Raw genomic sequence first — 56,132 nt, 5'->3', positions numbered from 1 at the left:
ACCTGTGGAGAACTACAGCCATGTCATTCACACCTCCCCACCACCCGCGAACGCCCTCCTCTGCGGCGTGAATCGTTTCAGCAGCCGCGGAAGCGAGCGTTCGCGGGCTGGGGTGGGCCGGATCAGGCGTAGGCGAGCAGCGTCACGCCCACCAGCACGACGGCGGAGGTCACCACTCCCACGACGGCGCCGCTGGAGCGGCGCTCCTTGGGCAGGTAGGCGAACAGGAACCCCAGTGCGGCCCCGACCACGAGCCCGCCGAGGTGCGCCTGCCAGGACACCCGGGCGATGATCAACGAGAACACCACGTTGATCGCGATCACCACGAGGATCTGCCGGGCATCGCGACCGGTGCGCTTGAGCACCACGGCGATCGCGGCGAACAGCCCGAACACCGCACCGGAGGCACCGACCACGGAGTACCCCCACTGGCTCACCGGCGTCAGCAGCACCACGGCCACCGAGCCGCCCAACGCACTGAGCAGGTACAGCGCGACGTACCGCCACCGGCCGAGCATCTCCTCCAGGAACGGACCGACGATCCACAGCGCGTACATGTTCACCAGCAGGTGCAACCAACCCGCGTGCAGGAATGCCGAGGTGAGCATCCGCCACGGCTCGATCTGGCCGATCGCCGGGGAGAACGCGAACAGCTGGTACACCGGCGCCACGTAGTCGGCCAGGTACATCAGCACGCACAGGGCGATGAACGTGATCGTCGCCACCGGCCGAGAGCTCGGGCTGACCCGCCCGCCGAGCACCGTGCGGTGCGCCCGCTGGGTACGACCGGCCTCACGCACGCAGTCCACACAGTGCACCCCGACCGCCGCCGGACGCTGGCACTCCGGGCAGGCTGGGCGCCCGCACCGCTGACAGCTCACGTAGGAGACGCGGTCCGGGTGGCGCGGGCAGGTCGGCGGACCTGCCGCAGCGTGCGGCGGTGGTGCGGCAGGGTAGCTCGTCATCGTCGCGGGCGCGAGGTCAGGCTCGACCTGCTCAGTCGACGATCTCGATGGAGCTGATCACCACGTCCTCGACCGGGCGGTCGTCCCGCGGGTCGGTCGAGACGGAGCCGATCTGGTCCACGACGGCGGCGCTCGCCTGGTCCTTGACCGTGCCGAAGATGGTGTGCTTGCCCTGCAGCCACGGGGTCTTCGCCGTAGTGATGAAGAACTGCGAGCCGTTCGTCCCGCGGCCCATCTGCTTGCCCGCATTGGCCATCGCCAGCACGTGCGGAGCGTTGAAGTTCAGCTCCGGGTGGATCTCGTCGTCGAACTGGTAGCCGGGGCCGCCGCGGCCGTTGCCCAGCGGGTCGCCGCCCTGGATCATGAAGTTCGGGATCACCCGATGGAAGATGGTGCCGTTGTACAGCGGCTCGTTGGTCTTCTCACCGGTCTCCGGGTTCGTCCAGGTGCGAGCACCGGTCGCGAGCTCCACGAAGTTTCGCACCGTCTTGGGTGCATGGTTCGGGAGCAGCTCGATGCGGATGTCGCCGGCAGAGGTGTGCAGAATCGCGTCCATGCGCCCCATCCTCGCACTTCTCCGGTGCTCGTCGGGTGACCCGTTCGCCGCAGGCGTATGCAGCAAAGCCGATGGGGTGGCACCATAGGGACCGGCAACCTAACCGTCACCACCACCCGCGGACCCCCGCGGACCATGAGCTAGGGGAGTCAGATGTCGCGTCAGGACAAGATCAACGCTGAGCACCTCCGTGAGCAGGCAGAGGAGGCCGGCAAGGTCGCGCGTCAGCTCGCTGATCAGGGACGCGAGTGGGCCGGCCCGCGAGTCGACGCCGCCAAGGACTGGGCCGGACCAAAGGTGGAGGCCGCCATGGACTGGGCGAGCCCGCGGGTGGAGCATGCACTGCGCACCGGTGTGCAGGCAGCCGCACCGAAGGTCGCCGAGTACGCGGAGAAGAGCCGCGGGGCGGTCGACGCCGCGCACGACACGCTCACCGAGACCGTGATCCCCCGCGTGGTGGAAGCGATGGAGAACGCAGCCAAGGCCGCCGCTGAGGGTGCGGACACCGCTGCGGACAAGGCCGGGGCCGTGCTCGATGCCGCCAGTGACGCCGTCGCCAAGCAGGAGAAGAAGGCCAAGGGAGGCTCCAAGGTCGGCAAGACCATCGGTTGGGTGCTCGCCGGTGCAGCCGTGGCCGGAGCCGGTGTGCTGATCTGGAAGCGCACCCAGCCCACCGAGGACCCGTGGGCCGAGGAGTACTGGGACGACGCGCCGGCGCCGACGGAGAAGGCCAAGCACGTCGCCGAGGAGGCCGGTGCGGCCGCCGCGGGAGCGGCCGAGGCGGTCAAGGAGAGCGCGAAGGACGCTGCCGAGAGCCTCAGCGACAAGGCTGACGAAGCCAAGGACGCCACCAGCAGCGCGGCCGAGGACGTCAAGGACGCCGCCGCAGAGGCGAAGGACGACGTCGCTGACGCTGCCAGTGAGGCCGGTGACGCAGTCAAGGACGCCGCTCAGGACACCAAGGACGCCGCGAAGGACGCCACCGACAAGAAGGACTGACCGGCCCGGCCCGAACCCGGTGCCCTCCCGTCTCAGGAAGTTGCTCGTCGATCTGGCGACCAGGCGTGGCCAGACCGACGAGCAATTTCACTCTGTGGGGGATGGGATGATGGGCCGGTGCCTGAGATCGAGACCCGCGCTATCCCCACCCTCGCCCGCCAGCTGACCGAGGCCGTGGGCACCGCCATCGCCACCGCCTACCCCGAGCAGGCCGGCGCTGACCCGCTGATCCGCCCCAGCGACCACGCCGACCTGCAGGCGAACGCGGCGCTCGCGCTGGCGAAGAAGGTCGGTGCGAACCCCCGCGAGGTCGCGACCAGGGTGAGCGAGGCGATCCCGGCGGGCTCCGCCGTCGGGCAGGTGGAGATCTCCGGACCCGGCTTCCTGAACCTGACCCTGGCCGACGACGCGCTGTGGACCCAGGCCGAGGCGCGCCGCGCCGACCCGCGCCTGGGAGTTCCGGCCAGCCAGGCCGGGGTGCGGACAGTGATCGACTACTCCGGGCCGAACATCGCCAAGGAGATGCATGTGGGGCACATCCGCTCCACGGTGATCGGCGACTGCCTGGTGCGGGTGCTGGCTTTCCTCGGTTCGGAGGTGATCAAGCAGAACCACCTGGGCGACTGGGGTACCCAGTTCGGGATGCTGATCCAGTACATCGTCGAGCACCCGGACTCCCCCTGGCGGCACGCCGAGATCGAAGGAGGTGCACAGCCGAGCCCGGTCTCCGCGCTGGACGGCCTGTACCGAGCGGCACGCCAGCTGTTCGACACCGACCCCCAGTTCGCCGACCGGGCCCGGGACCGGGTGGTGGCGCTGCAGTCCGGGGACGCCGAGACGCTGGCGACCTGGCGGGAGATCGTCGCCGAGTCCCAGCACTACTTCGACCTGGTCTACACCCGGCTCGGCGTGCTGCTGCGCGCCGAGGACTCCCGCGGGGAGTCCTGGTACAACGACCGGCTCACCGCCGTCGCCGACGAGCTGGCGCAGGCCGGTATCGCCGTCTCCTCCGACGGCGCGCTGGTGGTGCTCTCCGAAGAGGTCACCGGACCGGACGGGCAGCCGGCGGCCCTGATGGTGCGCAAGCGGGACGGCGGCTACGGCTACGACACCACCGACCTGGCCACGCTGCAGTACCGGATCGCGGAGCTGGACGCCGACCGGATCCTCTACCTCGTGGACGCCCGGCAGACGCTGCACTTCCGGCTGCTGTTCGAGGCCGCCCGCCGCGCCGGCTGGCTCACTGACGAGGTGCAGGCAGTGCACGTACCGTTCGGCTCGATCCTCGGCCCGGACGGCAAGCCGTTCAAGACCCGCTCCGGGGAGACGGTGCGGCTGATGGACCTGCTCGATGAGGCGGTGGCTGCCGCCGAGACCGTGGTCCGCGAAGGGGCCGAGGCCAAGGGGACCGCGCTGGACGAGGCGGCGCTGCACGAGATCGCCGAGCAGGCTGGCATCGGTGCGGTGAAGTACGCCGACCTGTCCGGCTCCCGGGTGAAGGACTACGTGTTCGACACTGAGCGGATGACCGCCTTCAACGGCAACACCGGGGTCTACCTGCAGTACGCGCACACCCGGCTGACCTCGATCCTGCGTCGGGCCACCGAGCGGGGGCTGAGCGTTCCGGAGACGGCGCCGTCGTTGGACGGCGCTGCCCTGGAACCAGCCGAGCGGGCGCTGATCCTGACCGCCGACTCCCTGGCCGACGTGCTCGATGCGGTGGCCGAGGACCTGGAGCCACACCGACTTGCCGGGTTCTGCTACGACCTGGCCCGGGCGTTCACCGACTTCTACGAGGCCTGCCCGGTGCTCGGCTCCGACTCCCCGGTGCGTGAGCGTCGCCTGGCGCTGGTGGACCTGACCCGCCGCACTCTGGCCAAGGGCCTGGAGCTGCTCGGCATCGCCGCACCCGAGCGGATGTGACCGATCAACCCTGGTCGTGGGCCGCTTCGTGCAGTCGGCGGTCGGCGGCCCGGGCCCGGGTGAAGAGCAGCGCCCAGATCAGCACCGAGCCGAGCGCACCGATGGCGAAGGCCACCAGTACCGGTGGGCCGGCGATGCTGGGGGCCAGGGCGAGGGCGAGCACGTCCAGACCGGCACCGATGCTCTCCAGGAGGCTCTCGGCGGCACGGAAGCCGGCCACGTAGGTGATCGCAGTGAGCACTGCCGGCAGCACCCACAGCAGCACCAGGCTCATCACCCACGCCGCGATCCGTCCCGACGTGCGTACCCCGCACCAGGCGAGCACCACCCCCACCAGCACGGCGGGTAGCCAGTGCAGGTAGTCGATCACGGTCTGCACCGCCGGGGAGGCGAGCGAGGGTGAGGGAGCCAACAGCGCCTTCGCCCAGGTGCCGACGGCCGGAGCGGCGAGCGCTACGGCCACGGTGGCGCCGGCTCGCGGTGCACGGGTGACCAGGGCCATGATCAGCAGGCCACCTAGGCTGCACAGCACCGTCCAGGCGACGACCAGGGTGAGATAGGTGCTGGCGGTCTCATCGGTCCGCAGGCCTTCGGCCAGCACCAGGGCGGACTGCACGCAGACGAACGTCATCGCCAGGAATGCCCCGGCCACGGTGAACCCACCGCTCAGTGCCCGGTGCGTCGGCGGTGCCGCCCGGGCCACGATGCCACCGACCAGCCCGGCGGTGACCAGCAGCGCCAGGATCGTGCCCAGGTAGTACTGGCTCAACGGCAGCAGCACGATCGGCATGTCTTCGGGAAGTGTCTGGGTGGCCCACAGGTTCTGCAGCGGCAGCCGCAGCCCGGTGCGGATCCAGGGCAGCAACGCGATCAGCACTGCGCCGACCCCCACGAGCGGATAGGCCCAGATCGGCAGCAGCAGCCGGGGAAGGGTCGGTCGATCCGTCCTCGAGGTGCGCACGGTACCGATCTTGGCACGGAGGGCGGTCGGGGTGTGTGCGCGAGGGTCTGCACTCCCTGCGGGAGGGCAGTACCGTATGCGAACACCGGCAGCACCGCGTGCGAACGACGGCGACACTTCCTGCGCGAGGTCGACACCCGCGAGCACGATGCCGCGGGCGAAGTGTCGCATGAATCGCTTCACGCCGAGGGGGTGCGCGCAGCGGAGGTGGTGGGTGGGTGGCGGCCTGCTCAGGAGGCGAAGAGCGTCGTGGAGAAGCTGTACCGGGACGCCAGGTAGACGTGCTGACCGTGCTCGATCGCCCGGCCAGCGGCGTCGTAGGCGGTGCGCTCCATGGTCAGCAACGCCACCTTCGGCTTCTCCTCCAGCAGCCGCGCCTCGCTGGCAGTCGCGATCCGAGCACCGATCTGCTGGTGCGCCATGTGGATCTCCACCCCGCGCTGGCGCAGCGCGTGATAGAGCCCGGACTCACCGAGCTCCTCGTAGCTCGGTGCCACCTCCAGGGCGAGGTGGTTGGTCATCAACGCCAGCGGTTCGCCGTCGGCGAGCCGGATCCGGCGGATGGTGACCACATCTGCCTCTGCAGGCAGCTCGAGCGCCTCGATGACCTCCGCCGTGCCCGGCGCCACGCTGTACTCCAGCACCGAGGTGGTGGGATGACGGCCACTGCGCTGCAAGTCGTCGTACAGGCTGGACAGGTCCACCTTGCGCCGCACCCGCACCGGCGCCACCTGGGTGCCCACCCCACGCTTGCGTACCAGCATGCCCAGGTCCACCAGCTCCTGCAGCGCCCGCCGGGCCGTCGGCCGGGAGACCCGCAGCCGCTTGGCAAGGGCGATCTCGTTCTCCAACCGGCGCCCGGGGGGCAGGCTGCCGGTCTCGATCGCGTGCTCGATCGCGGTCGCGAGCTGGTGGTACAACGGCACCGGGCTGGACCGGTCGAGCTCCACGCGGACCACCGCCGGGTCGTCGGCCATCGCCCCTCCTCGGGTCGGCTGAACTGACAAATCGAACCTGACAGGCTCATATGTTAGGACATAAGGATGCGCCGGAGGGGTGAAATGGGGCAGACTCTTGCGCAGTGATCATGACGCAGCGCACCGACCGCCGGTGGGTGTCGCAGTCTTGTCAGGAGGTCGTGGACGTGGACGTCGTCACCATGGGCAGGGCCGGAGTCGACCTGTACCCGCTGCAGATCGGTATCGGTCTGGACGAGGTGACCAGCTTCGGCAAGTTCCTCGGTGGTAGCCCGATGAACGTGGCGGTAGCGGCTACTCGGATGGGCAGTCCGGCGGCGGTGCTCACCGGGGTCGGTGACGACCCGTTCGGGCGCTATGTCCGGGCGGAGATGCGCCGTCTCGGGGTGGCGGACGAGCACGTGGTCACCGTGCCCGAGCTGCCGACACCGATCACGTTCTGCGAGATCTTCCCGCCGGACGACTTCCCGCTGTACTTCTACCGCCTCCCCTCCGCACCGGACCTGCAGCTGCGTGCCGAGGAGCTACCGATGGACCTCGTCGCCGGAGCGCGGCTGTTCTGGATCTCCGGGACCGGTCTGTGCATGGAACCCTCCCGTGCCGCCCACCACGCCGCACTCGCCCGTCGCGGCCGCGCTGCGCACACCGTGTTCGACCTGGACTACCGGCCGATGTTCTGGCCGGATCCGGCCGAGGCCACTGCGCAGTACCAGGCTGCGCTGGCACACGCCACGGTAGCCGTGGGGAACAGGGAGGAGTGCGAGATCGCGGTCGGGGAAGCCGACCCGGAGCGGGCGGCCGACGCCCTGCTGGCCGCCGGGGTGCAGCTGGCGATCGTGAAGCAGGGGCCGGCGGGCACGCTCGCCAAGACCGCCACGCAGCGAGTGGTCGTGCCGCCGGCGCAGATCGAGGTGGTCAACGGGCTCGGCGCAGGGGATGCGTTCGGCGGGGCGTTGTGCCACGGGCTGCTGGAAGGCTGGGACCTGGAGCAGGTGATCGCCGCGGCGAACGTGGCCGGTGCGATCGTCGCCTCCCGGCTCGAGTGCTCCACGGCGATGCCGACCGCCGCAGAGATCGCCGACGTGCTCGCCGGTGTCCCGGTGGCCGAGGTGAACGAGCGGGCGGGCGCGGCCACCGCCGCCACGTTCGCCGCCCGTGCCGCCGCCGCAGCGGAGAGCTTCCACGCGGAGGGCCCGCTGTGACCGCCCCGCCGCCGGTGGCCCAGCTCGCCCGGCTACGCGCACACGAACCGGAGCGGATCTCCGATGCGCTCGCCACTCGTGCACCCGGGAGCATGCCCGCACCCGGTGAGCACCTGATGATCATCGCGGCGGACCACCCGGCACGGGCGTCCTTGGCCGCCGGTCCGGATCCGCTGGCGATGGCCGACCGCGGCGACCTGCTCGCCCGCTGCGCCGAGGCGCTCACCCGCCCCGGTGTGCACGGGTTCCTCGGCACCGCGGACCTGATCGAGGACCTGGCCGTGCTCGGAGCGCTGGACGGCAAGCTGGTGTTCGGCTCGATGAACCGGGCGGGCCTAGCGAGCTCGCAGTTCGAGGCGGACGACCGGTTCACCGGCTACGACGCCGAAGGGGTGGCCGAGGCGAGGCTGGACGGCGGGAAGATGCTGCTGCGTCTGGACCCGCAGGACCCGGCCACCCCGCGGACCCTGGCCGCCTGCGCAGGGGCGGTGAACGAGCTCTCTGGCCGCGGCCTGACCGCCATGGTGGAACCGTTCTGGTCCACCCGCACCGGTGGCCGGCTGCGCAACGACCTCAGCCCGGACGCGGTGATCCACTCGATCGCGGTCGCCTCCGGTCTGGGCCGCACCTCAGCACGCACCTGGTTGAAGCTGCCCGCTGTGCCGGAGGTCGAACGGGTGCTGGCCGCCACCACGCTGCCGTGCCTGCTGCTCGGCGGGGAGGTGCCCGAGGATCCGGATGCGGCGCTGACGCTCTGGCAGCGGGCGCTGGCCTGCGAGAACGCGCTCGGCTTGGTGATCGGGAGGGCGATGCTGTACCCACCGGACGGCGACGTGGCCGCCGCGGTCGACGCCGCGGTCGGGCTGCTGTAGAGGAGACGGACATGAGCACGGTGTTCCACCCCGCCGGGACGCTGGCCGCCGGCCCGCTAGAGCTGGACCTCACCCCAGAGCGCGCCGGCTGGGCCTACTCCGGGCTGAAGGTGCTCGCCCTCCCACCAGGCGGGTCGCACACGCTGGCGACCGGTGAGGACGAGGCGATCGTGCTGCCCCTCATGGGTGGTCTGTCTGCTCAGGTCGACGGCGCAGCGTTCGTTCTCCAGGGACGGGCAGACGTGTTCACCTCGCTCACCGACTTCCTCTACCTGCCACGGGAGTGCCGAGCCGAGCTCACCAGCGCGGCCGGCGGCCGCTTCGCGATCGCCACCGCCCGTGCGCAGGAGCGACTGGCGCCGCGACGCTATGGCGCCGAGCACGTGCAGGTCACCCTGCGCGGGGCCGGAGCCTGCAGCCGAGAACCGCGCAACTACGCCCTGGGCAACGGGGTGGCCACCGACCGGCTGCTGCTGGTGGAAGTGATCACCCCGGGCGGCAACTTCTCCTCCTACCCGCCGCACAAGCACGACACCCACACCGAGCACGAGCGGGAGCTGGAGGAGCTCTACTACTTCCGGATGCGCCGCGAGGGCGGGACCGGCTACCACCGGCAGTACACCGCCGGCACCCGTCCGGAGCCGATGGACCTGCTCACCGAGGTGCGCACCGGCGATGTGGTGCTGGTGCCGCACGGTTACCACGGCCCGTGCATCGCCCCACCGGGTGAGGACATGTACTACCTGAACGTGATGGCCGGCCCGCAGCGCGACGGCGTCTGGTTGATGACCGACGACCCCGCCTACAGCTGGGTGCGCGAGACCTGGGCGAGCTCCGCCGTCGACGACCGCCTGCCGATGACCGGAGGGAACTGAGATGGCCGCGACGACCCGGCTCACCGTGGCCCAGGCGCTGGTGCGCTTCCTGGCCGCACAGCACTCCGAGCGGGACGGGCGGCGCCAGCGGCTGCTGCCGGCGGCGTTCGGGATCTTCGGGCACGGGAACGTGGCCGGGCTGGGTCAGGCGCTGCTGCAGAACGCGACGAAGCCGGCGCCGGAGGAGGCACCGCTGCCGTACTACCTGGCCCGCAACGAGCAGGCGATGGTGCACACCGCCGTGGGTTTCGCCCGGGCACGGGAGCGGTTGCAGACGCTGGTGTGCACGGCCTCGATCGGGCCGGGGTCCACGAACATGGTCACCGGCGCGGCGCTGGCCACGATCGACCGGATCCCGGTGCTGCTGCTGCCCGCGGACCTCTTCGCGACCCGGCGTGCGGGCCCGGTGCTGCAGCAGCTGGAGGACCCGCGCAGCCAGGAGGTGAGCGTGAACGACGCGTTCCGGCCGGTCTCGGCGTACTGGGACCGGGTGAACCGTCCCGAGCAGCTGCCCTCGGCGCTGCTGGAGGCGATACGGGTGCTCACCGACCCGGCCGCCACCGGGGCGGTGACGCTGTGCCTGCCGCAGGACGTGCAGGCCGAGGCGCACGACTGGCCCCTGGAGCTGTTCCGCGAGCGCACCTGGCACGTGGCCCGGCCGGTACCCGAGCCGGAGGCCCTGGCCCGGGCCACGGACGTGGTCGGCGCAGCCCGGCGGCCGTTGCTGGTGGCCGGTGGCGGGGTGATCTACTCCGGGGCGACGGCGGAGCTCACCCGGCTGGCGGAGGTCAGCGGGATCCCGGTGGCGGACACCCAGGCGGGCAAGGGTGCGCTGCCCGGGGAGCACCCGCTGAGCGTGGGCGGGGTCGGCTCGACCGGCACGGCAGCGGCGAACGCGCTGGCCGCGGAGGCGGACGTGGTGATCGGTGTGGGTACCCGGTACACCGACTTCACCACGGCCTCGCGCACCGCCTTCGCAGCCGAGGGCGTGCAGTTCGTGAACCTGAACATCGCCTCCTTCGACGCTGCCAAGCACTCGGCGACGATGCTGGTGGCCGACGCCGCCCGCGGTCTAGCGGCGCTCACCGAGACCCTGGGCGAGTACCGCGTACCGGAGCCCTACACGCGCGAGGTGGCCGACCGCCGTCGTGCGTGGCAGCAGGTGCGGGCCGAGGTGACCGCCGGATCCGGGCAGGTGCCGCCCGCGCAGGTGGAGGTTTTCGGGGCGCTGAACGAGCTGCTCGGCGCCGACGACGTGCTGATCAATGCGGCCGGATCGATGCCCGGCGACCTGCAGGCGCTGTGGCGCTCGCCCGGGCCGGGGACCTATCACCTGGAGTACGGCTACTCCTGCATGGGGTACGAGATCCCGGCGGCGATCGGGGTGCGGCTGGCTCGCCCGACCGGTGAGGTGGTGGCGATCGTGGGTGACGGCACGTACCAGATGATGCCCGGCGAGCTGGCGACCCTCGCCCAGGAGGGGTTGAAGGTGATCGTCGTCGTGCTGGTGAACCACGGGTTCGCCTCGATCGGTGCACTCTCGGAGTCGGTGGGCTCGCAGCGGTTCGGCACCACCTACCGCCGGCGGGAGGAGACCACCGGGCTGCTCTCCGGGGAGTATGTCGGGGTGGACTTCGTGGCGAACGCGCGCAGCTACGGGGTGGCCGCGGAGCAGGTGGCCACGGTGGCCGAGCTGCGGGAGGCCTACGCCCGGGCGGTGGCGGCCGAGCACGCGTCAGTGCTCGTGATCGAGACCGACCAGCTCGCCGACGGCCCGCCGGCGAGCAACGGCTGGGACGTGCCGGTGGCTCAGGTCGCCCGGCTGACCTCCACCCAGGAGGCCTACGCGGAGTACCAGCACTTCCAGGCCAAGCAACGCCACCACCTCTGACCCGCCCCATCGCGAACGCTCGCCTCTGCGGTCCCTGAACCGATTCACGCGGCAAACCCGGGCGTTCGCGGACGCTGCTTGCGGCGGGTCAGCGGTTGCTCAGGTAGGTGGCCGTGCGGGCGACGTCCGGCTGCGGGTCGCTCGTCAGCTCGGCCAGCAGCCGCTCGGTAGCGGCACCGGGCAGCTCGCCGAGGGCCTGGGTGAGCCGGGAGCGGGCCGCCGGTGGGGTGCCGGCATCGCGCAGCAGATCGGCGATCGCCGCGAGGATCACCCCACGCTGCTGCTGGTCGGCCGCCAGGGCGCCGAGCGCCTCAGCTGCCTCCACGTCGGTGCGGCCTGCCACCACCATCTGCAGCAGCACCGGCAGTGCTGCCGCCTCCCCACCCCGGCCGAGCGCCAGGGCAGCACGGTACCGGACCCGCTCGTCGGGGTGGGACAGCGCCTCGCGGAGCGCCCCGGCGGCCCGGTCGGTGCCGATCTCCGCGAGCGCCTCGGCGGCACGTCGCCGCACGTCCGGGTCGGTGCTGCCCAGACCAGCAGCCAACCGGTCCACCGCCTGGTCACCGCCCCGGGCCAGCGCCCACCGGAGCGTCCCGGCCACGTTCGTCTCCGCCTCGGCGAGCACGGCATCGGCGAGCGCGTCCGGCGCCGGCTGTCCGCTACCGGTGCTGGCGGCACTGGTGGCGGCCGCCAGCACGGCCCGGGCACGGCGGTTCGGGTCCGCGGAGGCGACGGACCGGAGCAGCGCAGTGGTGCGCAGCACGTCGGTCCACTCCTGTGGCTTGTCGGCCCGCACCTGCTCCAGCCGGTCCAGCAGCTCCTGCTCGACGGCGATCCTCGCCCGGGTCCGTGCCGCCAGCTCGGCCACCAGCTCGGCAGGTGCGGCCGCCGGGTCCTCGAGGGCGTCGCGGGCCTGCTCCAGGCTCAGACCGAGGGAACGCAGCATCTCCACGTGCAGGATGCGGCGCAGGTCGCTCTCGGCATACACGCGGTAGCCACCGGTGGTGCGCCCGGTCGGCCGGACCAGCCCGAGCCGGTCGTAGTGGCGCAGCATCCGCGGGCTCACTCCCGACCGGCGGGCCACCTCCCCGATCAGCACTACCCGGCCTCCTCCTGCGGAGCAGACGCCAGCGCGCGCAGGCGCAGCGCCTCCTCCACCGAGACGGTGAACGCGGAGTCAGGGTCCTCCAGCAGCTGCTGGGTGGCGAGGGCGTGCGCCACCACTTGCGGGTCGGGGTGCCTGGTGGCGTCCTCCACCGCCGCCTCGACCATCTCACCGAGGGCGACCAGCGCCCGGCTCAGGCTGCGCTGCAGATCCTCGTCGCCGCGGCCGAGCTGACTGGCGAGCACTGCTGCCAGGGCCTCCTCCTCGCCGTCGGGAACCAGTACGACGGCGGCCCGCCAGGCGCTCTTCGCCGTCTCCGGGTCCGGGTCGGTGAGCAGGTCGTGGGTGATCGCCGACCAGGTGGAGGCCGCGCCGATCTTGGACAAGGTGTGCAGCGCCTGGCTGCGTGCCTGCGGCTGGCCGCCGGCGAGCTCCGCGAGCAGCAACGGGATCGTGACGTCAGCGGCGTGGCGGGTCAGCGCCCAGGTGAGCATGTCCCGCACGTAGAAGTCGGGCTCCACCGCGCAGCGCTCGATCAGCGCGGGTACGAGGTCGGAGTCCGGGTAGGTGCCGAGGGTCATCGCGGCGCGCAGCCGGGTAGAGGACTGCGGACCGGACAGGGCCTGGAGGAGGCGGTCGGTGGTAGGCATAGGTACCACCCGACACCTTGTCACAGTGACAAGGTCAAGGGTCGAGCTCCTGCGCTCCGTTCCCCGCAGCCCCGCAGCCCCGCCCAAGCACTTGACGACAACCTCGCCGTCGCAACGACCACTTGACATAGCCGCCGGAAGAGCGACGGTAACCACACCCATGCGCAGGTCCGAGCACGGTGTGCAGGGCAGGATGTCAGGAGGCGACGGTGCCGTACCGCTTGGCGGCGCGGGCCTTCGCCTTGGCGGCCTCCACCTCGCGGTCCTTCGGCGCTGCGGTGGTGGTCAGGTCGGCGAGCAGGTGCTCGGTGATGTGGGCGATGTCGGCCACGGCCTGCTCGAACACCTCGGTGTTGGCCTGCGACGGCTTGGTCATCCCGCTGACCTTGCGCACGTACTGCAGTGCGGCGGCATGCACCTCCTGAGAGGTGGCGTGCGGCTCGAAGTTGTACAGGGTCCGGATGTTGCGGCACATGGTGCCATCCTCGCCGCTGCGACGGCCGAGCACCAGAGCTCGTTCCCTTCCGGATGCCTTGCGGATCCAGCGGCCTGGTCCCGTTCCGATCGCGTGCCCAGCACACCTCGGTCAGCGGCCAGCCCCGACCTCGATCAGCAGCACGCCGCCGACGATCAGGCTGATGCCGAGCGCCATCAGCGGTGTCAGAGGTTCGTCGAAGAGCACCTTGCTGAGCACGGCGGTGATCGCAACACCGGTGGCCGACCAGATGCCGTAGGCCACGGCGATCCCCATCCCGTGCCCGAGCGCGGCCGACAGCAGGGTGAACGCCAGCAGGTAGCTCACCGCCACCGGGAGGAACCAGCGCCGGGATCCGGTCGCCGCCATCCGCAGGGACACCGTCCCGGTCACCTCGGCGAGGATCGCACCGGCCAGCAGGAGCAGGGCCATCAGCCGGCCGCCTCCTGCCGGGATCGTGTGGCCAGTGCGCGCTGGGAGCCGAGCTGGACCAGCAGCACACCGCCGACCACCAGCACCAGCCCGAGGACCATCACATCGGTGATGATCTCCCCGAACAACCGGCCAGCAGGAGCAGGGCCATCAGCCGGCCGCCTCCTGCCGGGATCGTGTGGCCAGTGCGCGCTGGGAGCCGAGCTGGACCAGCAGCACACCGCCGACCACCAGCACCAGCCCGAGGACCATCACATCGGTGATGATCTCCCCGAACAGCAGCGCCCCGAAGAGTGCGGTGAGCGCCACGCCCATCGCACCCCAGATGCCGTAGGCCACGCCCAGACCCAGCCCGGCCCTCATCGCCCGGAGGATCAGCACGAAGGCTGCGACGTAGCCGAGCACCACCAGCAGGTACCAGCCAGCGTGGCCCAGGGCGGCCTTGAGCGCCAGTGAACCGGCCACCTCAGTGACGATCGCGGCGCCGAGCAGCATCCACCTGGTCATCGGGCACCCGCCAACAGCTCCTCGACCAGCAGCCGTAACCGGCGGCGTTCCTCGGGGCCGGGCACGAGCATCCCCGTGGCGCTGGCGAACCAGGCTCCGTCGGCCAGCAACCGAACGGCAAGCAGCCGGGTGCGCATGGTCTCGGTGGCATCCTCGGGCACGGACCACCAGGGCGTCATCCGCTCCTCCCACCGGGCCACCAGCGTGCGATGCAGCCGTGGGTCGGCGAACACCACCACGTCGGACCGGTCGAAGTCCTGGGAGAGCACGAAGCGGGCGTAGGCACCGATCCGGTCGACCGCACCGACCTCTGCGGGCTCTGCACCGAGGGTCTCGGTGAGCTGCTCCTCCCACTGGTCGATGACGGCGTCCACCAGGGCCACCATCATCGCTTCCTTGCTCGGGAAGTGGTGCATCAACCCCGGTTTGGTCAGACCCACCTGCCGGGCCACGGAGTCCAGGGACACTGTGCCGTCGGCACTGAGCATCTCTCGGGCCGCCAGGAGGATGCGGGCATGGGTCTCGTTCACCATCGCGCGAGCCTACCATCCGGAAGGTTGGCGAGCGGCGGCCGGAGCTCCACGAGGCGCACCCGCCCGGAGCGACCTACGCTGAACGCGTGCCTGGGCTCGCTGTCGGGATCTTCCTGGTCACGCTCACCCTGGTGATCTGGCAACCGCGGGGGCTCGGGATCGGCTGGAGCGCCCTGGGGGGCGCGGCCCTGGCACTGCTGACCGGAGTGGTGCACCTGGCCGACCTGCCGGTGGTGGGCATCGTGTGGAACGCGACGCTGGCGTTCGTGGGCATCATCCTCATCTCGTCGGTGCTGGACGCGTGCGGCTTCTTCGAGTGGGCTGCGCTGCACGTGGCTCGTTGGGGGCGTGGGCGCGGGAGGCGGTTGTTCGTGCTCATCGTGCTGCTGGGCGCGGTGGTGGCGGCGTTCTTCGCCAACGACGGTGCGGCGCTCATCCTCACCCCGATCGTGGTGCAGATCCTGCGTGTGCTGCACTTCTCCACCCGGGCGACCATCGCCTTCGTGATGGCGACCGGGTTCATCGCCGACGCGGGCAGCCTGCCGCTGCTGGTCTCCAACCTGGTGAACATCGTCACTGCGGACTTCTTCGGCATCTCCTTCGCCCGGTATGCGCTGGTGATGGTGCCGGTCGGTGTGGTGTCGGTGGCCGCGAGCCTGGGTGTGCTGTGGCTGTACTACCGCCGCTGGGTCCCGCCCCGCTACCACCTGTCCGGACTGCCTCAGCCGGCCCAGGCGGTCACCGACCGGCTGACGTTCTGCTCAGGGTGGGCGGTGCTCGCGCTGCTGCTGGCCGGCTATCTCACGGCGGGACCGTTGGGCGTGCCGCTCTCTGCGGTGGTGGGCGGTGGGGCGGTGGTGCTGCTCGCCGTGGCTGCGCGGCGTCCCGCGTTCGCGTTCCGTGCCCGTGCGCACACCGCCGGTGACGGCGGAGCTCACCGGGGCAGCACGGGTACGCCCGCCCCACCGCACCCGATCCGGGTGCGCACAGTGGTGCAGCAGGCGCCCTGGCAGGTGGTGCTGTTCAGCCTGGGCATGTACGTGGTGGTCTACGGGCTGCGGGACCAGGGGCTGACCGCGCAGCTGACCCGGGTGTTCACTGTGCTGCCCGCGCACGGCGTGCTGGTCTCCGCCCTGGGCGTCGGGGTCGTGGTGGCGGTGGTGGCCTCGGTGCTGAACAACCTGCCCACCGTGCTGGTGATGGTCCTGGCGGTGGCCGGGGTGGCAGCGTCCGGGGTGACGCACGAGGCGATGGTCTATGCCACGGTGATCGGCTCCGACCTGGGCCCGAAGATCACCCCGATCGGGTCGCTGGCCACGCTGCTGTGGCTGGACGTGCTGGACCGCAAAGGCATCCGCATCGGCTGGGGTCGGTACGTCCGGACGGGGGTCGTGCTGACGGCGCCGGTGCTGCTGGTCTCGCTGGTCGCCCTGGCGGGATGGTTGCAGGTGGTGGGCGGATGAGCGGCGAGCACCCGGCGGGCAGGGGCGGGGAGCGCGGGCACAGCAGCCGGGACCCCGCCGGCGACGTCCTGCCGGCGTGGGGGCCGTGGACGTGGTTGTTGGTGATGGCGATCATCGGCGCGGTCCAGCTGGTCCGGCAGCAGTGGTTCGCTGCCGGACTGTTCCTGCTCGCCGCGGTGGTGATGGCCGCCGACCTGGTGCGACGCCCCGAAGAGGGTTCGCACCGCTCCCGGATCCACCTGCGGCTGGGGGTGCTGCTGCCGGTGGCCGCGGTGGCGGCGGTGGCCCTGGCCCTGCTCCCCCGGCACAGCGGGGCGATGGTGGCGGTGCTGGTGCCGCTGGGGATGGTGGCACTGGTGCTGGGCTGGCCCGGTGACCGTGCCGCCACCCGGCAGGTCCGGTGGCCACCGGCGCTGCGTCGTCTGGCATGGGCGTGGGCGGCGATCTGGATCGCCGGAGGGTTGTGGGAGCTGGCGCAGGTGCTGCTGGTGAACCTCGGCCAGGATCCGGCCGCGGCACCGCTCAGCGACCTGCTGGAGCCGGCGCTGGAGCACCGCGCGGGTCAGGCAGTGTTCGCGGTGGTGTGGCTGCTGGCCGGGGTGTACCTGCTGCGCAGGGGGCGAGCACCATGATCGCCAGTGGGCTCTACTTCGCGGTCTGCGCGGTGGCACTGCTGGTCACCGACCGGATCGCCCGCCGGTCGGCCGACGAGGTCACGATCACCGACCTGTTCGATCGTGTCCTGACCTCGCGCACCATCCGGCTAGCGGTGCTGGTGTGCTGGTGGTGGCTGGGGTGGCACTTCCTCGCCGGGCAGACCGTGGACGGCTGAGCCGGCCGGGTGCAGCTCCTGGACGCCGATCACCCGCAGCAGCTCCAGCTTCTCCGCGGCGTCGGTGCCCTCCAGCGGGAAGAAGGCGAGCAGCCAGACGTCCTCGTCGGGGGTGAGCAGCACCTCGCACCGCAGCGGGACTGCGCCGACCTCCGGGTGCAGCAGCGTCTTGACGTCCGACCGGTGGGTGGCGACGTCGTGACGCTGCCACAGCTCGCGGAACTCGGCGCTCCGGCTGAGCAGGTCCTCGACGAAGGCGGTGACCTCCTGATCGGCTGCGCGGCGCGCCGCGACGGCCCGCAGGTCGCTCACGTGCGCCGCGGAGATCCGGTCCCAGTCGGCCTCCGGCATGGCGCGGGAGGTGGGGTCGGTGAACCAGCGCCAGACCAGGTTCCGGTCCCGGCCCGGTCGTGCGGGAAGGTCCCCGACCAGGGCGCTGCCGAGCGGGTTGCACCAGAGCACCTCACCAAGGTCGCTGGTGATCAGCACCGGGATGTCGGTCAGCCGGCGAGCCAGGGCGAGCAGCCCCGGACGGACATGATGGCCGGCATGCCGAGGCGGCAGGGGAAGACGGGCCAGGTGGAACAGGTGGTCACGCTGGTCCAGGTCGCACTGCAGGGCGCCCGCCAGCGCACCGGCCACCGATGCTGAGGGTGAGGACTCCCGCCCCTGCTCCAGGCGGGTGTAGTAGTCCACGGAGACACCGGCGAGCATGGCCACCTCCTCGCGGCGCAGCCCGGGGGTGCGACGCCGCGAGGTCACCGGCAGGCCCACGTCCCCGGGCCGCAGGAGCTCGCGCCGGCGGCGGAGGAAGTCGGCCAGGAGCGGTGCAGCGCTCATCCCCTCAGTGTGCGCGCACCGGATCCGCGTATCCAGGGTGCGCCGCACCCAGGATGGACCCGGCCTGGTCCGCTGTGCCGCTCCGACCGAGGCTGGCGGCCATGACACACACGCTCGGAACGAACGGTCCTACCGTCACCTCACCCGGCCTCGGCGCGATGAGCCTGTCTGGCGCCTACGGCCCCACCGACGACGAGGAGAGCATCCGCGTCGTCCGCCACTACCTGGACTCCGGCGGCACGCTGATCGACACTGCCGACTTCTACGGTGCCGGCGACAACGAGATGCTGCTCGCCCGCGCCCTGCACGGGCGGGACCGCGAGGAGGTGGTGCTGTCGGTGAAGTTCGGTGCCCTGCTCACCCCGGGCGGGATGCCCGCTGGCTGCGACAACCGCCCGGCTACGGTGAAGAGCTCTCTCACCTACTCCCTGCACCGGTTGCGCACCGACCACGTGGACATCTATCGCCCCGCCCGCCTCGACCCCCAGGTCCCGATCGAGGACACCGTGGGCACGATCCAGGAGCTGGTCGAGGCCGGGTACGTGCGGCACATCGGCCTGAGCGAGGTGGGTGCGCAGACGATCCGGCGGGCGGCAGCCGTGGCACCCATCTCCGACCTGCAGATCGAGTACTCGCTGCTCACCCGGGACATCGAGGGCAACCAGATCCTGCAGACCTGCCGGGAGCTCGGCATCGGGATCACCGCCTACGGGGTGCTCGCCAAAGGTCTGCTCGGGGGGCGTGCCGCGATCGGCAACCGGGCGATCTTCCCCCGGTTCCAGGGCGAGAACCTGGCGCACAACCGGGCTCTGGTCGCACCCTTGCAGCAGATTGCCGACGCTCGCGGCAGCACGCTGGCACAGCTGGCGATCGCGTGGGTCGCCGCCCAGGGCGAGGACATCGTCCCGGTCGTCGGTGCCCGCCGCACCAGCCAGGTGGAGTCCATGCTCGGTGCCCGCCACCTCGCTCTCAGTGCTGCCGATCTGGACCAGATCACCGCGCTGGTGCCAGCGGGTGCAGCCCGGGGCGCCCGCTACCCGGAGGCAGCGATGGCCGACCTGGACAGCGAACGCAGCGCCGGCTGACCAGGACACACCCGACCGTTGCGGACCAGACACCCGGGACAACCCCCGATCCGGGCGGGCCCGGAGAGTGAGGTTCCACACTCTGCGGCCCTCCCACCCCGCGGAAGTACCGTCGACGGCCCGGTTACACACATTTCGTGCACATTCCGGTCCTAACCTAGGTATCTGACCACCGACGGAACGGAACCGACTGTGCGGACGCCTACGCCTGCCCACGCGAGCCTCGCGTACCCTGCGGGCGGCGCCAGGACCGGTACGAGCACGGGCGCCGGTGCTGCGCATGCGAAGGCGATCCTGCTCGGCGAGCACGCTGCCGTCTACGGCGCACCCGCGTTGGCGCTCCCGGTGCACGGTCTGGGCGTGCACGCTGACGTCGCCCCGGCCGAGGCCATCCTCCTCGGCAGCGAGCTGTTCACCGGACCGGCTGCCGAGGCCCCGGCCAGGCTGTGGCCGGTGCTCACCGCGGTACGTGCCGCGCTCGACCATCAACCGTCCCTGTCCGGTGCCCGGGTGCAGATCCGCAGCTCGGTGCCCTACGAACGGGGTCTGGGCTCCAGCGCCGCGGTCGCCGCAGCCGTGGCCCGGGCGGTGGCGGACCTGGGGGGTGCCGAACTGTCCCCGGACGCGCTGTACGGGATCGTGCAGGAGGCGGAGCGGGTGGCGCACGGCCATCCGAGCGGTCTGGATGCGCGTGCGGTCACGACCGGTGGTCCGATCCGGTTCCAGCGCGGTCAGGCGAGCCCGGTGCGGGTCGGTAGCCCCTTGGTGTTCACCCTCGCCGACTCCGGTGCGTCCGGCTCCACCGCCCAGGCGGTGGCCCAGGTCCGTGCCCGTCGGGACGCCGACCCGGCCGCAGTGGACACCGTGATCGACCGGATCGCTACCCTCACCGAGGCCGCCACCGGCGACCTGACCCGTGGGGACGGGGTTGCCCTGGGTGAGCGGATGACCCAGACGCACCACCTGCTCGCTGGGCTAGGCGTCAGCGACCACCGGCTGGATGCCCTGGTGGCTGCCGCCCTCGCGGCCGGCGCTGCCGGCGCCAAGCTCACCGGCGGCGGCCAGGGTGGTTGCATCATCGCGTTGGCCCGCTCCACCGAGCACGCCGAACAGCTCGGGTCCGCGCTGCGTGCTGCGGGCGCCCCGCGCACCTGGACCACCACGGTGCCCGCCCGATGAGCCAGGCGAGCGCCCCGGGCGCGGCCACGGCCCGCGCCTTCCCGAACCTGGCGCTGGTGAAGTACTGGGGGAAGCGCGACGAGGACCTCATCCTCCCGGTCGCCGGCAGCCTGTCGCTGACCCTGGATGCGTTTCCCACCACCACCACCGTCCGTCTGGACCCTGGCCGTGATCAAGACACCTTCGAGCTCAACGGTGCCGCGGCCACCGGCACCGCTGCACAGCGGGTCACCGCATTCCTCGACCTGGTCCGCGAGCGCGCCGGCGCCACCACCCGAGCCTCGGTCCGGTCGGTGAACGAGGCTCCCACAGGTGCGGGCCTGGCCTCCTCCGCCTCCGGGTTCGCTGCGCTGGCCACCGCCGCTGCGGCCGCCTACGGCCTGGACCTGGACACGTCGGCGCTGAGCCGCCTGGCCCGCCGTGGCTCCGGCTCAGCGGCCCGGTCGGTGATCGGGAACGTGGCGATCTGGCACGCCGGCACCGACGACGAGACCTCGTTCGCCGAACCGGTGCCCGCCCCGGACCTGGCCATGGTCGTCGCCACAGTGGACTGCGCGGCCAAGGCGATCTCGTCTCGGGAGGCGATGCGCCGTACCGCGAGCAGCTCCCCGTACTTCGTTGCGTGGATCACCAGCACGGAGACCACGTTGACCGAGATGGTCGCAGCCTGCCGTGCCGGCGACTTCACCCGGATCGGGCAGATCACCGAGGCGCACGCGCTGCGCATGCACGGACTGATCGCCTCGACCGAGCCGCCGATCCGGTACCTGCAACCACGCAGCATCGAGGTGATGGACGCCGTCGTGGCCCTGCGCGAGGAGGGCGTGGAGGCCTACTCCACAGCGGACGCGGGACCGAACGTCGCCGTGCTGGTGCGACCGGAGCAGGCCGAGGCCGTGGCAGCCCGGCTGAGGGACGTCGTCGGCCCGGAGCAGGTGCGGACCACCGGCGCCGGTCCCGGTGCACATCTGCTGTCCGGGACCGAGGTGCCCGCTGCTGCCGAGGCGAGCACCGAGGCCGGGTCGTGATCCGCGCGCAGGCACCCGGCAAGCTGTACATCGCCGGGGAGTACGCCGTGGTCGAGCCCGGGCAGCCGGCCGTGCTGGTGGCGGTGGACCGGTACCTGACCGTGCAGCTGGAGGTGGGCGAACCTGCGGCCGGGGTGGGCCGGGTGCACTCCAGCGCCTACCAACGGGGCCCCCTGGTCTGGGCGAGGGAGGCGGACCACGGGAGCATCGTCGTCGAGCACGACCCGCGGGACTACGTGATCTCCACGTTGCGCACTGTGGACGCCTTGCGCGCCGACCGCGGTCTGGAGCCGGCCTACTTCGACGTGCACATCCACTCCGAGCTGCAGGACACCAGCGGCCGCAAGTTCGGGCTCGGCTCCTCGGCGGCGGTGACCGTGGCGATGATCGCCGCGCTGGACGAGTTCTACCAGCTGCACCTGACCCCGCTGGAGCGGTTCAAGCTGGCCCTGCTGGCCACGATCGCCGTCACCCCGCGGGCTTCCGGCGGCGATCTGGCCGCGAGCACGTTCGGCGGCTGGATCCGGTACAGCTCACCGGACCGGGCCGCACTGGCCGAGCACCTGCACGGCCACGGGGTGACGGCCACGATGGACGCTCCCGGCTGGGCGCCGTTCAGCGTGCGCCCGCTGCCGGAGCCAGAAGGGCTGCACCTGCTCGTCGGCTGGACCGGCACACCCGCGTCCACCGAGATCCTCGTCGCCGGGGTGCAGCACAGCGGCACCTCGTACCAGGAGTTCCTCGCCGAGAGCCGGGCCTGCGTGGAGGACCTGGTGGCCGCACTGGCCGCCGGGGACTCCTCGGCAGCGGTGGCCGTGGTGCGTCGGGCGCGGCGGGTGCTGCACCGGTTGGCGCAGGCCTCCGGCATCCGGATCGAGACGGACATGTTGCGGGACCTGTGCGAGATCGCCGAGCGGCACGGTGCCGGTGGCAAGCCGTCGGGGGCCGGCGGTGGGGACTGTGGCATCGTGCTCACTCCTGCGGCAGTCTCGGCGACCGGTATCCTCGCTGAGTGGGAGAACCACGACATCAGGCACCTGGGCCTGCTGGTCCACCCGCCGGAAGGGAGTCAGCGATGACCGTCGACTCCCGGCGCGCCGCCCGCAAGGACGACCACGTGCGGCTGGCCGAGCAGCAGCACAGCGTCCCGGCACCGCGCACGGACTTCGACGACCTGCACGTCGTGCACCATGCGCTGGAGGCGGTCTCCACCGACGAGGTGGACCTCACCGCGGCGGTGGGCAACTGGCGCTGGCCGGTCCCGTTCTACGTCAACGGCATGACCGGCGGCACCGAGAAGACCGCCCAGATCAACCGGGAGCTGGCGATCACTGCGGCGGAGACCGGGATGCCGATCGCCTCGGGGTCCATCTCGGTGGCCCTCGACGAACCGGACACTGCTGCGGGTTTCACGGTGATCCGCCAAGAGAACCCGCACGGGTTCGTGATGGCCAACCTCGGCGCCGGGCGCAGCGCCCAGGACGCTGTCCGCGCGGTGGAGCTGCTCGGTGCGGATGCGCTGCAGCTGCACCTGAACGCCGTGCAGGAGACCGTGATGCCGGAGGGCAGCCGCGACTTCAGCACCTGGGCACGGTCGGTGGAGCAGATCGTGGCCGCCTGCCCGGTGCCGGTGATCGTCAAGGAGGTCGGTTTCGGGCTGAGCCGGCGCACACTGAGCACCCTGGCCGGCCTGGGCGTGCAGCTGGCGGACGTCAGCGGCCGCGGCGGCACCGACTTCCTCAGCATCGAGAACGACCGCCGCACCGGCAGCATGCTGGACTACTCGAGCCTGTCCGGGTTCGGCCAGTCCGCCCCCGCCTGCCTGCTGGACGCTCCGGGTGATGCCCCCGAGCTGCTCGCCTCCGGTGGGGTGCGCCACCCCTACGACGTGGTCAAGGCCCTGGCCTGCGGTGCGCGGGCCGTCGGCGTGGCCGGCGTGTTCCTGAAGACGGTGCTGGCCGGCGGTGCCGAGGCGCTCGTCCCGCTGGTGCGGGCGTGGCAGGAGCAGACGACGGCGGTGCTCGGCCTGCTCGGGGTCCGCACCCCCGCAGAGCTCACCCAGGTGGACCTGCTGGTGGGTGGACAGCTGGCAGAGTTCTGCCACCTGCGCGGCATCGACCTCACCCGGCTGGCCCACCGCAGCGACAGGTACCGCTCATGACCGCCACCAAGAACGAGGACCACGCAGTGCACCAGTCCGCTCCGCCCACCACTGAGCTTCCGACCCGCTGGGTGGGACCGTTGCGGCTGAGCGGGAACGCCGTGACCGGGGACGTCGAGGTGCCGCTGGCCACCTACGAGACCCCGTTGTGGCCGTCGGTCGGTCGCGGCGCCCGGGTCTCGCAGAAGGTCGACGGCGGCATCCACGCCGTGGTGGTCGACGAGCGGATGACCCGGTCGGTGCTGTTCGTGGCGCCGGACGCCCAGGTGGCGTACGCCGCCTCGGAGCAGGTCCGCGCACGGCTGACCGAGCTGCAGGACGTGGTCACCGCGGGCAGCCGGTACGCCCGGCTGCTGGAGGCCCACCCGGAGATCGTCGGGAACCTGTTGTTCGTGCGGTTCGCGCTGTCCACCGGGGACGCCTCCGGGCACAACATGGTCACCGGCGCTGCGGAGGCGCTGATGGAGACCATCCTGTCCTGGGACCTGGGGCTGGACTACGGATCCATCTCCGGCAACTACTGCTCGGACAAGAAGGCCACAGCAGTCAACGGGGTGCTCGGCAGGGGACGCAACGTCGTCGCCGACATCCTCGTCCCGCACGAGGTGGTGCGCCGCACGTTGCGTTCGGACGCGGCCGCGATCACCGACCTGGTGGTGCGCAAGAACCTCGTCGGCTCCACGATCGCTGGGGCGCTGCGCTCGGCGAACGCGCACTATGCGAACATGCTGCTGGCGTTCTACCTGGCCACCGGGCAGGACGCAGCGAACATCGTCGAGGGCTCGCAGGGCATCACATATGCGGAGGTGCGCGAGCAGGGCTTGTACTTCTCCTGCACGGTGCCGCACCTGATCGTCGGCACGGTCGGCAACGGCAAGCACCTGCCGCACGTGGAATATGCACTGGAGCGCCTCGGTTGCAGACAGGAGGCCGAACCAGGGGTGAACTCCCGCCGTCTTGCGGCGGTGATGGCCGCGACCGTCCTCTGTGGTGAGCTGTCCCTACTCGCCGCACAGACCAACCCAGGAGAGCTCATGACGGCGCACCGGCGCCTGGAGCGGAACGAAGTAGCACACTGATGACACCGATCGGTATCCACGACCTCGAGCTGGCCACGACCCACCACGTGCTCAGCCTGACCACCCTCGCCGAGGCGAACGGCACCGACCCGGACAAGTACCGGCTCGGTATCGGGCAGGACGAGATGAGCATGCCCGCCCCGGACGAGGACATCGTGACCATGGGGGCTGCTGCTGCGCTGCCGCTGCTGGAGCGGAACGGCATCGAGGGGATCCGTACGCTGCTCGTGGCCACCGAGTCCGGGCTGGACCAGTCCAAGGCCGCTGGGGTGTGGATACACCAGCTGCTCGGGCTGCCCGCGGGGGTGCGGACGGTCGAGCTGAAGCAGGCCTGCTACTCGGCCACGGCGGCGCTGCAGGCGGCGGTCGGGATCCTCAGCCGCTCCCCGCAGGAGAAGGTGCTGGTGATCGCCGCGGACGTGGCCCGCTACGAGCTGGACAGCCCAGGTGAGCCCACCCAGGGTGCCGGTGCGGTGGCCATGCTGGTGAGCGCGAACCCGGCGCTGGTGGAGATCGAGCCGGTCTCCGGTGTGCACACTGCCGACGTGGACGACTTCTGGCGGCCGAACGACTCCAGCACCGCCGTGGTGGACGGGGCGCTGTCCATCCGTGCCTACCTGGACGCGCTCACCGGCGCCTGGGACGACCTGGCCGCCCAGGGCGGTCCGGACCTGGGATCGATCGAGCGGATCGTGTACCACCAACCGTTCACCAAGATGGCGAAGAAGGCACAGCAGCGCCTCGCCCGGCACGCAGGCGGGGAGATCGCCGCGGACGGGCTGGAGACCGGGTCGGTGTACAACCGGCGGCTGGGGAACACCTACGCCGCCTCCCTGTACGCCTCGCTGGCGGCGCTGCTGGACCACGAGCAGGACCTGGCCGGTAAGCGGGTCGGCCTGTTCAGCTACGGATCGGGGTCGGTGAGCGAGTTCCTCACCGGCATCGTGGCCCCCGGTTACGCGGACTCCGCCCGGGCCCGCCGGGTGCTGGAGGTGCTCGATGCCCGGGTGCCGCTGGAGGTGGCGGAGTACCGGGAGCTGCACGCGACCGAGCTGCCCAGCGGCGTGGACGTGCAGACCCCGCGGGTGACCAAGGCACCGTTCCGGTTCACCGGCATCCAGGGCCGGGCACGGCAGTACGAGCGCACCAGCGGCTGACTGCACCTGGTGCCCTGGTCGCACTCGAACACCCTTGCCGCATTGGAACACCCTTCTATCCCGGTTCCAATGCGCTCACGGGATTCCAGTGCGAAAGGGGGTGCCGGCGGCGTCGGTTCTCAGGGCAGGAACGGGCCCACCGAGACCATGACGCACAGCGCCAGGATCATCACCATGGAGAAGCGGAACATCCGGCGCGCCCAGGTTGCCGGCTGCGAGCTGCGCAGACCGAGGACGCCCAGGTAGATCCACCATCCGCCGAGCGCGGCCATGGCGATGGTGTAGACCAGGCCGACGTACCCGAACACCGGCAGCAGCAGGGTGACCACCACGAAGGCGACCGTGTAGGCCAGGATGTGCACCGCCGTCGTGCGCTCGCCCTTGACCACGGAGATGACCGGTACCCCGGCGCGGGCGTACTCCTCCCGCCGGTAGATGGCGATGGAGTAGAACTCCGGCATCTGCCACAGGAACAGCATGGCGAACGCGAGCACCGCACCGGCGTCCACGCGGCCGGAGACGGCCAGGTAGCCGGCGAGGATCGGGGCGGCACCGGACACGCTGCCGACCAGGGTGCCGTGCAGCGACATCCGCTTCGACAGCGCACCGTAGAGCCACACGTAGGTGATGAACCCGCCGATGCCGGTGGCGACCACGAGCGCGTTGGTCCACAGCACCAGGATCGCCAGGCCGACCAGGCCCATCACGACCGAGAAGAGGACGGCGTTCCGCGCCGGGATGCTGCCGGTCACCGTGGCGCGGGTGCTGGTGCGTTCCATCCGCTGGTCGATGTCCCGGTCCAGCACGTTGTTCAGCACGCACGCGGAGGCGATGATCAGCGTGGTACCGACCATCAGTGCCAGGAACAGCCCGAGCGTGGGGGTGCCGCGGCCGCTGGCGAGGAAGAACCCGGCCGCCGCGGTGAGCACGTTGCCGTACAGCACACCGGGTTTGGTCAGGGAGTAGTACCGGCCCAGCCGCGCACGCAGACCCGGACGGTCCGACTTCGCGGCGAGGGCTGCGTCCCGGCCGGTGTCCGGGGCGCTCACGCCGCTCGTCATGTTCTCTTCGCTCCTGCCTTACCTGCCCTCGATCCTACCGTCGCAGGCTGCGGCAGGCCGGTGCAGCCATGTGTGCGCAGTCACGTCCAGCGGTGCAGCCAGACCAGCAGCCCGGCCGGGTCAGCGATCCAGCTGGAGGCGGCTCCACGCGGTGCCGGTGAGGGTGGCGGACACGAGGGCGAGCGCCACCGTGAGGGCGAGCTGCACTGGGTCGACGGCCTGTCCACCGCTGAGGGCCCACAGTGCCGGGGCGGCCAGCGGGAGCCAGCCGCCGCTGCCGGCCAGCACGCCGACCTGGGCGAGGACGACGAGCAGGATCGTGGTGCCGACCCCGGCGAGCAAAGACCGGGCGAGAGTGGTGACCCAGGCCACCGGGGCGGCGGCTGCACCGGTGAGCGCGGTCAGCAGGCACAGTCGGGCGAGGCTGCGCCATACCTCGGCGCCCGGGTGGCCGTAGCCGAGGAGCAGACCGAGGGCGAGCACGCCGAGCGGGAGGGTGATGCTGACCAGCAGCACCCATCCCGCGTACACGGCGAGCTTCGCCAGGGCGATCCGACCGCGGCTGACCGGCAGCGCGAACAGGCCGGTGATGGTGCCGTCGGCGAACTCCCGGCCGAACATCCAGGCGAGCACCACCCCGAAAGCGATCAGAGCGCCGGCGGAGGTGATCTGGGCGGCACCTGCGGTCAGCCCGGACCAGTCCAGGCTCGCCGCCGGACCGGCCTTGGCGATGATCTGCGGGTTGCCCTCGACCACGGCAGCAGTGATTCCGCCGAGCAGCAGGAGGGTGCCGGCCAGCAGTGCGCACGTCGCGAGCAGACCGACCGGGGAACGGCGGAGCTTCAGGGCCTCCACGACCAGGGCTGCGTTCATGCCGGCTCCTGGGCACGGCGGAGTTCGTCGTCGGTGCGGATGCGTTCGAAGAAGGCCCGTTCCAGGTCGGGGCCGGTGGTGTCCAGCGTGCCGATCAGCCGGCCGGCGTTCAGCAGCAGCACCCGGTCGGCGATCCGGGCGACCTCGTCCAGGTGGTGGCTGCTGACCAGGACCGCAGCACCGGCGCGGGCGCGGCGCAGCAGCTCAGCGCGCAGCAGCAGCACCGAAGCCGGATCGAGAGCGTTGCTCGGCTCGTCGAGCACGACCAGGCGCGGCTGGTGCTGCAGGGCGGCGGCCAGGCCGACGCGTTGCCGGTTCCCCTGGGACAGCGTGCGGTACCGGCGGTCGGTGAGCTGGTCCAGCTGCCAGGCGGTGATCGCCGCGGTGACGACGTGGCGTGCGCCGCCGCGTAGCCTGCGGGCGATGTCCAGGTTCTCGGCCACGGTCAGCTCGGGGTAGGCCGTCGAGCGTTCGACCAGGGCGCCTACCTCCGACCAGGCGGCGGTCGGCAGGCTGGGCAGTGGTCGGCCGAACAGGCGCACTGTGCCCTGCTGGGCCCGGAGCATGCCGAGTGCCAGGCGCATCAGGGTGGTCTTGCCGGCACCGTTGAGCCCGATCAGCGCCACGATCTCACCTTCGCCGAGCTGGAAGGTGAGCCGGTGCACGCCGGCGCCGGTGCGGAAGGCGCGGGTCACACCGTGGAAGCTCAGCACGCTACTCACCGGCCAGCACCGCCAGGGCAGAGGCGAGCGTGTGCTGCAGATCGGCATCCTCGGTCATCGCCCAGGTCTGCAGGGCGGCGCTGAGCCCCGCGATGACCGCGGCTGCGGCCACGTGCGCCTGCGGCCGGTCGACGCCTCGGTCCTCCAGGGCGGCGGTCAGGGCACTGGCGCTGGCCTCGCTGTTCCGCTCGATGGCTCCACGCAGGGCCGGAGCGCGAGCGATGATCCGGAGCCGCCCACGCAAGGTTCGCAGAGCATCGTCGTCGATGGTGTGCCAGACCTGTCCGATGCCGGCGGTCAGCGCCTGCATCGGAGCTTCCTCCTCCGGGCGCTCACGCACGGCCTTCGCCATGACCGGATCGAACGGGTCGGTGAGCAGCAGCGCTTCCTTGGTGGGGAAGTGCCGGAACAGGGTCATCTCGCTGACGCCGGCCCGTTGGGCGATCTGAGCGGTGCCGGTGGCCTCGTATCCGTGCTCGGTGAACAGCTCCAGGGCTGCTTGGCTGAGCTGTTCGTGCGTCCGCTGCCATCTGCTCACGCTGTGAACGTTAGTAACTAACATTCGCCGATGCAACCGCGGACGCGCGTGCGGGCCGGCGTTCTGGCCGTCTCAGGTGCAGTTCTCGGCGGCACCGCGTGCTCCTCAGGACCTAAGTCCGGGCCGTCGGACGGCTTTGGCCGTACGTTGGAGGAACCATCGACGGAGGGCACGGAGGTGAGCGGTGATGACGACGATCTGGGACCAGGCCGCTGAACCGGAGCGGACGACCGAGCTGAGCGAGCAGGAGTGCTGGGACTTCCTCCGCGGCTGCAGCTTCGGGCGCCTGGCCTACCGGACGGCTGATGAGGTGAACATCGTGCCGATCAACGCGGTCGTCGATGGTGACCGGGTGCTGTTTCGCACTGCGGAGGGCAGCAAGCTGCTCGGTATGCACATGAGCGAACGGGTGGCCTTCGAGGCCGACCAGGTCAACGACGAGGTGGCGACCAGCGTGGTGGCCAAGGGTCCGGCACGTGAGCTGCGCACGGGGGTGGAGCAGGCCCGGGCCGAGGCAGTGCTGCCCCCGCCGTGGACGGCCGGCTGGAAGGGCACGTTCGTAGCGATCGAGGTGAAGCAGATCACCGGGCGGCACTTCCAGCTGCGGCGGTGAGTCCGGGTGCACCGACCGGTGACGGAGCCGGATCAGGGCCGGCTCACCGGAGTCCGGCGGCGAAGTCGCGGATCGTCAGCGTGAGGGTAGCGTCGTCCACGCCGTGCCACTCGCCGGGCACGATCGCCGCCGAGGCGGAGGGGATCGTCGCGGCGAGCTCTTGTACTCCGGCGAGCATCGTCGGGTCGGTGGCGTCGGAGGAGATCACCACGATGGGCGTCCGCAGGCCGGCGAACCGCTGTGCGGACGTGCCGGGCAGGAAGGTGAGCTCGTGCACGATCGTCGCGGTGTTCTGCAGATCGTTCTCGGTCGGCGGTGGCATCTGCTCGAGAATCTCGGCCGGGACCCCGACGACCTCGGTGTTGAACCAGTGGTGCGCATCGGCGAGGCTGGTCTCGATACGTCGCTGAGCCTCCGCACGCAGGTCGAAGTGGGGATCGGCGGGCATCAGGGGCGGTTCCAGCGGTGCGAGCCCGACGAGCGGCACGCCGGCCTCCGCCGCGAGGAGCAGCAGCGTCGCACCGGAGGAGAACCCGTAACCCAGCACCGGGCGTCCCTCGGCCAGGCCGATGATCGCCCTCAGGTCCTCAAATTCCCGCTCGACGGCGTAGGGCGGGGTGGTCCCGCTCTCTCCCGTTCCTCGGCGGTCATAGGTCCAGACGGTGAAGTGTTCGGCCAGGGCGTCCGGGAGCGCGGGCTGCGGGGTGCTCGACCGGGAGACGGCGACGCAGTGCACCATCACCAGGTCGGGTCCGGATCCGCGGCGGCTCCAGGCGATCCGGGTGCCGTCGGCGGACGTGACAGTGCCGTGACTGACACCGGCTCCGGTGCTCACGATCGGTGCAGGTTCAGTGGTCACGATGGCTCCGTCGTCGTCGGAAATGCACTGACCGACTATGTTTACCATAGTGACAACTTCGTTGTCCATAGTTGTGTGAGACGATGGCGGCGTGCCAGCCAAGCGTGCCTACACCGACCACGGGGATGCCTGTGCCACAGCGCATGCGATGGAGCTGCTCGGCGACCGGTGGACGTATCCCGTGCTGCGCGAGCTCATGCTGGCGCCGAAGCGGTTCAACGAGCTCGCTGAGGGGGTACGGGGGGTGACTCCGGCGGTGCTGACCGCGCGGCTCCGCGAGCTGGAGGCTGTCGGTCTCCTCGAGAGGGTGGAGCTACCGGCGCCTGCCCGCGCCACCGGCTACCGGGTCACGGACTGGGGTCGGGAGCTGGGCCCGGTGTTCAGTGCACTGGGCCGGTGGGCACAGGCGTCACCGGTGTGGCGCCCGCACGGTTGCGGGCTCACCCCGGACGCCGCTGTGCAGTCGATGCTCACCATGGCACCGGCGGTCGTACTGGATCCCCCGGTGCAGCTGCAGCTCCGGCTTCGGGACGGACGGATCGCTGACAGTCAGCTCTACACCTACCGACTGGACTGGGCTGCTGAGCTGTCCATCACCCGCGACCCGGCGCCGGCAGCGCACGCAACCGTGACCGGCGACTCCACCACCTGGATCGGCGTGCTCTACGAGGGGGTACCGCTGACCGAGGTGCAGGTGGAAGGCGATCCGGCCGAGGTGCGGCGGGTGGTGTCCTTCTTCACTCACTCGGCTCAGTAACGGAACGTGGCCAGGCCCGCACTGTCGATCGCGCCCAGGGTGCGCAGCACGCCCGAGTTCTTCAATGTCTCGATCAGCGCACGGTTCGCCAGCTCCCGAGACTCCTGACCGCGGATCCCGTCCTCAGCGCGGGGCAGGAAGAGAGTGTCCACACGGCCCTCGGCAGCAGCCTGGGCGATCTCCACCAGATCGAAGGAACCCCGGCCGGCGTGGGCGAGCGACCGGGCCCGGTCCTGCTCCTCCGCCTCGCGGGCCTCCTCTTCGCTGTTCACCAGTTGCCAGGCGGCGGAGCGCAGCTCGTCCGGGAGCGCTCGCTCCGGGCTGCCGGCGATCACTCCGTCGAAGACTGCAGGGTAGGGGCAGGACGCTCTGAAGATGGGCAGGTACTCGGCCACAGCGGCGAGCACGAGCGGCTGTGAGCGTGCAGTGCCGAGCCGCGTGCCGATCGCTTGTCCGATGGCAGAGATGTACTTCTCCAGCAGGAAGCGGTCGATATCTCGGCCGCTGCCTTGGAAGCTAGGCGTGCCTTGCGCTCCGGCGGAGGCCGAGCGCACGTCCAGCTCTCGCTCCGGCAGTTCGTCGATCACCTCGTCGAACGAGGCCGGGACATTCTCCAGGGGCAGCTCCTCGATCACGTTCCGGGTGGAGTCGAAGAGCCGCACCGAGTTCTGCGCCAGTGCGAGTACGTACAGCTTGCGGTCGCTCGCCAGGACCGGCGCGAGCGGTAGCAGGTTGAACTCCTCACCCACGGTCACGCTGTCGCCCAGCTCGATCGGCACCCGCACCGGCAGGAAGAATCCTTCGGCGAGGAACACGATCAACCCGCGGCTCTGCAGCCGCCAGTACGAGGAGTCCGTGACGAGCGCGGCCACCGGCGCCAGAAGCTCGGTCGCGGCGGCCTCCCGCATCCCCGACTCCACGAGTCGCGCCTTGGCGTCACGCACGTGGTTCTTCAACGTGAGCGCTGACACCTTCTCGGCCTTCCCGGTGACATCGGTGGCCACGGTGAAGGTGAGGGTGACTCCCCCTTGTTCCTGGCGTTCCAGGACGGAACTGAAGTCGAGCGAGTCAACTATTCCTTGGGAGTGGCCGGTCATGGGGGAACACCCTTCCGTCGCATGCGTCAGACGGCGTTTCGCGACTCGACCGAGCCGGTGAGCACCGTCTCTGATGCGCCACCAGCCTATCTACTCCAGGAGAGGGCAGTGGGCGCCCCTGTTCGAACCACCACCGAAGAAGTCGACCAGACACCTGAGCAGACAGACACGAGACCCTCTCGAGAGGAGAAAGGGTCGCTGACCTGCGGTTTTGTGACGGAACAACGAGATGCGTCAGCATGCCGCCGAGGAGGAGCGGACTGCGGCAAGTTGGTGGGAGCAATGGAACGCTGCGGGAACAGAAGCGACCTCGAACACGCCTCACCGACGAGGAAGTGGACGCTATGCGAACAGCCCGCGCGCAGGACGTCAGCGTGAACGCCCTGGTCCGCCGGTTCGGGGTGCATCGCGGCACGGTGTGGGCGAGAGCGCGGTGACGCTTGGCAAGTTCCCTTGCGACAAGTAAACTTGTGACATGGAGCCGGAACCGATCATCTCGACAGTGCCCACCGGCACGGCGTCACGGATGAAGCCATGCTCCACGCGCTCCGATTTCCTGTCCGCCATTTCGTGCAAGACGACTCGATGACCGTGTTCATCGGCCCCGATGACACCGGCACCCTCGTGGAGGTCGGCGTGGTCGAGTGGCACGGTGTCATCGCCATCGCTCACGCCATGCGCCCGGCCCGAACCAAGTATCTGAGGTGAACCACCATGACTCGACGCTCCATTGAAGACATCAAGGCTCGTGCCGACGAGTTCGCCGACGCCTTCGAGAACTACAACCCGAAGCCCGGCGATCAGGACGCGCCCCTCCCGCCCACGATGGCGGTCAAGCTCGCCGCCTGGCGACGTGACGCCGCCGAGAAAGAGCTTGCCGAAGCGGTGCGCGTTGCGCGCGAGCAAAGTCTGTCCTGGCGCGAGGTGGGCGAGGCGATCGGCACCAGCGGCGAAGCCGCCCGCCAACGCTACAGCGCCAGCGCGTGACGACAGACGAGCACCTGGAAGCGGGCCAGGGCGTCGTGGAACTCCCCGACGGTCGGCGGATCCGGCGTCGAGGTCTGCGCAAGAACCCGCCCGGGGGCGTGTAACCGGAGTTCGGCGTTTACCTGATCGGTCGTGACCCGAACTTCGCAGGCTGGTCCTTCGCGGTGGGTGCGAGGGTTGCGCTCGTCTCGGCGGCGACGATGAATAGGGCGAGGGCGGTGTCTTGGTCGAGCATCCCCGCCTCATCGACCACGATCCGCTCGCCACGATGCAACTGTGCGGCTTGTGGTGGGCCGGCGTCGGTTGCCCTGGTCGCTGGGTCGGTGTCGCCCGACCAGCTGTGCGCCGCGCACTTCGCCGCCCTCGCACCAACACCAGCTTCCACCGATGTCAGGTGTTCTCGTACGTCTGAAATTGTGGAGCCAACGGGACTCGAACCCGTAACCCCCTGCTTGCAAAGCAGGTGCGCTACCAATTGCGCCATGGCCCCTGGTGTGTAGTTGTGGTTCGGCGCGCTCTGCGGCCAGGTTGGCGACCGGACCGCGGTCCACGCCGGATCCGAGTTTACTCCGGCAGCGGGTCGGTGACCTCTTCCCACTGCTGGCGGATGCCGCGGTCCTCGGCCACCTTGCGCCACACGACGATCCCTGCTGCCGCCAGCGCGGCGAGGGCTAGGACCTTCTTCACGAGGATGCTCCCTCCGCAGGCGGGCGACGTGGGCCTAGCTGGACTCGAACCAGCGACCTCTTCCTTATCAGGGAAGCGCTCTAACCGACTGAGCTATAGGCCCCGGGCCCGCGATCTTCACGCGAGCGTGCGAGCAGCAGACTACCTCAGCCGCGCTGGTGCGACCAAAACGTGCCCGTGAGCCTGATCACGCCACGGCGAGCTGCGCCGTCGCGGGCGAGAAGCGGCCCTGCACCGCTCTCACTCATCGGTGAGGGTCAGGTGCAACCCACCGACCATCGCGGCCACGAGGTTGTAGATGAACGCCCCGAGGGTGCACAGCGCGGTGAGCAGCACCACGTCCACGATCGCGATCACCGTGGCCACCGAGATCACCCGGGAGAACTCCACGTACTCGAGCATCCCGCCGAACTGCTCCATCGCGCCCATCTGCTCGATGAGGTCCTGGACGGTTGCGAACACCTCCATCGAGTTCAGCACGCCCCAGACCACCGCAGTAGCCACCACGATGCCGATGCCGATGGCGATGGACAGCAGGAAGGAGAGCTTCATCACCGACCACGGATCGATCCGGCTGACCGCCAGTCGGATCCGTCGCGGACCGGTGTCCACCGAACCGGAGGACGCCGGGCGGGCCGCACTGGGTGCCGAGGAGCCGGAGGTGGAACGGTTCGTGCCGCTGCTGCCCGCACCTGGGCCCACCGGTCGTGACCCGCTGCCAGCCGGGGTATGCGGCCTCGCGGCCGTCGTCTGCCCGGTCGGCCGTGAGGCACTGGAGGATCCGCCCTGCCCGGCTGGCGGGACGCTGGGTGGGATGGACGCAGGTCGCTCGGTGGTGGGTAGGTTCCGTGCCGAGGTGCGCACCGGTGTGCTGCCGGTGTGCTGCGTGGGTTCGCTCATCGGTTCTCGTCCTCGCCTTCCGCCGATGCTGCGGACGACGGTACGCCATCATCCTTGGTGCTGGCACCCTCTGCTGGAGCTTCACCGTCCTCGCCGGCAGCATCCTCGTCCCCGGCCTCCACCTCGGCCTCGGCGACAGACTCCAGGTTCCGGGTGATCGCGATGATCCGGTCGCCCTTGTCCGGCTTGGCGAAGGTCACACCCTGGGTGGTGCGGCCGGTGAGGTTCACCTCGCTGACCGCAGTGCGCACGATCTTGCCCTTCTCCATGATCACCAGCACCTCGTCGTCCGCGTCGGTGATCAGTGCGCCGACCAGGTCGCCGCGAGCCTCGACCAAGTTCGCGACCTTGATGCCGAGCCCGCCACGACCCTGCACGCGGTACTCCGAGACCCGGGTGCGTTTGCCGAACCCGCCCTCGGTGACCACGAACAGGTCCGAGTCGTCCCGGACCACGGTCATCGACAGCAGCGAGTCGTCGTCGCGGAACTTCATCCCGGTCACCCCGGAGGTGGCTCGGCCCATCGGCCGCAGCGCCTCGTCCGTGGCGGTGAACCGCAGCGACTGACCCTTCCGGGAGACCAGCAGCAGATCCTCGCCGACGTTGATCACCCGGGCGGCGACCAGCTCGTCCACCTGTCCGTCGGCGGACTCGCGGAGGTTGATCGCGATCACGCCTCCGGTGCGGCTGGAGTCGTACTCGGTCAGCCGGGTCTTCTTCACCAGACCGGACTTGGTGGCCAGCACCAGGTAGTCCGCCTGCTCGTAGTCCCGGATGGCGAGCACCTGGGTGATGTGCTCGTCGGGCTGGAACGCCAGCAGGTTCGCCACATGCTGCCCCTTGGCGTCCCGACCGCCCTCGGGCAGCTCGTAGGCCTTGGCCCGGTACACCCGGCCCAGGTTGGTGAAGAACAGCAACCAGTGGTGCGTCGTCGTGACGAAGAACTGGTCCACGATGTCGTCCCCGCGCAGCTGTGCCCCGCGCACCCCCTTGCCGCCACGGTGCTGGGCGCGGTAGTTGTCCGTACGGGTGCGCTTGGCGTACCCGCCGCGGGTGATGGTGACCACCACGTCCTCTTCGGGGATGAGGTCCTCGATGGACATGTCCCCGTCGAAGGGCAGGATCGTGGTGCGCCGCTCGTCGCCGTACTTGTCCACGATCTGGGAGAGCTCTTCACCCACGATGGTGCGCTGCCGGTCCGGGGAGCCGAGGATGTCCTTGTAGTCGGCGATCTCCGCCTCGAGCGCCTCGAACTGGTCCAGGATCTTCTGCCGTTCCAGGGCCGCGAGCCGGCGCAGCTGCATCTCCAGGATGGCGTTCGCCTGGATCTCGTCGATCTCCAGCAGCTCGATCAGGCCGCGCCGGGCGTCCTCCACGGTCGGGGACCGGCGGATGAGGGCGATCACCTCGTCCAGCGCGTCCAACGCCTTGATCAGGCCGCGCAGGATGTGGATCCGGTCCTCGGCCTGCTTCAGCAGCCACTGGGTGCGGCGCACCACCACATCGATCTGGTGAGCGACCCAGTGCCGGATGAACGCGTCCAGGCTCAGCGTGCGCGGCACGCCGTCCACCAGGGCGAGCATGTTCGCGCCGAAGGTCTCCTGCAGCTGGGTGTGCTTGTACAGGTTGTTCAGCACCACCTTGGCCACGGCGTCGCGCTTCAGCACGATCACCAGGCGTTGGCCGGCGCGACCGGAGGTTTCGTCCCGGATGTCGGCGATGCCCTGGATCCGCCCGTCCCGGACCAGCTCGGCGATCTTGGCCGCAAGGTTGTCCGGGTTCACCTGGTAGGGCAGCTCGCTGACCACCAGGCAGGTGCGGTTCTGGATCTCCTCGACCTCCACCACGGCGCGCATGGTGATCGACCCGCGCCCGGTCCGGTAGGCCTGCTCGATACCCTTGATGCCCAGGATCTGCGCCCCGGTGGGGAAGTCCGGTCCCTTGATCCGCTGCAGCAGCGCACCGAGCAGCTCCTCGGCGGAAGCGTCCGGGTGCGCCAGCAGCCAGTGCACACCGTCGGCCACCTCGCGCAGGTTGTGCGAGGGGATGTTGGTGGCCATGCCCACGGCGATCCCGGAGGAGCCGTTCACGAGCAGGTTCGGGAACCGGGCGGGCAGCACCTTCGGTTCCTGGGTCCGGCCGTCGTAGTTGTCCCCGAAGTCGACCGTGTCCTTGTCGATGTCGCGGACCATCTCCATGGCCAGCGGTGCCATCTTGCACTCGGTGTACCGGGGTGCGGCCGCCGGGTCGTTACCGGGTGAGCCGAAGTTGCCCTGACCGTTGACCAGCGGGTACCGCAGCGACCAGGGTTGCACCAGCCGCACGATCGCGTCATAGATCGCCGTATCACCATGCGGGTGGAACTGACCCATCACGTCGCCGACCACGCGGGAGCACTTGGAGTAGGAGGAGTCCGGCCGGTAGCCGCCGTCGAACATCGCGTACAGGATCCGCCGGTGCACCGGTTTGAGCCCGTCGCGCACATCGGGCAGCGCCCGGGAGACGATCACGCTCATCGCGTAGTCCAGGTAGGAGCGCTGCATCTCCAGCTGCAGATCGACCTGCTCGATCCGGTCGGTGAGCACGGCCTCCGTGTCGTCGCCGGTCAGGGGGGTGTTGTCGTCGGTCACTGAAGACTTTCCTTACTCAGACGTCGAGGAAGCGCACGTCGCGGGCGTTGCGCTGGATGAACGAGCGGCGTGACTCCACGTCCTCGCCCATCAAGATCGAGAAGATCTCGTCCGCCGCCGCGGCCTCGCCGATGGTCACCTGCCGCAGCGTGCGGGTGTCCGGGTCCATCGTGGTCTCCCACAGCTCGCGGTAGTCCATCTCGCCCAGGCCCTTGTACCGCTGGATGCCGGTGTCCTTGGGCAGCCGATGGTTCTTCGCCAGGCCCTCGGCCACCATCGCGTCCCGTTCCCGGTCGCTGAACACGTACTGGTGCGGCGCGTTGGTCCACTTGATCCGGTACAGCGGCGGCTGCGCCAGGTACACGTGCCCGTTCTCGATCAGCGGACGCATGTACCGGAACAACAAGGTCAGCAGCAGGGTGCAGATGTGCTGGCCGTCCACGTCCGCATCGGCCATCAGCACGATCTTGTGGTACCGCAGCTTCGTGATGTCGAAGTCCTCACCGAACCCGGTGCCGAACGCAGTGATCAGCGCCTGCACCTCCTGGTTGGCCATCGCCTTGTCCACACGGGCCTTCTCCACGTTCAGGATCTTCCCGCGGATCGGCAGGATCGCCTGGGTCTCCGGATTACGACCCTGCACCGCCGAGCCGCCGGCGGAGTCACCCTCGACGATGAACACCTCGCAGATCGAGGCGTCTCGACTCGAGCAGTCCTTCAGCTTGCCGGGCAGACCACCACCCTCGAGCAACCCCTTGCGCCGGGTCGCTTCGCGGGCCTTGCGCGCCGCCAACCGTGCCGCAGCAGCCTGCACGGACTTGCGGATGATGTCCCGGGCTTCGTTCGGGTGCGACTCCAGCCAGGCACCGAGCTGGTCGAAGACCACCTTCTGGGTGAACGTGCGCGCTTCGGTGTTGCCCAGCTTGGTCTTGGTCTGCCCCTCGAACTGTGGCTCGCCGAGCTTGATGGAGATGACGGCGGTGAGCCCCTCGCGCACGTCGTCCCCGGTGAGGTTCTCGTCCTTCTCCTTGAGGAGCTTGTTCTCCCGCGCGTACCGGTTGATCAGCGTGGTCAGTGCCGCCCGGAAGCCTTCCTCGTGCGTCCCCCCCTCGGAGGTGTTGATGGTGTTCGCGTAGGTGTGCACGCTCTCGGTGTAAGCAGCGGTCCACTGCATCGCGATCTCCAGGGAGATCTTCCGCTCGGTGTCCTCGGACTCGAAGTCGATGACTTCCGGGTGGACTGCCTCGATGCGCTTGGCGGAGTTGAGGTGGTTGACGTAGTCGACCAGCCCGCCGTCGTACTTGTAGCTGACGGTGCGGGTGCGTCCGGCCTCGTCCTCCTCCTCGTCTTCCTCACCGGCGACCTCGTCGGCAGTACCGTTGTGCCGCTCGTCGGTGAGGGTGATCTGCAGCGACTTGTTCAGGAACGCGTACTGCTGCATCCGAGAGCGCAGGGTCTCGAAGTCGTACTCGGTAGTCTCGAAGATCGTCTCGTCCGCCCAGAACGTCTGGATGGTGCCGGTCTCCTCGGTGGCCCCCAGCTGCTGCAGCTCACCGACTGGATGGCCGCCCTCGCCGAACTCCTGGCGCCAGCGGTAGCCGTCGCGGCACACCTCGGTGACCATCCGGGAGGAAAGGGCGTTCACCACGGACACGCCCACGCCGTGCAGACCACCGGAGACGGCGTAACCACCACCGCCGAACTTTCCGCCGGCGTGCAGGATGGTCATCACCACCTCGACCGTGGGTCGGCCCTCGCTGGGGTGCATCGCCACCGGGATACCGCGCCCGTTGTCCCGCACCCGCACACCGCCGTCGGCGAGCAACGTGATCTCGATGTGGTCGCAGTAGCCGGCCAGCGCCTCGTCCACGGAGTTGTCCACCACTTCGTAGACCAGGTGGTGCAGACCCCGCTCACCGGTGGAGCCGATGTACATGCCGGGGCGCTTGCGAACTGCTTCGAGCCCCTCGAGAACGGTGATGTTGCCGGCGTCATAGCCAGTCGACCCGGGAGGTGTGGATCCGGCCTCTGGCCCTGTCGTCTCGTCAGCCACGTTCTTCTGGCGCTCCTATCGTCGTCGGTGCACGCCTTCGGCACCGATCCGGGTGGAGACGGCGGGAACACGTGCCGGCCCAGGGTTCTCATGATCAGGTGCCACTGCCCCCCGGACGCTGTAGTCGATTCTACCCCGAAACAGCGCAGATTCCGAGTCTGTCCACAGTGTTGTCCACAACGGTGTGGTGGCATGTGGACAACGGCTCAGCCGTAGGTGTCCCGTGGCCCGCGCCCGCCTTGCACCCGCCTGGTGCCGCGGCTCCATGACGGGCCGCCAGGGCCGAGCACCTTGATCGAGGTGACCACCCCTTCACCGACCTCCTCGGCGAGCCGGCGGTCCAGCTGTGGGGTGAGCAGACGGATCTGGGTGGCCCAGGCGGTGGAGTCGGTGCGGACCACCAGCACACCGTCCTCGAAGGTCTCCGGCACGCAGTGGTCGGCGATCTGGTCGCCGACCACCTCCCGCCAGCGCCCGACCACACCACCGATGGACAGCGGTTGTCTCCAGCCGAGCTGGCGGGCCAGTGCCTGCACGGCATCGCCGAGGGGAGCCGGGTCCCGGGCGGACTCCGGTGCGCTGGGCAGGTACACGTCACCGGCTCGACGGCGGGGCTTGCGTCGCGTAGTGGCCATCCCCTTGGCACGGGCTGCTTCTCGTGCACGAGCCAGCGCGACCCGTGCCGCACTGTCCGGATCCTCCTGGTCCGGTAGGTCCTCGGTGGTGCTGGCCTGCTCCGGCAGTTGGCCGGACCGGACCTCCTCGGCCGGCCGTCCCTCCCCACCTGCCGGCTCCTCAGTGGGCGGGAGGCCCTGGTCACCTGACACAGGTGGCCACCGACCCCATCACGTCCACCCGTGCCCCTTCGAGCACCTCGGGAACGTCCTCGGCCACCGCTGCGGTGATCAGCACCTGCTCAGCGGGAGCGATCAGCTCGGCGAGCCGGTCCCGTCGGCGGGTGTCCAACTCGGCGAACACGTCATCGAGGATGAGCACTGGTTCTGAGCTCTCGTGCCAGTCGTCATCAGCCTTGAGCAGCTCATAGCTGGCCAGCCGCAGCCCCAGCGCCAGCGACCAGGACTCTCCGTGCGAGGCGTACCCCTTGGCGGGCAGGTCGTCCAGATACAGCTCGAGCTCGTCGCGGTGCGGACCCACCATGCTCACCCCGCGCTCGATCTCCTTGCCACGCAGGTGCGCCATCGCTTCCAGCAGCCGGGCCTCAACCACACCGGCGTCGGTGAGCGCTTCAGGGTCCTCGGGCCCGGGCTCAGCGGGTCGGCCGGCCGCCGAGCGTCCGGTGCTGCCCATCGCCCGGTCCACGCTGGCACGGTAGAACATCCGCGCCTCGCTCTGACCGGAGCTGACCTGCGTGTAGGCGTGGGCCAGGTGCGGGCGCAACGCATTCACCAGCTGCACCCGGGCCGCCACCAGCTGGGCACCGGCGACCGCCGCCTTGTCGTCCCACACGTCCAGGGTGCGCAGGTCCAGCTTGGTACCCGAACGACGCTGGGTACCGGCGGACTTCAGCAGCGCGTTGCGTTGCCGGATCACCCGTTCGTAGTCCGAGCGCACCGCAGCGAGCTTGGGGCTGAGCAGCACCAGCAGCTCGTCCAGGAACCGGCGCCGGCCCTCCGGATCCCCCTTGACCAGGCTGAGGTCCTCGGGGGCGAACAGGACCGTGCGCAGCCGCCCGGCCAGGTCTCGGGCCCTGGGCAAGGGGCTGCGGTTGAACCGGGCCCGGTTCGCCTTGCCCGCCACCACCTCCAGCTCCAGCAGCGAGCTACGACCGTCCCGCACCACTTTCGCCTGGATGATCGCCCGCTGCGCACCAGCACGGACCAGCGCGGCGTCCGCGGAGACCCGGTGTGAGGAGAAGGTAGCCAGGTAGCCCAGGGACTCCACCAGGTTCGTCTTGCCCTGTCCGTTCGGCCCCACGAACGCGGTCACACCGGGGTCCAGCGCCAGCAGCACCTCGGGGTAGGACCGGAAGTCGGTCAGCGCCAGGTCAGAGACGTACACGAGCCCTCACCGGCCCTGCCGAGGCATGCGGAAGGTGCACGAGGACGACCAGGTGGGTTCCGCCGTCATTCAGCGGAGGGTTTCGTGGCGTGGCCGCCGAACTGCTGACGCAGTGCGGCCACCGCCTTCATCGCCGGGGAGTCCTCCTGCCGGGAGTCGAACCGGGCGAACAGGGCAGCGCTGATCACCGGCGCCGGCACGGCCCGCTGCACAGCTTCCTCCACGGTCCAGCGTCCCTCACCAGAGTCGGCCACGAAACCGCGGATGTCGTCCAGGTCGGGGTCCTCGTTGAGTGCCTTGACCAGCAGCTCCAGCAGCCAGGAACGAACCACGGTGCCGCGCTGCCACGCTTCGAAGATCGCACCGACGTCCCCGATCAGGTCATCGCGTGCCGCGAGGATCTCGTAGCCCTCGGCGTAGGCCTGCATCACGCCGTACTCGATGCCGTTGTGCACCATCTTCGCGTAGTGGCCAGCGCCCACCGGACCGGCGTGCACGAAACCCTCGTTGCGCGGGCCGTCCGGTCGCAGCGCATCGAAGACAGGCATCAGGTACTCGATCGTGGCGTCATCGCCGCCGACCATCAGCCCGTACCCGTTCGTCTCTCCCCAGACTCCTCCGGAGACACCGGCATCCACGTACCTCAGGTCCCGCCGACCGAGCTCCTCGGCCCGGCGCAGGTCGTCGTCGTACTTGGAGTTGCCGCCGTCGATGATCACGTCACCGGGACCAAGCAGCCCGGCCACCTCCGAGATCACAGACTCGGTGACCTCCCCGGCCGGGACCATCACCCACACCACCCGCCGGTCACCGTCCAGTGCCTGGACCATCTCGGCGAGCGAGGCGACGTCAGAGACCTCGGGGTTGTGGTCGTATCCGGTGACCTCGTGGCCCTTGAGCCGCAGGCGATCGCGCATGTTGCCGCCCATGCGGCCCAGTCCCACGAGTCCGATGTGCATCTGCGCGATCCTTTCGTTGACGTGCTGCTCTCAGGCTCCGAAGCGGATCGGCATCAGCAGGTAGCGGAACTCTTCGGCGTGATCGCTACCGTCGATGGAGTCCTGCCCGGTCATCACAGCCGGCTTTGACGGGTGGGTGAAGGACAGCCGGACGAACTCGGAGTCCAGCGAGCTGAGCCCGTCGAGCAGGTACTGCGGGTTGAACGCGGTGCTGATGTCCTCACCCACGAGGGTGGACTCCAGTGCTTCCGACGCCTGCGCGTCGTCTCCCTGACCGGCTTCGAGCACCACCTGGCCCTCGGTGAACGACAACCTGATCGGGGTGTTCCGCTCGGCGACCAGGGCCACCCGCTTGGCGGCCTCGACCAGGTCGGAGGTCGCCGTGACCGTGTGCGTGGACGTCTGCTCCGGGAACAGCCGCCGCACCGGGGGGTAGTCCCCCTCCAGCAGCAGCGAGGTCGTGCGCCGGCCCCCTGCCTCGAAGCCGATGATGTCCCCGCCCTCGGCCAGGGCGAGCTCCACCGACCCGGCGCTGGAAAGGTTCTTCGCCACATCAGAGAGGGTGCGTGCTCGCACCAGCGCTGTGCGGGAGACCCCCGGGCTGGCGGGGTTCCAGTGCACTTCTCGCATCGCCAGGCGGTAGCGGTCGGTGGCCAGCATGGTGAGCGTGTCGCCCTCGATCTCGAGCTTGACACCGGTCAGCAGCGGCAAGGTCTCGTCCCGGCCGGCGGCGATCGTCACCTGGGCGATGGCGCGGGCGAACCCGTCGCCGTCGATAGATCCGGTGACCTCCGGAAGATCTGGTAGGGACGGGTACTCCTCGACCGGCATGGTGAGCAGCGTGAACCGGGAGGCGCCGCAGACGACCATCACCCGGTTGTCCTCGACGGCCACCTCGACCGGCTTGTTCGGCAACGCTCGGGCGATCTCGGCCAGCAGGCGGCCGGAGACGAGCACCGAACCGGCCTCTTCCACCTCGGCGGTCACCGTGGACCGGGCCGAGACCTCGTAGTCGAAGGTGGAGAGCACCAGGCTGCCCTCGGCGTCCGCTGTCAGCAGCACCCCGGCGAGCACGGGAGACGGTGGACGTGTCGGCAGGCTGCGCGAAGTCCAGGTGACGGCGTCGGCCAGTACGTCTCGCTCCACCCTGAACTTCACGATGCGGGCCCTACTTTCTGATCGTCGTACTTGGGGCTACTGAGCATAGTGAGTCAGCAGCGGGCGGTTGTCCACGTCTCCTCGGCGGAGCAGGACACAGGTCTGCCTCCGAGGTTAGACGACAGCGGTGGGTGATGGGTGCTGGATCTGTCGATGTGTTCATCAGCAGGGTTGCTCAGGGCTCGGACCGGTAGCTGTTGGTTGTTCACATCCTCGGATCGTTAAAGGTCTCGTGGTCGTCATAGGAGATGTGGAGACTGTGGGCGAGCGGCATCTGTGCAGGTCAGTGTGGGCAGCCGGTTGTGGACAGGTGGTGGGACGAGCGTGCACAGCGCCACGGGGAAGATGTGAATGTCATCTGCCGGCCCTAGCGGCGTCCACGGAGAAGGACCATGTTGTCCACGTGCTGCGCGGTAGTTATCCACGGCTGTCCACAGCGTTGTCCACAACTGTGCATTTCGCGTGGTTTGTCAGGTGCGTTGCTGTTTGATCCGGTTGGTCAGCTCGGTGACCTGGTTGAAGGTGGAGCGCCGTTCGGCCATCTGCTGGCGGATCTTCTTGTTCGCGTGCATCACCGTGGTGTGGTCGCGGCCTCCGAAGAGCTGTCCGATCTTCGGCAGGGACAGCTCGGTCAGCTCGCGGCACAGGTACATGGCGATCTGGCGGGCGTTGACCAGCACTCGGGAACGGTCTGCGCTGCACAGCGCCTCGATCGTCACACCGAAGTAGGAGGAGGTCTGCGCCATGATCATCGACGGCGTGATCTCGGCACCGTCGGTGTCGGTGATCAGGTCCTTGAGCACCATCTCCGCCAGGGGCAGGTCCACCGACTGCCGGTTCAGGTTCGCGAACGCGGTCACCCGGATGAGGGCACCCTCCAGCTCGCGGATGTTCGAGGAGATCTTCGAGGCGATGTACTCCAGCACCTCGCTGGGTGCCTGCAGCGACTCGCTGCCCGCCTTCTTCCGCAGGATGGCGATCCGCGTCTCCAGGTCCGGCGGTTGTACGTCGGTGATCAGACCCCACTCGAACCTGGACCGCATCCGGTCCTCGAACCCGTTCAGGTGCTTGGGCGGCAAGTCGGAGGTGATGACCACCTGCTTGTTGTCGTTGTGCAGGGTGTTGAAGGTGTGGAAGAACTCCTCCATCGTCTGTTCCTTGCCCTGCAGGAACTGGATGTCGTCGATGAGCAGCACGTCGACCTCGCGGTAGCGGCGCTGGAACGCCTCTGCCTTGTCGTCGCGGATGGAGTTGATGAAGTCGTTGGTGAACTCCTCGGAGTTCACGTACCGCACCCGGATTCCGGGGTAGAGGCTCTTCGCGTAGTGGCCGATGGCATGCAGCAGGTGTGTCTTGCCGAGCCCGGACTGTCCGTAGATGAACAGCGGGTTGTACGCTTTCGCCGGTGCTTCGGCGACGGCGGTCGCGGCCGCGTGTGCGAATCGGTTCGAGGATCCGATCACGAACGTGTCGAAGGAGTAGTTCGGGTTCAGCCGCGCGTTCGGGTCCACGCCAGTGGCGTAGTTGTCCACCCGTGGCGGTGCCGGTGGTTCGACAGTGCGCTGCTGGGCGCCGCTGCTGGGCGCCTGGTCGCCGTGCTGGGTCGCAGGGCCTGAGCTTCGTGGCACCTGGTCGGTCTCGGCACGTTCGGGTTGGTCGTCCTTGTCCTCCAGCGAGGGATCCACGGTGACTGCGATCCGCACAGTGCGGTCGAGCGCGGTGGACAGCGCGGAGATGATCGACTCCCGCGCCCGGGTCTCGATGTAGTCCTTGGCGAACTCGCTCGGTACGGCCAGCAGGATCGTGTCGTCGATGACGCCGAGTGGTTTGGTCAGGCGGATGAAGCCGGCCTGAGCACCACCGAGGTTCCCGCGGCTGTTCAGGATCTCGTAAGCGCGCTGCCAGGCATAGTTGAGATCGGTGGGATCGACTGGCGACTCTGACACTGGACCCCCTGCCTGAAGGACGACTGATGGTGATGGTTGGGCACCCGGTAGGTCCATGCCGCGGGTGCAGCTGGTTGGACCAGGCGATGATCCACAACTCTATCCACAGTCTGTGTGTAACCGCGTGCCACGGCGTCGAGCATTGAGCTGCTGCGGTTCTCGGGCTGATGGACCACATACCTGGAGAGGCGAGCGTATCGGTGTATCGGTGGTCTCGGCCAGCGGGTTGTCCACAGGCAGATGCCGATGGTGAGCAAGCCCATGGTTGCGCGGTTTGACCGTGCTTCGAGCCACCACGTATCGTGGGTCAGTCATATGGACGACTGTGCCCACGTGCTGGTGCGCCGTGTCCGTAACGTCTTGCGCTCCACGACACGATGGGGCGGCACACTTCCCGACGTCTTGGAGCAGAACCGTGAGCAAGCGGACCTTCCAGCCCAACAACCGGCGCCGAGCCAAGGTGCATGGCTTCCGACTGCGGATGCGCACTCGCGCTGGCCGCGCCATCGTTGCGTCCCGGCGCCGCAAGGGCCGTCGCGCTCTGACTGCCTGAGACGCTCAGGGCGGTGCTGCCGGCGGAGTATCGGATGCGCCACGGCGACGAGTTCGGCGCGGCGATCTCTTCCGGTGCCCGCAGCAGCACTGCGCGGCTGGTGGTGCACTACCACTCCACCCGGGACACGGTCACCCGGGTGGGTTTTGTTGTGTCCCGGGCCGTGGGCGGGGCAGTGCAGCGGAACTTGGTGAAGCGGCGGATGCGTGCCGTGATGGCTGAGGACCTTGATGAGCTGCCCGAGGGCACAGCACTGGTGGTGCGAGCACTGCCGGCGGCAGCCGGGGCTAGCTTTACGGAGCTGCGCAGCGACCTGCGTCGCAGCTGGCGGAAGGCGCAGCAGAAGGAGTACCGGCGGAGGGGGCGCTCCGTACCCGTGGCTGCCGGAGACCCACCGGATGCTGGGAGGGTGCAACGATGACGGCGCGGCACAGCTCTCGTCATCCGGTTACCTGGCTGCTCACCATGATGGTGCGCGGTTACCAGCTGATCGTCTCGCCTTGGCTGGCGCCGCGGTGCCGGTATTACCCGAGCTGTTCGGCCTATGGCTTGGAAGCGTTACGGCGGCACGGTCCGCTCACGGGCACAGGGCTCGCGGCGTGGCGGGTGCTGCGCTGCAACCCGTGGTCCGCTGGTGGCGTGGACGAGGTTCCTGCCCAGACCAACCTGCCTTGGCGGCGACGTGCCGGGACGACCGGCGAGCACGGTGACGACCGATGCCAGGCAGATGGTTCGCCGTCGCACGCGGACCGCTTAGCCTATGGGGCAGACCGTAGTCTCGATCACAGACTTTCCCACCAGGGTCCGCACCAGCGGATCTGACCTTAGGAGACCAAGCCGGCAGATGGGTTTCTTCGACACTGTGCTGTGGCCGCTGAAAGTGGCCGTGGCCTGGATCATGGTGCAGGCGCACGATGCGCTCACGTTCATCGGCATGGACCCTGCTGGTGGCTGGACGTGGGTGCTCTCCATCGTTGCGCTGGTGGTGGTGATCCGGATCCTGCTGATCCCGCTGTTCGTGCGGCAGATCAAGGCCTCGCGCGGCATGCAGGTGGTGCAACCAGAGATCCAGAAGCTGCAGAAGAAGTACAAGGGAAAGACAGATCCTGCGTCTCGCCAAGCGATGCAGCAGGAGATGATGGCGATCTACAAGGAGGCTGGTACCTCCCCGTTCGCCTCCTGCCTGCCGCTGATCGCGCAGATGCCGGTGTTCTTCGCCCTGTACCGGGTGCTGTACTCGTTGCCCGATGTGGCCAGTGGTTCGTACCACGGTCGCGACAGCATCGGGCCACTGACGCAGACGCTGGCCGCACAGGCTGAGTCCTCGACAATCTTCGGCGCCCCGCTGGCGTCCAGCTTCATGGGCGATGACGCGCTCGCCGTGCGGCTGGTGACAGCCACGCTGATCGTGCTGATGTCGGCGACCACGCTGTTCACCCAGCGCCAGCTGACGATGAAGAACATGCCAGCGGCCTCGCAGGACAACCCGATGGCCCGGCAGCAGAAGATGTTGATGTACATCTTCCCGCTGATCTTCCTGTTCATCGGTGTGAACTTCCCGATGGGTGTGCTGATCTACTGGACCACGTCGAACCTGTGGACCCTTGGGCAGCAGTTCATCGTCATCCGCAACTCGCCCACGCCGGGTTCTGAGGCGGAGCAGAAGTACCTGGAACGCAAGGCGAAGAAGGCCAAGGCGAAGAAGGGCCGCGGTATCTCCCTGGAGGACGAGGGCGCTGTGCTCGAGGGTGGAGACGAGTCGGCCGAGGCTGAGAGTACGAAGCCGGCCAGTGGGCAGCGGACCCAGCCGAAGCGGAATGCACCACGCTCCAAGCGCAAGGGAAAAGGGGCTGCGACCGGCTGACCGGGCGCCTGCAACTATGACGACACCGGCGCCGCCGGTCCATCACACCGCCCAGCGCGGCTGTGAGAATGAGACGAGAGGCTGACACGATGACGAACGAGACTGCAGCAGTGAGCTCCGAGGGCCACATGCCAGAGGGCAGCGATAGTTCGGATGAACGGGCTCGACTCGAGGAGGAGGGCGAAGTCGCTGCTGACTATCTCGAGGAGCTGTTGGACATCGCCGATCTCGATGGTGACATCGACATCGACGTCGACCATGGTCGGGCTGCCGTTGCAGTAGTCACCGATGAGGACGACGAGACCCTCAGTGCCCTGGTGGGCCGCAAGGGTGAGGTGCTGGATGCGCTGCAGGAGCTGACCCGACTCGCTGTTCAGGCGAAGACTGGTGATCGCAGCAGGCTGATGCTCGATGTGGCCGGGTATCGGAAGAATCGGCGCGTTGAGCTCACCGCCCTGGCGCAGGACGCGATCGTCCGGGTGCAGGAGAACGGAGCAGACGTCGCGTTGGAGCCGATGAATCCGTTCGAGCGCAAGGTGGTCCATGATGCAGTAGCCGCAGCGGGCCTGGTCAGTGAGTCCGAAGGTGCAGAGCCGAACCGGCATGTGGTGATCCGTGCGGCTGGCTGAGACGGTGGGTTGATGGAGGAGATCACGCCGGATTCGGTGGCCGTGGACGACGACCGGAGTCGGGAAATCCTCGGCCTCGCCTGGGGTGGCGCCGCACACTTCGCCGAACTGCTTGCTCAAGAGGGTGAGCTACGAGGGTTGATCGGACCGCGAGAGCTGCCGAAGCTCTGGTCGCGCCATGTGCTGAACTCGGCGGCAGTGGCACAGTTCCTGCCAGAGGAAGGATCGCTCGCGGATGTCGGCTCCGGAGCGGGGCTGCCGGGCGTAGTGCTCGCGTTGATGCGTCCGGAGCTCGATGTGCATCTCGTAGAGCCGATGCAGCGCCGGGTGGACTGGCTTCTCGAGGTGGTCGACGAGCTCGACCTGGACAATGTGTCCGTGCACCAGGTGCGGGCGGAGGAGCTGCACGGCAGGCTCACCGTGGATGCGGTCACTGCACGGGCGGTGGCTGCTTTGGACAAGCTCTCGCCGATGTGTCTTCCGCTGGTCGGGGCCGGGGGGCGGCTGCTGGCGCAGAAGGGCCAGCGCGCGGCGGAGGAGGTCGAGAAAGCCTCGAAGGTGCTGCGCAAGCTCGGTGTAGTCGACGTGACGATCCACGAGGTGGACATGCTCGGCGATGGCGATGTCACGCGGGTGGTTGAGGCGCGGAAGAAGTAGCTCCTCATCGGTTCGAACAGACGTACGATTACGTCGTGCCGGTTTCGCGTGGAACGGTGCTGGATACCGCACCGCGATCTGCGTGATCGTTATCGAGGCTGCGTAGCACGCTGATGTTGAATCTCGCTCCGGTCGCAGTTCCGGCTGGTGATGCTTCGGTTCAACCAGCCGCCTCGGCGTAGCGAGAGCTGGTAGGTTCCGGGCTTCACGCTGATGATGGTTGGCACATTCCTGACGTGGCAGATGGTGTCGGTGCACATCTTTCAGGGGTGAGGAAGTCGTGCTGACGCCAGCATAACCGTTTCACGTGCAACGGAGATCGTGAAGGAAACGGTGGCTCGAATCGAGTTCGGGAGGTCCGCACCTCCGGGGTATCGCGCCGTCCGCCGGTCAGTCTGAGGAGTGGCCGGGCCGCAACGAACGTGTCCCTGTGGTTCATCGGTTGGGCGGCTCAGTCCACGACGTTGTGGTGGTGTCACGTCCGCCAGCCGATCCGATAGGTACGCTCGGCCAGTCCCGCATGGGTATTTCTTGTGAAGCATCCGGTATCACCCTGTGCGAGCATCGGATCGAGTCCACGCAGCGTGCCGACCACCATCATTGTCGCGACGTGATCGGTTTTCTGCGTCGGAATGGTCGTCGATGGCTCCCGCCGGACGTGCACGTGGTTCGAGGTGCCGAGTACCGGTTCGTTACGTGAATCAAGGATGCGTGGACGCAGTGCGTTGCGCTGCGCATCGGTGATTGGTTGAGGCCGCGACCGGGATTCAGCGATCGCGCTCGAGCGTGATGGCGATGAGCTGGGCGGAGCGGACAAGTCCACCGTCGGCAGGACGTCGGTGCAGCCCGCTGTCTGGTTCCGGTGTGGATGAGGATTTCTCTTTCCGGCACAGCTTGTGAGCCGCTACCTATCGTGTCGAGTGTTCGTCGGTGCGGAGGTTGTTCCACGTGGAACCAGGTCGACCGTCGCCCCGCAGCCTGCCCACTCGTGACGACGCCTGATACGCGACCGCTGGCGATGCGATCGTCGCTGATGTGTCGGTCATCCTGAGTGTGTCAGAGCGTGAGAGACGTCGGTGCCTATGGGCGACCGATAGGCCCAAGGTCGTGACCGTAAGAGTGTCCGGCCCGTTCCACGTGGAACGGTGCTTCCGGGTGCCGCGTGATGAATGACGCCAGCTGCGTCGATGCGGTCAAACAGTTGCCCGTTTCCGCGTCCAGTCAGTCCGCTCCGGGGCGTATCTGTCCTGGCGGGTGGGAGTACCCGCTCGAGTGGGTGATGACTATCGCACGTCTCTGGTGGACCCCAATCCTTGCGGTGCCTCAGGAGATAGAAGCAGCCGCTGTTTCACGTGAATCCAGTCTGCGAGGAAGCAGGCCCAGATACAGCGCAGCTGGAGTGTCTCTGGTTGTCATCGACAGCCCTGGGGCGGTGTGGGCTCGAGGCGCCCGGTGGGCGAGGCAAGAGTACACGCCACTTGCATGATCGGTTCCGTTTCGCGTGGAACGAATCTGTGAGACTGTCGATCGGGCCACAAGAGGAGGGCGGACGGACACGCGGGTTGCCGCATCGTTCTGCTGAGATGAGATGGATGTGCGACTGGGACTTGAGTTCAACCTTCGCGGTCGAGCAGTCAGGAGCAGACTGCCCGAGCCCGTTTCACGTGGAACCGCCAGCTTGTAGGAACGGACGATAGCACCGCCGAGAGTTCAGACGGCACTAACTGAAGATGGTGGCATCACGGGGCTCCATCGGTGCGGCTCCATGGATGAGTGGTTCGGGGTTTGAAGGACGCCGCTGAGCGAGAGTTTCGCACTGTTCCACGTGAAACCGAGTGCACTGTGCACGGACCGCTGTGCTCTCGGTCCGCAGTGCGAATGGACGGGCTGGGTCAGCGGTGCTCCCGCTTCGGGAGACCGAACGTGCACACGTGCACATGGCTGCTCCCCCGTGTGCTCTTTCTGGTCTAGCAGATGCGGGTTGGAGCGCGCGAGGGCAGGCGGCGTCAATTCGTTCTGTGCGCCATATGGTGTAGTGGAGTCCTGAGAATCTGTAGGCGGGACGGTATTGCAGCAGGTGTCGGCACCGATGAGGATAACCGGAGTACGTCTCTGTGCCAGAGCGCCGACTCGGCCGTTTCACGTGAAACGGCCGAGTCTTCTGACAGCTCACCGCACGATGGATGCGGAAACGCTCTGAGGTGGCGGCTGTGCGTAACAGACAGAGAGAACGCAGCTGTGGCCTACTCGGCCCGATCGGCTATTGGACGCCGGCCTGTGCAGGCGTCGAGCCGAACGGTCGGGCTCTCGCGACGGGCCCGTTTCACGTGGAACGGGCGCGACAGTCAGGGCTCCAAGAGCGTGAGGTGCCATTCGAGTCACCAGGCATCCGGCTCAGCTGTACTCAGATGTTGGTGAAGCCGACCGCGCTACCAGCGTGAGCTCGGGTGCATGTGCGCTCTGTGGATAACGCGCGGTTCACGTGAAACCGCCTCCGCGAAGAAGCCCTGAAGATGCGGTTATCCACATGATCGCTCCAAGATGTGGACAAGACCTGCTGCGAGTTGACCGATGCGGACGGTGTCGAAAAGCAATGAATAGCCGCGACTTCATGCGGTTTCAGGCGCAGTCACGGTTCAACCAGTCAGGGAGGGTCCGCAGGTTATCCACAGGCTACCCGGGTTTATACACATGACGGCGACTTGTGCACACGCAACCCACAGGTTATCCACAGCGCGGCGTCGTAGGCGTCCATGTCCACGGTACGAGCGAAGTGTTCGTGATGATGCGCTAGGCCGTCTACTCTTGGGTTGTTGGCGGTGAAGGGATGATACGTGGACCAGGATGACGGCGCGGCGGGCCCGGCCTCGATTGCGGACGTGACGACGCCCCTCTCCCCGGAGCAAGAGCGACGGCTGGCTCTGATGGAAGCCATCCCGATCATGGACGAGACCACCCCTCTTGCGGCCCAGCTCGCCCAGGACACGCGCCGCCGTATCGAGCTCTCCGGCAGCAAGTTTCCGCCACCACTGCAGACTCGTGTCTTCACGGTGGCAAACCAAAAAGGGGGTGTCGGCAAAACTACGACGGCTGTGAATCTTGCAGCAGCTCTCGCCAAGTCGGGGCTCCGTGTCCTCGTTATTGATAACGATCCTCAAGGAAACGCCTCGACGGCTCTCGGGATCGAGCACCATAGCGGTGTGCCGTCGACCTACGACGTGCTCATCAACGACGTCCCGTTGGAAGATGTCATTCAGGAGTCGGACGTCATCCCCGGCCTCTACTGTGCACCGGCGACGATCGAACTCTCGGGGGCCGAGATCGAGCTGGTCTCGCTGGTGGCGCGCGAGAATCGGCTCCGCAATGCCTTGGCTGCCTACCTCCGGGGACGTTCCCGCCGGGGCGACCCACGCATCGACTACGTCTTCGTGGACTGCCCACCGAGCCTGGGCCTACTGACAGTCAATGCCTTTGTCACTGCTCGTGAGGTCCTCATCCCGATTCAGTGCGAGTACTACGCACTGGAGGGCCTGAGTCAGCTGTTGAACAGCATCAACCTGATTCGCGCCCACCTGAACCCGGCTCTGCACGTTTCCACGATCATGCTGACAATGTTCGACGGTCGCACAAACCTCGCGCAACAGGTGGCGGAGGAAGTTCGTGAACACTTCCCCGACCAGACGCTACGCACCGCCGTCCCGCGCTCCGTCCGCATCTCGGAGGCACCGTCCTATGGGCAGACCGTCCTGACCTATGACGCCGGTTCGACGGGCGCGCTCGCGTATATGGAAGCGGCGCGTGAGATCGCACGCCGCGGAATTGAACCCCCGCCGGATACAGATGCCGGCACCAGCCCTGCCTCGGCGAGGAGCGGCGGCGACGTGGCCGGCCCGCTCGCCGACAGCGTCAACGAAGGAGCAGAACAGTGAGCGAGCGCCGTCGGGCACTTGGTCGTGGCTTGGGTGCCCTCATCCCGTCGGGACCGACGGGGACGGGCAGTCAACGGCCGGTCGACGTCTTTTTTCAGGATCGGGAGCGAACGGGTACGCCAGGTGACCCGGGGAGTGGTGCATCAGCGCCCTCGGGTTCCGTCAGCAGCCCGACGGCCGATAGCCCCCTTGAAGCCGTCGACGAGGTGGTGATCCGCTCTGCTCCCTCCCCTGCCGACGATGTAGAGACTGATCGGACCCCGCAGAGTAGTGCCTCGACTAGTGCCAGTGAAGCACTCCTTGCCGAGCTGGAAGGGGCGACTAACGATAACGGCGAGCCCAGCGCCACGACAGCCATCCAGCCGGCGCCTCCGAGCCCCACCACACCCGACACCAGCCAGGCACCAAGAAGTTCGAAAGCGGATCCGCGGGAGACCGGGTCAGCGGAAGACGTCGTCATCCCCTCTCCCGCGGAGCCCGATGGCGACCTCCGTCCCGTGCCGGGTGCCACGTTCGCTGAGATTTCGGTGGCAGCGGTGCATCCGAACGCGAAGCAGCCCCGGCAGGTGTTCGACGACGATGAGCTGAACGAACTGGCTAGTTCCATCCGTGAGGTGGGCGTGCTGCAGCCGATCGTGGTTCGTCCCTCCGGGACCGACAGCGACGGAGAAGCCACTTATGAGCTGATCATGGGTGAGCGTCGCTGGCGGGCCTCCCGGATTGCCGGCAACACCACTGTCCCAGCGATCATCCGCAGCACCTCCGAGCAGGACATGCTCCGCGACGCACTCCTGGAGAACCTGCATCGCGCACAGCTGAACCCGCTTGAAGAGGCTGCCGCCTACGCTCAACTTCTGGAAGATTTTGGCTGCACCCACGATGAGCTGGCGGTGCGTATCGCCCGCTCTCGTCCGCAGATCAGCAACACGCTGAGGCTGCTGAAGCTACCCCCGCTGGTCCAACGCCGGGTCGCCGCGGGCGTGCTCAGCGCCGGCCACGCCCGCGCGCTCCTCGGTCTCACTGACGGCGCGGCGATGGAACGACTCGCTCAACGGATTGTCGCCGAAGGGCTGAGTGTTCGCGCCACCGAGGAGATCGTCACGCTCGGCGACGACCCGATGCAGCCCGAGCTGCGTCGTCGACCGCGAGCGGGGGCACACTCTGCGGCGCTGAACGATCTCGCGGCTCGGTTGTCCGACAACCTGGACACCAAAGTCAAGGTAAACCTCGGACAGCGCAAAGGACACGTCACGATTGAGTTTGCCAGCGTCCAGGACCTCAACCGCATCCTTGGGGTACTTGTACCGAAGGATCCCGGTGTGCTCCGCGATCGAGCAGACATGACTGAGAACGACGGTGATGGCGACAGTGCGGTAGACGTGGGGGAATGAGCGTTCAGTGGTGCGCAAGCGCCACTGCGATGATCTCCTTGCTCGGAACGTGCAGGACTTCCGTGACATCCTTGCCGGTCGCAGCCAGGTAGGCGTCCACCAGGCGATTGCCGACGGCGTATCCCGCCCCGGTCGGGAGCCCCACCTTGGCAGCACCGAAGCGTTCGGCAGCCGCATCTCCGAGCACCCATGCGCCAAAGTTCTCCATCCCGGTCACGCCGAGTCCGGAAACCACCTTCGCGAACACTGCCTCATCGTTCAGGTGACCGACCCCTATCGGGCTATAGCCGAGGTCGTTGCCGTACAACGACCTGGCGAACGCATCAGCGAGGCCTTCAGAGACGACGTGCTCACCCACGTTCACAGTGGCGGGATCCCAGATGACACCGCCCGGTGCATATCTGAGGTTGTGATGCAGCTCGTGCACTGCCGCAGCCTCGAGGCGGTCCAGGTTCTCCGCGGTGGGCCACAGGGTGAGCATCAGATAACCAGTCATCGACCCATTGCCGGACAGTCCCCTTGCCTCGTCCATGAAGTAGGAGTCTGTCGGGTCACCAAGGACCAGCAACACTGTGAGGTCGGGAACGGTGATCGTCGGGGTCACTGCCAGCTGAGCCGACACAGCATCGGTCAATGCGGTCCGTACTCGCTCCCACGCGGAAGCACGCTCGAGCGCCTCCAGGGCGCTTCGAGACTGCTCGAGTTCACGATCGATCGGGAAGCCCAGGCTCTGCCGGTGCATGACCGCCAGGTCCAGCTCGCCTGGGAAGAACTGGAACATGCCAGCTGCTGGAGCGAGCATCTGGCGCACTCGCTCAGCGCGGTCCTCCTCTGCCGCCTCCAGCACATCGCGCATTCCCTGGTCGGTGTTCAACACGTCGATCGTCATGCCGCGACGATAGAAGGTGACGCCGCGTCAGAGACAACCGATTTGTCTTGAAAGTCAGCAGTTCCGGCCCATCGACCGGCCTGTCGAGTGGAGCTGTAGGCGCAGGCCTGACGAACCGAGGCACCGCGCGTCGTGGCGGGCCCATGGTCCTCGCGTGGAGAGGTGCGCGCCGACGAAATCATCGCGGGGCTTGCAATGGCATGTGATGCGGGTAACATGAAGCCTGTCAGGAAGGGTGGGGGATCCCGGAATGCGTCGCAGAGTTGATCGGCACCAGGCGGACGGTGCACGCCGTCCGCTGCGGTGGGCGTTGCGTAGCACGCTGACCGTCGCTGGTGCAGCGATCCTCGGGGCAGCATTCAGTTCGATGGCTTCGGCCGACGATTCTCTAGTCGGCGGCTTGCTCGACGATGCGGGGGATGTTGTTGAGCAGACCACGAGCGTTGTTGCACCCTCCAATGAGGGTTCTAGCGCCGTTGACGAGACAGATCAGTCTGACCAACAACCGACCTCCGTGGTGGCGGACGTTGTTACCGATGCGACCGATGGTCTCTCCGAGGTTGTTGAGCCGGTGGCGGAGACCACTGAGGCGGTGACTGAGGTTGTTGAGCCGG

Annotated in this window: 58 protein-coding genes and 2 tRNA genes; 29 read left to right on the top strand and 31 right to left on the bottom strand. The window is 68.8% G+C overall.

Translation table 11 applies throughout. The features are described from left to right. Positions 1 to 122: 122 nt before the first annotated feature. Together K338_RS0106400 and K338_RS0106395 are read right to left on the bottom strand one after the other, a co-directional pair. Positions 123 to 800: a rhomboid family intramembrane serine protease gene (locus tag K338_RS0106400; protein WP_245542909.1), complete on the bottom strand. Its 678-nt coding sequence runs from the start codon at positions 798 to 800 to the stop codon at positions 123 to 125. Between the two features lie 196 nt (positions 801 to 996). Beyond that, on the bottom strand, positions 997 to 1,521 hold the full coding sequence (locus K338_RS0106395) for a peptidylprolyl isomerase (RefSeq protein ID WP_022917348.1): 525 nt from the start codon (positions 1,519 to 1,521) through the stop codon (positions 997 to 999). Positions 1,522 to 1,674: 153 nt separating this feature from the next. On the opposite strand from K338_RS0106395, the gene K338_RS24335 reads away from it, so the two are divergent. Together K338_RS24335 and argS are read left to right on the top strand one after the other, a co-directional pair. Then, on the top strand, positions 1,675 to 2,520 hold the full coding sequence (locus tag K338_RS24335; RefSeq protein ID WP_022917347.1) for a hypothetical protein: 846 nt from the start codon (positions 1,675 to 1,677) through the stop codon (positions 2,518 to 2,520). Positions 2,521 to 2,637: 117 nt separating this feature from the next. Beyond that, entirely contained in the window at positions 2,638 to 4,443 is a 1,806-nt protein-coding gene (gene argS / locus K338_RS0106385) for an arginine--tRNA ligase (protein WP_022917346.1), read from the top strand. A gap of 4 nt (positions 4,444 to 4,447) precedes the next feature. On the opposite strand, the gene K338_RS0106380 is transcribed toward argS, so the two are convergent. Together K338_RS0106380 and K338_RS0106375 are read right to left on the bottom strand one after the other, a co-directional pair. Beyond that, positions 4,448 to 5,404, bottom strand: a complete 957-nt coding sequence (locus K338_RS0106380; protein ID WP_157612266.1) for a hypothetical protein — start codon at positions 5,402 to 5,404, stop codon at positions 4,448 to 4,450. A 230-nt stretch (positions 5,405 to 5,634) separates the two neighbouring features. Continuing rightward, complete coding sequence (locus tag K338_RS0106375) at positions 5,635 to 6,381, bottom strand: GntR family transcriptional regulator (RefSeq protein WP_022917344.1); 747 nt, start codon at positions 6,379 to 6,381, stop codon at positions 5,635 to 5,637. 110 nt (positions 6,382 to 6,491) lie between these two features. Between K338_RS0106375 and iolC the strand changes: the two genes are divergently transcribed. The 4 genes from iolC to iolD are packed head-to-tail and all read left to right on the top strand — an operon-like array spanning position 6,492 to position 11,221. Further along, positions 6,492 to 7,583, top strand: coding sequence for a 5-dehydro-2-deoxygluconokinase (gene iolC / locus K338_RS20875; protein WP_022917343.1), 1,092 nt, complete (start codon positions 6,492 to 6,494; stop codon positions 7,581 to 7,583). After that, positions 7,580 to 8,455, top strand: a complete 876-nt coding sequence (locus tag K338_RS0106365) for a Cgl0159 family (beta/alpha)8-fold protein (protein ID WP_022917342.1) — start codon at positions 7,580 to 7,582, stop codon at positions 8,453 to 8,455. Before iolC ends, K338_RS0106365 begins: the two co-directional genes overlap by 4 nt. An 11-nt stretch (positions 8,456 to 8,466) precedes the next feature. Beyond that, complete coding sequence (gene iolB, locus K338_RS0106360) at positions 8,467 to 9,330, top strand: 5-deoxy-glucuronate isomerase (RefSeq protein WP_022917341.1); 864 nt, start codon at positions 8,467 to 8,469, stop codon at positions 9,328 to 9,330. Position 9,331: 1 nt separating this feature from the next. Next, positions 9,332 to 11,221, top strand: a complete 1,890-nt coding sequence (gene iolD / locus K338_RS0106355) for a 3D-(3,5/4)-trihydroxycyclohexane-1,2-dione acylhydrolase (decyclizing) (protein ID WP_022917340.1) — start codon at positions 9,332 to 9,334, stop codon at positions 11,219 to 11,221. 88 nt (positions 11,222 to 11,309) lie between these two features. On the opposite strand, the gene K338_RS0106350 is transcribed toward iolD, so the two are convergent. The 7 genes from K338_RS0106350 to K338_RS0106320 all read right to left on the bottom strand — a co-directional run bounded on the left by K338_RS0106350 (position 11,310) and on the right by K338_RS0106320 (position 14,923). Next, a complete protein-coding gene (locus K338_RS0106350; RefSeq protein ID WP_022917339.1) occupies positions 11,310 to 12,320 on the bottom strand; it encodes a MerR family transcriptional regulator in 1,011 nt (336 codons plus the stop codon). Continuing rightward, positions 12,320 to 12,976 carry a HEAT repeat domain-containing protein gene (locus K338_RS0106345; RefSeq protein WP_022917338.1) on the bottom strand — a complete coding sequence of 219 codons (657 nt, stop codon included), beginning with the start codon at positions 12,974 to 12,976 and terminating at the stop codon, positions 12,320 to 12,322. The genes K338_RS0106350 and K338_RS0106345 overlap by 1 nt, the downstream gene beginning before the upstream one ends. Positions 12,977 to 13,172: 196 nt before the next feature. Continuing rightward, positions 13,173 to 13,451, bottom strand: a complete 279-nt coding sequence (locus tag K338_RS0106340; protein ID WP_027286508.1) for a DUF2277 domain-containing protein — start codon at positions 13,449 to 13,451, stop codon at positions 13,173 to 13,175. 111 nt (positions 13,452 to 13,562) lie between these two features. Further along, positions 13,563 to 13,883 (bottom strand): DMT family transporter, encoded by a 321-nt coding sequence (locus K338_RS0106335; RefSeq protein ID WP_022917336.1) that lies wholly within the window; start codon positions 13,881 to 13,883, stop codon positions 13,563 to 13,565. Next, entirely contained in the window at positions 13,883 to 14,011 is a 129-nt protein-coding gene (locus K338_RS26390; protein WP_022917335.1) for a hypothetical protein, read from the bottom strand. Before K338_RS26390 ends, K338_RS0106335 begins: the two co-directional genes overlap by 1 nt. 22 nt (positions 14,012 to 14,033) lie before the next feature. Further along, positions 14,034 to 14,390 (bottom strand): DMT family transporter, encoded by a 357-nt coding sequence (locus K338_RS0106325; protein ID WP_022917334.1) that lies wholly within the window; start codon positions 14,388 to 14,390, stop codon positions 14,034 to 14,036. Next, a complete protein-coding gene (locus K338_RS0106320) occupies positions 14,387 to 14,923 on the bottom strand; it encodes a TetR/AcrR family transcriptional regulator (protein ID WP_022917333.1) in 537 nt (178 codons plus the stop codon). Before K338_RS0106320 ends, K338_RS0106325 begins: the two co-directional genes overlap by 4 nt. 86 nt (positions 14,924 to 15,009) lie before the next feature. Between K338_RS0106320 and K338_RS0106315 the strand changes: the two genes are divergently transcribed. From K338_RS0106315 to K338_RS0106305, 3 genes are read left to right on the top strand one after another with little or no spacing between them, the layout of a single operon-like run. After that, a complete protein-coding gene (locus tag K338_RS0106315; protein ID WP_022917332.1) occupies positions 15,010 to 16,386 on the top strand; it encodes an arsenic transporter in 1,377 nt (458 codons plus the stop codon). After that, positions 16,383 to 17,018, top strand: coding sequence for a hypothetical protein (locus tag K338_RS0106310; RefSeq protein WP_022917331.1), 636 nt, complete (start codon positions 16,383 to 16,385; stop codon positions 17,016 to 17,018). The genes K338_RS0106315 and K338_RS0106310 overlap by 4 nt, the downstream gene beginning before the upstream one ends. Next, the gene (locus K338_RS0106305; RefSeq protein WP_022917330.1) at positions 17,015 to 17,218 is read left to right on the top strand and encodes a DUF6186 family protein; all 204 of its coding nucleotides are present in this window, start codon (positions 17,015 to 17,017) and stop codon (positions 17,216 to 17,218) included. Before K338_RS0106310 ends, K338_RS0106305 begins: the two co-directional genes overlap by 4 nt. On the opposite strand, the gene K338_RS0106300 is transcribed toward K338_RS0106305, so the two are convergent. Continuing rightward, positions 17,150 to 18,058 carry a helix-turn-helix domain-containing protein gene (locus tag K338_RS0106300; RefSeq protein ID WP_022917329.1) on the bottom strand — a complete coding sequence of 303 codons (909 nt, stop codon included), beginning with the start codon at positions 18,056 to 18,058 and terminating at the stop codon, positions 17,150 to 17,152. The two genes, K338_RS0106305 and K338_RS0106300, sit on opposite strands and share 69 nt — an antisense overlap. 101 nt (positions 18,059 to 18,159) lie before the next feature. On the opposite strand from K338_RS0106300, the gene K338_RS0106295 reads away from it, so the two are divergent. From K338_RS0106295 to K338_RS0106265, 7 genes are all read left to right on the top strand, one after another. Next, on the top strand, positions 18,160 to 19,143 hold the full coding sequence (locus K338_RS0106295; RefSeq protein ID WP_027286507.1) for an aldo/keto reductase: 984 nt from the start codon (positions 18,160 to 18,162) through the stop codon (positions 19,141 to 19,143). Between the two features lie 192 nt (positions 19,144 to 19,335). Then, complete coding sequence (mvk, locus tag K338_RS20870; RefSeq protein WP_022917327.1) at positions 19,336 to 20,322, top strand: mevalonate kinase; 987 nt, start codon at positions 19,336 to 19,338, stop codon at positions 20,320 to 20,322. Next, a complete protein-coding gene (mvaD, locus tag K338_RS0106285) occupies positions 20,319 to 21,350 on the top strand; it encodes a diphosphomevalonate decarboxylase (protein ID WP_022917326.1) in 1,032 nt (343 codons plus the stop codon). The genes mvk and mvaD overlap by 4 nt, the downstream gene beginning before the upstream one ends. Then, a complete protein-coding gene (locus tag K338_RS0106280) occupies positions 21,347 to 22,429 on the top strand; it encodes a phosphomevalonate kinase (protein ID WP_022917325.1) in 1,083 nt (360 codons plus the stop codon). The genes mvaD and K338_RS0106280 overlap by 4 nt, the downstream gene beginning before the upstream one ends. Further along, entirely contained in the window at positions 22,426 to 23,511 is a 1,086-nt protein-coding gene (fni, locus tag K338_RS0106275; protein WP_022917324.1) for a type 2 isopentenyl-diphosphate Delta-isomerase, read from the top strand. The genes K338_RS0106280 and fni overlap by 4 nt, the downstream gene beginning before the upstream one ends. After that, positions 23,508 to 24,590 carry a hydroxymethylglutaryl-CoA reductase gene (locus K338_RS0106270; RefSeq protein WP_022917323.1) on the top strand — a complete coding sequence of 361 codons (1,083 nt, stop codon included), beginning with the start codon at positions 23,508 to 23,510 and terminating at the stop codon, positions 24,588 to 24,590. Before fni ends, K338_RS0106270 begins: the two co-directional genes overlap by 4 nt. Then, the gene (locus K338_RS0106265; RefSeq protein WP_022917322.1) at positions 24,590 to 25,747 is read left to right on the top strand and encodes a hydroxymethylglutaryl-CoA synthase; all 1,158 of its coding nucleotides are present in this window, start codon (positions 24,590 to 24,592) and stop codon (positions 25,745 to 25,747) included. Before K338_RS0106270 ends, K338_RS0106265 begins: the two co-directional genes overlap by 1 nt. A 119-nt stretch (positions 25,748 to 25,866) precedes the next feature. On the opposite strand, the gene cyoE is transcribed toward K338_RS0106265, so the two are convergent. The 4 genes from cyoE to K338_RS0106245 all read right to left on the bottom strand — a co-directional run bounded on the left by cyoE (position 25,867) and on the right by K338_RS0106245 (position 28,941). Beyond that, positions 25,867 to 26,808: a heme o synthase gene (cyoE, locus tag K338_RS0106260; protein ID WP_022917321.1), complete on the bottom strand. Its 942-nt coding sequence runs from the start codon at positions 26,806 to 26,808 to the stop codon at positions 25,867 to 25,869. 120 nt (positions 26,809 to 26,928) lie between these two features. Beyond that, a complete protein-coding gene (locus K338_RS0106255; protein WP_022917320.1) occupies positions 26,929 to 27,681 on the bottom strand; it encodes an ABC transporter permease in 753 nt (250 codons plus the stop codon). Next, a complete protein-coding gene (locus tag K338_RS0106250) occupies positions 27,678 to 28,403 on the bottom strand; it encodes an ABC transporter ATP-binding protein (protein WP_027286504.1) in 726 nt (241 codons plus the stop codon). The genes K338_RS0106255 and K338_RS0106250 overlap by 4 nt, the downstream gene beginning before the upstream one ends. Continuing rightward, positions 28,396 to 28,941 (bottom strand): TetR/AcrR family transcriptional regulator, encoded by a 546-nt coding sequence (locus K338_RS0106245; protein WP_022917318.1) that lies wholly within the window; start codon positions 28,939 to 28,941, stop codon positions 28,396 to 28,398. The genes K338_RS0106250 and K338_RS0106245 overlap by 8 nt, the downstream gene beginning before the upstream one ends. A 187-nt stretch (positions 28,942 to 29,128) precedes the next feature. Between K338_RS0106245 and K338_RS0106240 the strand changes: the two genes are divergently transcribed. After that, positions 29,129 to 29,554, top strand: a complete 426-nt coding sequence (locus K338_RS0106240) for a pyridoxamine 5'-phosphate oxidase family protein (RefSeq protein ID WP_040653133.1) — start codon at positions 29,129 to 29,131, stop codon at positions 29,552 to 29,554. Between the two features lie 43 nt (positions 29,555 to 29,597). Here the strand turns inward: K338_RS0106240 and K338_RS24330 are convergent, their stop codons facing one another. Beyond that, complete coding sequence (locus K338_RS24330; protein WP_022917317.1) at positions 29,598 to 30,413, bottom strand: alpha/beta fold hydrolase; 816 nt, start codon at positions 30,411 to 30,413, stop codon at positions 29,598 to 29,600. A gap of 91 nt (positions 30,414 to 30,504) precedes the next feature. Here K338_RS24330 and K338_RS24325 point away from each other — a divergent pair, with 91 nt between their 5' ends. Next, complete coding sequence (locus K338_RS24325) at positions 30,505 to 31,170, top strand: winged helix-turn-helix transcriptional regulator (RefSeq protein WP_022917316.1); 666 nt, start codon at positions 30,505 to 30,507, stop codon at positions 31,168 to 31,170. On the opposite strand, the gene K338_RS0106225 is transcribed toward K338_RS24325, so the two are convergent. Continuing rightward, complete coding sequence (locus K338_RS0106225; RefSeq protein WP_027286502.1) at positions 31,164 to 32,267, bottom strand: baeRF3 domain-containing protein; 1,104 nt, start codon at positions 32,265 to 32,267, stop codon at positions 31,164 to 31,166. The genes K338_RS24325 and K338_RS0106225 overlap by 7 nt on opposite strands. Before the next feature lie 585 nt (positions 32,268 to 32,852). Between K338_RS0106225 and K338_RS26385 the strand changes: the two genes are divergently transcribed. Then, positions 32,853 to 32,975: a hypothetical protein gene (locus K338_RS26385; RefSeq protein ID WP_281166603.1), complete on the top strand. Its 123-nt coding sequence runs from the start codon at positions 32,853 to 32,855 to the stop codon at positions 32,973 to 32,975. Between the two features lie 6 nt (positions 32,976 to 32,981). After that, positions 32,982 to 33,254 carry a hypothetical protein gene (locus K338_RS0106215; protein WP_022917313.1) on the top strand — a complete coding sequence of 91 codons (273 nt, stop codon included), beginning with the start codon at positions 32,982 to 32,984 and terminating at the stop codon, positions 33,252 to 33,254. Between the two features lie 417 nt (positions 33,255 to 33,671). Here K338_RS0106215 and K338_RS0106205 read toward each other — a convergent pair. From K338_RS0106205 to dnaA, 11 genes are all read right to left on the bottom strand, one after another. Continuing rightward, positions 33,672 to 33,744, bottom strand: a tRNA-Ala gene (locus tag K338_RS0106205). A 74-nt stretch (positions 33,745 to 33,818) separates the two neighbouring features. Then, the gene (locus K338_RS25955; RefSeq protein ID WP_022917311.1) at positions 33,819 to 33,941 is read right to left on the bottom strand and encodes a DLW-39 family protein; all 123 of its coding nucleotides are present in this window, start codon (positions 33,939 to 33,941) and stop codon (positions 33,819 to 33,821) included. A gap of 29 nt (positions 33,942 to 33,970) precedes the next feature. After that, positions 33,971 to 34,044: transfer RNA gene (locus tag K338_RS0106195), tRNA-Ile, on the bottom strand. A 137-nt stretch (positions 34,045 to 34,181) separates the two neighbouring features. After that, positions 34,182 to 34,643, bottom strand: coding sequence for a DUF3566 domain-containing protein (locus tag K338_RS0106190; protein ID WP_027286501.1), 462 nt, complete (start codon positions 34,641 to 34,643; stop codon positions 34,182 to 34,184). Positions 34,644 to 34,837: 194 nt separating this feature from the next. Then, entirely contained in the window at positions 34,838 to 37,471 is a 2,634-nt protein-coding gene (gyrA, locus tag K338_RS20850; RefSeq protein WP_022917309.1) for a DNA gyrase subunit A, read from the bottom strand. 16 nt (positions 37,472 to 37,487) lie between these two features. Continuing rightward, positions 37,488 to 39,524, bottom strand: coding sequence for a DNA topoisomerase (ATP-hydrolyzing) subunit B (gene gyrB, locus K338_RS0106180; RefSeq protein ID WP_022917308.1), 2,037 nt, complete (start codon positions 39,522 to 39,524; stop codon positions 37,488 to 37,490). 206 nt (positions 39,525 to 39,730) lie between these two features. After that, a complete protein-coding gene (locus K338_RS0106175) occupies positions 39,731 to 40,351 on the bottom strand; it encodes a DciA family protein (RefSeq protein WP_022917307.1) in 621 nt (206 codons plus the stop codon). Next, a complete protein-coding gene (gene recF, locus K338_RS0106170) occupies positions 40,341 to 41,543 on the bottom strand; it encodes a DNA replication/repair protein RecF (RefSeq protein ID WP_022917306.1) in 1,203 nt (400 codons plus the stop codon). Before recF ends, K338_RS0106175 begins: the two co-directional genes overlap by 11 nt. Positions 41,544 to 41,608: 65 nt before the next feature. Next, positions 41,609 to 42,502: a phosphogluconate dehydrogenase (NAD(+)-dependent, decarboxylating) gene (gene gnd, locus K338_RS0106165; RefSeq protein ID WP_022917305.1), complete on the bottom strand. Its 894-nt coding sequence runs from the start codon at positions 42,500 to 42,502 to the stop codon at positions 41,609 to 41,611. Positions 42,503 to 42,532: 30 nt separating this feature from the next. Next, positions 42,533 to 43,660 carry a DNA polymerase III subunit beta gene (gene dnaN, locus K338_RS0106160; RefSeq protein WP_022917304.1) on the bottom strand — a complete coding sequence of 376 codons (1,128 nt, stop codon included), beginning with the start codon at positions 43,658 to 43,660 and terminating at the stop codon, positions 42,533 to 42,535. Positions 43,661 to 44,130: 470 nt separating this feature from the next. After that, positions 44,131 to 45,546: a chromosomal replication initiator protein DnaA gene (dnaA, locus tag K338_RS0106155; protein WP_051154699.1), complete on the bottom strand. Its 1,416-nt coding sequence runs from the start codon at positions 45,544 to 45,546 to the stop codon at positions 44,131 to 44,133. Positions 45,547 to 46,021: 475 nt separating this feature from the next. Between dnaA and rpmH the strand changes: the two genes are divergently transcribed. From rpmH to rsmG, 6 genes are all read left to right on the top strand, one after another. After that, complete coding sequence (rpmH, locus tag K338_RS25020) at positions 46,022 to 46,159, top strand: 50S ribosomal protein L34 (RefSeq protein ID WP_084480679.1); 138 nt, start codon at positions 46,022 to 46,024, stop codon at positions 46,157 to 46,159. 13 nt (positions 46,160 to 46,172) lie between these two features. Then, positions 46,173 to 46,580, top strand: coding sequence for a ribonuclease P protein component (gene rnpA, locus K338_RS20845; protein ID WP_022917302.1), 408 nt, complete (start codon positions 46,173 to 46,175; stop codon positions 46,578 to 46,580). Continuing rightward, positions 46,577 to 46,981: a membrane protein insertion efficiency factor YidD gene (yidD, locus tag K338_RS26490; RefSeq protein ID WP_084480677.1), complete on the top strand. Its 405-nt coding sequence runs from the start codon at positions 46,577 to 46,579 to the stop codon at positions 46,979 to 46,981. Before rnpA ends, yidD begins: the two co-directional genes overlap by 4 nt. 22 nt (positions 46,982 to 47,003) lie before the next feature. After that, positions 47,004 to 48,023, top strand: coding sequence for a membrane protein insertase YidC (gene yidC / locus K338_RS20840; protein WP_022917301.1), 1,020 nt, complete (start codon positions 47,004 to 47,006; stop codon positions 48,021 to 48,023). Positions 48,024 to 48,151: 128 nt separating this feature from the next. Further along, positions 48,152 to 48,652 (top strand): Jag family protein, encoded by a 501-nt coding sequence (locus K338_RS25485; RefSeq protein ID WP_027286499.1) that lies wholly within the window; start codon positions 48,152 to 48,154, stop codon positions 48,650 to 48,652. Positions 48,653 to 48,664: 12 nt separating this feature from the next. Continuing rightward, positions 48,665 to 49,309 carry a 16S rRNA (guanine(527)-N(7))-methyltransferase RsmG gene (rsmG, locus tag K338_RS25480; RefSeq protein ID WP_022917299.1) on the top strand — a complete coding sequence of 215 codons (645 nt, stop codon included), beginning with the start codon at positions 48,665 to 48,667 and terminating at the stop codon, positions 49,307 to 49,309. A gap of 475 nt (positions 49,310 to 49,784) precedes the next feature. Here rsmG and K338_RS25950 read toward each other — a convergent pair whose 3' ends face one another. Next, positions 49,785 to 50,126, bottom strand: coding sequence for a hypothetical protein (locus K338_RS25950; RefSeq protein WP_211218196.1), 342 nt, complete (start codon positions 50,124 to 50,126; stop codon positions 49,785 to 49,787). A gap of 2,017 nt (positions 50,127 to 52,143) precedes the next feature. Between K338_RS25950 and K338_RS20835 the strand changes: the two genes are divergently transcribed. After that, a complete protein-coding gene (locus K338_RS20835; protein WP_022917298.1) occupies positions 52,144 to 53,238 on the top strand; it encodes a ParA family protein in 1,095 nt (364 codons plus the stop codon). Beyond that, a complete protein-coding gene (locus K338_RS0106125; protein ID WP_022917297.1) occupies positions 53,235 to 54,629 on the top strand; it encodes a ParB/RepB/Spo0J family partition protein in 1,395 nt (464 codons plus the stop codon). Before K338_RS20835 ends, K338_RS0106125 begins: the two co-directional genes overlap by 4 nt. Positions 54,630 to 54,633: 4 nt before the next feature. Here K338_RS0106125 and K338_RS0106120 read toward each other — a convergent pair whose 3' ends face one another. After that, on the bottom strand, positions 54,634 to 55,518 hold the full coding sequence (locus tag K338_RS0106120) for a DUF2268 domain-containing putative Zn-dependent protease (protein WP_022917296.1): 885 nt from the start codon (positions 55,516 to 55,518) through the stop codon (positions 54,634 to 54,636). A 367-nt stretch (positions 55,519 to 55,885) separates the two neighbouring features. Here K338_RS0106120 and K338_RS20830 point away from each other — a divergent pair. After that, the coding region (locus K338_RS20830) for a hypothetical protein (RefSeq protein WP_040653130.1) at positions 55,886 to 56,132 on the top strand (247 nt) is incomplete at its 3' end.

It is taken from the genome of Ruania albidiflava DSM 18029 (assembly GCF_000421225.1).
Lineage (GTDB): Bacteria > Actinomycetota > Actinomycetes > Actinomycetales > Beutenbergiaceae > Ruania > Ruania albidiflava.
Note: the sequence above shows the minus strand (reverse complement) of the source record. Positions and strands in the feature narration are given on the sequence as shown.

What these genes read in the sequence shown, in the direction of transcription:
- K338_RS0106395 (WP_022917348.1), bottom strand. Translation starts at nt 1,521, where the DNA reads ATGGACGCGATTCTGCACACCTCTGCCGGCGACATCCGCATCGAGCTG.
- K338_RS24335 (WP_022917347.1), top strand. Translation starts at nt 1,675, where the DNA reads ATGTCGCGTCAGGACAAGATCAACGCTGAGCACCTCCGTGAGCAGGCA.
- K338_RS0106375 (WP_022917344.1), bottom strand. Translation starts at nt 6,381, where the DNA reads ATGGCCGACGACCCGGCGGTGGTCCGCGTGGAGCTCGACCGGTCCAGC.
- iolC (WP_022917343.1), top strand. Translation starts at nt 6,492, where the DNA reads ATGACGCAGCGCACCGACCGCCGGTGGGTGTCGCAGTCTTGTCAGGAG.
- iolB (WP_022917341.1), top strand. Translation starts at nt 8,467, where the DNA reads ATGAGCACGGTGTTCCACCCCGCCGGGACGCTGGCCGCCGGCCCGCTA.
- iolD (WP_022917340.1), top strand. Translation starts at nt 9,332, where the DNA reads ATGGCCGCGACGACCCGGCTCACCGTGGCCCAGGCGCTGGTGCGCTTC.
- K338_RS0106345 (WP_022917338.1), bottom strand. Translation starts at nt 12,976, where the DNA reads ATGCCTACCACCGACCGCCTCCTCCAGGCCCTGTCCGGTCCGCAGTCC.
- K338_RS0106340 (WP_027286508.1), bottom strand. Translation starts at nt 13,451, where the DNA reads ATGTGCCGCAACATCCGGACCCTGTACAACTTCGAGCCGCACGCCACC.
- K338_RS0106335 (WP_022917336.1), bottom strand. Translation starts at nt 13,883, where the DNA reads ATGGCCCTGCTCCTGCTGGCCGGTGCGATCCTCGCCGAGGTGACCGGG.
- K338_RS0106325 (WP_022917334.1), bottom strand. Translation starts at nt 14,390, where the DNA reads ATGACCAGGTGGATGCTGCTCGGCGCCGCGATCGTCACTGAGGTGGCC.
- K338_RS0106320 (WP_022917333.1), bottom strand. Translation starts at nt 14,923, where the DNA reads ATGGTGAACGAGACCCATGCCCGCATCCTCCTGGCGGCCCGAGAGATG.
- K338_RS0106310 (WP_022917331.1), top strand. Translation starts at nt 16,383, where the DNA reads ATGAGCGGCGAGCACCCGGCGGGCAGGGGCGGGGAGCGCGGGCACAGC.
- K338_RS0106305 (WP_022917330.1), top strand. Translation starts at nt 17,015, where the DNA reads ATGATCGCCAGTGGGCTCTACTTCGCGGTCTGCGCGGTGGCACTGCTG.
- K338_RS0106300 (WP_022917329.1), bottom strand. Translation starts at nt 18,058, where the DNA reads ATGAGCGCTGCACCGCTCCTGGCCGACTTCCTCCGCCGCCGGCGCGAG.
- K338_RS0106295 (WP_027286507.1), top strand. Translation starts at nt 18,160, where the DNA reads ATGACACACACGCTCGGAACGAACGGTCCTACCGTCACCTCACCCGGC.
- mvaD (WP_022917326.1), top strand. Translation starts at nt 20,319, where the DNA reads ATGAGCCAGGCGAGCGCCCCGGGCGCGGCCACGGCCCGCGCCTTCCCG.
- fni (WP_022917324.1), top strand. Translation starts at nt 22,426, where the DNA reads ATGACCGTCGACTCCCGGCGCGCCGCCCGCAAGGACGACCACGTGCGG.
- K338_RS0106270 (WP_022917323.1), top strand. Translation starts at nt 23,508, where the DNA reads ATGACCGCCACCAAGAACGAGGACCACGCAGTGCACCAGTCCGCTCCG.
- K338_RS0106265 (WP_022917322.1), top strand. Translation starts at nt 24,590, where the DNA reads ATGACACCGATCGGTATCCACGACCTCGAGCTGGCCACGACCCACCAC.
- cyoE (WP_022917321.1), bottom strand. Translation starts at nt 26,808, where the DNA reads ATGACGAGCGGCGTGAGCGCCCCGGACACCGGCCGGGACGCAGCCCTC.
- K338_RS0106255 (WP_022917320.1), bottom strand. Translation starts at nt 27,681, where the DNA reads ATGAACGCAGCCCTGGTCGTGGAGGCCCTGAAGCTCCGCCGTTCCCCG.
- K338_RS0106240 (WP_040653133.1), top strand. Translation starts at nt 29,129, where the DNA reads ATGACGACGATCTGGGACCAGGCCGCTGAACCGGAGCGGACGACCGAG.
- K338_RS0106225 (WP_027286502.1), bottom strand. Translation starts at nt 32,267, where the DNA reads ATGACCGGCCACTCCCAAGGAATAGTTGACTCGCTCGACTTCAGTTCC.
- K338_RS26385 (WP_281166603.1), top strand. Translation starts at nt 32,853, where the DNA reads ATGACCGTGTTCATCGGCCCCGATGACACCGGCACCCTCGTGGAGGTC.
- K338_RS0106215 (WP_022917313.1), top strand. Translation starts at nt 32,982, where the DNA reads ATGACTCGACGCTCCATTGAAGACATCAAGGCTCGTGCCGACGAGTTC.
- gnd (WP_022917305.1), bottom strand. Translation starts at nt 42,502, where the DNA reads ATGCACATCGGACTCGTGGGACTGGGCCGCATGGGCGGCAACATGCGC.
- yidD (WP_084480677.1), top strand. Translation starts at nt 46,577, where the DNA reads ATGACGGCGCGGCACAGCTCTCGTCATCCGGTTACCTGGCTGCTCACC.
- yidC (WP_022917301.1), top strand. Translation starts at nt 47,004, where the DNA reads ATGGGTTTCTTCGACACTGTGCTGTGGCCGCTGAAAGTGGCCGTGGCC.
- K338_RS25485 (WP_027286499.1), top strand. Translation starts at nt 48,152, where the DNA reads ATGCCAGAGGGCAGCGATAGTTCGGATGAACGGGCTCGACTCGAGGAG.
- rsmG (WP_022917299.1), top strand. Translation starts at nt 48,665, where the DNA reads ATGGAGGAGATCACGCCGGATTCGGTGGCCGTGGACGACGACCGGAGT.
- K338_RS0106120 (WP_022917296.1), bottom strand. Translation starts at nt 55,518, where the DNA reads ATGACGATCGACGTGTTGAACACCGACCAGGGAATGCGCGATGTGCTG.